The 42,216-nt window shown below is 34.2% G+C and carries 38 protein-coding genes and 1 riboswitch; of the genes, 8 read left to right on the top strand and 30 right to left on the bottom strand.

Annotation, left to right across the window (positions count from 1 at the left end; translation table 11 throughout):
• Positions 1–402: 402 nt before the first annotated feature.
• The 7 genes from serS to OZJ21_RS03400 form a co-directional block, all read right to left on the bottom strand.
• Positions 403–1,680: a serine--tRNA ligase gene (serS, locus tag OZJ21_RS03430; RefSeq protein WP_268857438.1), complete on the bottom strand. Its 1,278-nt coding sequence runs from the start codon at positions 1,678–1,680 to the stop codon at positions 403–405.
• Positions 1,681–1,973: 293 nt separating this feature from the next.
• Positions 1,974–3,425, bottom strand: a complete 1,452-nt coding sequence (locus tag OZJ21_RS03425; RefSeq protein ID WP_003704926.1) for an amino acid permease — start codon at positions 3,423–3,425, stop codon at positions 1,974–1,976.
• Positions 3,426–3,536: 111 nt separating this feature from the next.
• Positions 3,537–3,721, bottom strand: a riboswitch (Lysine riboswitch).
• Positions 3,722–3,768: 47 nt separating this feature from the next.
• Complete coding sequence (budA, locus tag OZJ21_RS03420; protein ID WP_003709207.1) at positions 3,769–4,485, bottom strand: acetolactate decarboxylase; 717 nt, start codon at positions 4,483–4,485, stop codon at positions 3,769–3,771.
• 21 nt (positions 4,486–4,506) lie between these two features.
• On the bottom strand, positions 4,507–6,192 hold the full coding sequence (alsS, locus tag OZJ21_RS03415) for an acetolactate synthase AlsS (RefSeq protein ID WP_003707103.1): 1,686 nt from the start codon (positions 6,190–6,192) through the stop codon (positions 4,507–4,509).
• Positions 6,193–6,414: 222 nt separating this feature from the next.
• Positions 6,415–6,885 (bottom strand): GNAT family N-acetyltransferase, encoded by a 471-nt coding sequence (locus OZJ21_RS03410; protein WP_003704932.1) that lies wholly within the window; start codon positions 6,883–6,885, stop codon positions 6,415–6,417.
• A gap of 14 nt (positions 6,886–6,899) precedes the next feature.
• Positions 6,900–7,565, bottom strand: a complete 666-nt coding sequence (locus OZJ21_RS03405) for a phosphatase (RefSeq protein ID WP_003700878.1) — start codon at positions 7,563–7,565, stop codon at positions 6,900–6,902.
• 17 nt (positions 7,566–7,582) lie between these two features.
• Complete coding sequence (locus OZJ21_RS03400; protein ID WP_134354600.1) at positions 7,583–8,440, bottom strand: LysR family transcriptional regulator; 858 nt, start codon at positions 8,438–8,440, stop codon at positions 7,583–7,585.
• Between the two features lie 121 nt (positions 8,441–8,561).
• On the opposite strand from OZJ21_RS03400, the gene OZJ21_RS03395 reads away from it, so the two are divergent.
• The 3 genes from OZJ21_RS03395 to OZJ21_RS03385 are packed head-to-tail and all read left to right on the top strand — an operon-like array spanning position 8,562 to position 10,870.
• Entirely contained in the window at positions 8,562–9,407 is an 846-nt protein-coding gene (locus OZJ21_RS03395) for a sulfite exporter TauE/SafE family protein (RefSeq protein ID WP_003702329.1), read from the top strand.
• 1 nt (position 9,408) lies between these two features.
• Positions 9,409–9,774, top strand: coding sequence for a DUF1634 domain-containing protein (locus OZJ21_RS03390; protein WP_003700872.1), 366 nt, complete (start codon positions 9,409–9,411; stop codon positions 9,772–9,774).
• A 13-nt stretch (positions 9,775–9,787) separates the two neighbouring features.
• Positions 9,788–10,870: an LCP family protein gene (locus OZJ21_RS03385; RefSeq protein WP_187397565.1), complete on the top strand. Its 1,083-nt coding sequence runs from the start codon at positions 9,788–9,790 to the stop codon at positions 10,868–10,870.
• Positions 10,871–10,931: 61 nt separating this feature from the next.
• Here the strand turns inward: OZJ21_RS03385 and OZJ21_RS03380 are convergent, their stop codons facing one another.
• The 6 genes from OZJ21_RS03380 to menB all read right to left on the bottom strand — a co-directional run bounded on the left by OZJ21_RS03380 (position 10,932) and on the right by menB (position 17,437).
• Positions 10,932–12,350: a C69 family dipeptidase gene (locus tag OZJ21_RS03380; RefSeq protein WP_201898455.1), complete on the bottom strand. Its 1,419-nt coding sequence runs from the start codon at positions 12,348–12,350 to the stop codon at positions 10,932–10,934.
• Between the two features lie 95 nt (positions 12,351–12,445).
• Positions 12,446–12,859: a MarR family winged helix-turn-helix transcriptional regulator gene (locus OZJ21_RS03375; RefSeq protein WP_003700867.1), complete on the bottom strand. Its 414-nt coding sequence runs from the start codon at positions 12,857–12,859 to the stop codon at positions 12,446–12,448.
• Between the two features lie 4 nt (positions 12,860–12,863).
• A complete protein-coding gene (locus tag OZJ21_RS03370; protein WP_003709203.1) occupies positions 12,864–14,234 on the bottom strand; it encodes an MFS transporter in 1,371 nt (456 codons plus the stop codon).
• Between the two features lie 133 nt (positions 14,235–14,367).
• Positions 14,368–15,108: a L,D-transpeptidase gene (locus OZJ21_RS03365; RefSeq protein WP_081559104.1), complete on the bottom strand. Its 741-nt coding sequence runs from the start codon at positions 15,106–15,108 to the stop codon at positions 14,368–14,370.
• A 74-nt stretch (positions 15,109–15,182) separates the two neighbouring features.
• Positions 15,183–16,616 carry an o-succinylbenzoate--CoA ligase gene (locus OZJ21_RS03360; RefSeq protein WP_081537349.1) on the bottom strand — a complete coding sequence of 478 codons (1,434 nt, stop codon included), beginning with the start codon at positions 16,614–16,616 and terminating at the stop codon, positions 15,183–15,185.
• A complete protein-coding gene (menB, locus tag OZJ21_RS03355) occupies positions 16,616–17,437 on the bottom strand; it encodes a 1,4-dihydroxy-2-naphthoyl-CoA synthase (RefSeq protein ID WP_201898454.1) in 822 nt (273 codons plus the stop codon). Before menB ends, OZJ21_RS03360 begins: the two co-directional genes overlap by 1 nt.
• 81 nt (positions 17,438–17,518) lie before the next feature.
• On the opposite strand from menB, the gene OZJ21_RS03350 reads away from it, so the two are divergent.
• The gene (locus tag OZJ21_RS03350; RefSeq protein ID WP_003704948.1) at positions 17,519–17,878 is read left to right on the top strand and encodes a PaaI family thioesterase; all 360 of its coding nucleotides are present in this window, start codon (positions 17,519–17,521) and stop codon (positions 17,876–17,878) included.
• Between the two features lie 44 nt (positions 17,879–17,922).
• Here OZJ21_RS03350 and OZJ21_RS03345 read toward each other — a convergent pair whose 3' ends face one another.
• Together OZJ21_RS03345 and OZJ21_RS03340 are read right to left on the bottom strand one after the other, a co-directional pair.
• Positions 17,923–18,588 carry a type 1 glutamine amidotransferase gene (locus OZJ21_RS03345; RefSeq protein ID WP_003709201.1) on the bottom strand — a complete coding sequence of 222 codons (666 nt, stop codon included), beginning with the start codon at positions 18,586–18,588 and terminating at the stop codon, positions 17,923–17,925.
• Positions 18,589–18,616: 28 nt separating this feature from the next.
• Positions 18,617–19,552: a glycosyltransferase family 2 protein gene (locus tag OZJ21_RS03340; RefSeq protein ID WP_034984093.1), complete on the bottom strand. Its 936-nt coding sequence runs from the start codon at positions 19,550–19,552 to the stop codon at positions 18,617–18,619.
• Positions 19,553–19,773: 221 nt separating this feature from the next.
• On the opposite strand from OZJ21_RS03340, the gene OZJ21_RS03335 reads away from it, so the two are divergent.
• From OZJ21_RS03335 to OZJ21_RS03325, 3 genes are all read left to right on the top strand, one after another.
• Positions 19,774–20,637 (top strand): DegV family protein, encoded by an 864-nt coding sequence (locus tag OZJ21_RS03335; protein WP_081537714.1) that lies wholly within the window; start codon positions 19,774–19,776, stop codon positions 20,635–20,637.
• 131 nt (positions 20,638–20,768) lie between these two features.
• Positions 20,769–22,583: a heavy metal translocating P-type ATPase gene (locus tag OZJ21_RS03330; RefSeq protein WP_003704955.1), complete on the top strand. Its 1,815-nt coding sequence runs from the start codon at positions 20,769–20,771 to the stop codon at positions 22,581–22,583.
• Between the two features lie 250 nt (positions 22,584–22,833).
• Positions 22,834–24,273: an APC family permease gene (locus OZJ21_RS03325; protein ID WP_003700849.1), complete on the top strand. Its 1,440-nt coding sequence runs from the start codon at positions 22,834–22,836 to the stop codon at positions 24,271–24,273.
• 113 nt (positions 24,274–24,386) lie between these two features.
• Here OZJ21_RS03325 and OZJ21_RS03320 read toward each other — a convergent pair whose 3' ends face one another.
• From OZJ21_RS03320 to OZJ21_RS03290, 7 genes are all read right to left on the bottom strand, one after another.
• On the bottom strand, positions 24,387–25,064 hold the full coding sequence (locus OZJ21_RS03320) for a hypothetical protein (RefSeq protein ID WP_003707128.1): 678 nt from the start codon (positions 25,062–25,064) through the stop codon (positions 24,387–24,389).
• On the bottom strand, positions 25,045–26,247 hold the full coding sequence (locus OZJ21_RS03315) for a hypothetical protein (RefSeq protein WP_003704105.1): 1,203 nt from the start codon (positions 26,245–26,247) through the stop codon (positions 25,045–25,047). The genes OZJ21_RS03320 and OZJ21_RS03315 overlap by 20 nt, the downstream gene beginning before the upstream one ends.
• A gap of 123 nt (positions 26,248–26,370) precedes the next feature.
• Positions 26,371–28,326 (bottom strand): PTS fructose transporter subunit IIABC, encoded by a 1,956-nt coding sequence (locus tag OZJ21_RS03310; RefSeq protein WP_003700844.1) that lies wholly within the window; start codon positions 28,324–28,326, stop codon positions 26,371–26,373.
• Between the two features lie 27 nt (positions 28,327–28,353).
• On the bottom strand, positions 28,354–29,268 hold the full coding sequence (gene pfkB, locus OZJ21_RS03305; RefSeq protein ID WP_191355884.1) for a 1-phosphofructokinase: 915 nt from the start codon (positions 29,266–29,268) through the stop codon (positions 28,354–28,356).
• Complete coding sequence (locus OZJ21_RS03300) at positions 29,265–30,020, bottom strand: DeoR/GlpR family DNA-binding transcription regulator (RefSeq protein ID WP_049164832.1); 756 nt, start codon at positions 30,018–30,020, stop codon at positions 29,265–29,267. The genes pfkB and OZJ21_RS03300 overlap by 4 nt, the downstream gene beginning before the upstream one ends.
• Positions 30,021–30,432: 412 nt before the next feature.
• Positions 30,433–31,776 carry a PFL family protein gene (locus tag OZJ21_RS03295; RefSeq protein ID WP_268857437.1) on the bottom strand — a complete coding sequence of 448 codons (1,344 nt, stop codon included), beginning with the start codon at positions 31,774–31,776 and terminating at the stop codon, positions 30,433–30,435.
• 16 nt (positions 31,777–31,792) lie between these two features.
• The gene (locus tag OZJ21_RS03290; protein ID WP_003703119.1) at positions 31,793–32,062 is read right to left on the bottom strand and encodes an ACT domain-containing protein; all 270 of its coding nucleotides are present in this window, start codon (positions 32,060–32,062) and stop codon (positions 31,793–31,795) included.
• A 135-nt stretch (positions 32,063–32,197) separates the two neighbouring features.
• Between OZJ21_RS03290 and OZJ21_RS03285 the strand changes: the two genes are divergently transcribed.
• On the top strand, positions 32,198–32,548 hold the full coding sequence (locus OZJ21_RS03285) for a hypothetical protein (RefSeq protein WP_011475559.1): 351 nt from the start codon (positions 32,198–32,200) through the stop codon (positions 32,546–32,548).
• Positions 32,549–32,599: 51 nt separating this feature from the next.
• Here the strand turns inward: OZJ21_RS03285 and OZJ21_RS03280 are convergent, their stop codons facing one another.
• From OZJ21_RS03280 to OZJ21_RS03245, 8 genes are all read right to left on the bottom strand, one after another.
• The gene (locus OZJ21_RS03280) at positions 32,600–33,733 is read right to left on the bottom strand and encodes an SGNH/GDSL hydrolase family protein (RefSeq protein ID WP_268857439.1); all 1,134 of its coding nucleotides are present in this window, start codon (positions 33,731–33,733) and stop codon (positions 32,600–32,602) included.
• Between the two features lie 69 nt (positions 33,734–33,802).
• Positions 33,803–34,576 (bottom strand): DUF975 family protein, encoded by a 774-nt coding sequence (locus OZJ21_RS03275; RefSeq protein WP_180375859.1) that lies wholly within the window; start codon positions 34,574–34,576, stop codon positions 33,803–33,805.
• 103 nt (positions 34,577–34,679) lie between these two features.
• Entirely contained in the window at positions 34,680–35,699 is a 1,020-nt protein-coding gene (locus tag OZJ21_RS03270; protein WP_081509002.1) for a lipoate--protein ligase, read from the bottom strand.
• 86 nt (positions 35,700–35,785) lie between these two features.
• Complete coding sequence (gene lpdA / locus OZJ21_RS03265) at positions 35,786–37,192, bottom strand: dihydrolipoyl dehydrogenase (protein WP_003704973.1); 1,407 nt, start codon at positions 37,190–37,192, stop codon at positions 35,786–35,788.
• A gap of 7 nt (positions 37,193–37,199) precedes the next feature.
• Positions 37,200–38,480 (bottom strand): 2-oxo acid dehydrogenase subunit E2, encoded by a 1,281-nt coding sequence (locus OZJ21_RS03260; RefSeq protein WP_014568083.1) that lies wholly within the window; start codon positions 38,478–38,480, stop codon positions 37,200–37,202.
• A gap of 16 nt (positions 38,481–38,496) precedes the next feature.
• Positions 38,497–39,474 carry an alpha-ketoacid dehydrogenase subunit beta gene (locus OZJ21_RS03255; protein ID WP_268857436.1) on the bottom strand — a complete coding sequence of 326 codons (978 nt, stop codon included), beginning with the start codon at positions 39,472–39,474 and terminating at the stop codon, positions 38,497–38,499.
• A gap of 2 nt (positions 39,475–39,476) precedes the next feature.
• Entirely contained in the window at positions 39,477–40,574 is a 1,098-nt protein-coding gene (pdhA, locus tag OZJ21_RS03250) for a pyruvate dehydrogenase (acetyl-transferring) E1 component subunit alpha (protein ID WP_003700825.1), read from the bottom strand.
• Between the two features lie 337 nt (positions 40,575–40,911).
• The coding region (locus tag OZJ21_RS03245; protein ID WP_268857435.1) for a mucin-binding protein at positions 40,912–42,216 on the bottom strand (1,305 nt) is incomplete at its 5' end.

The raw sequence follows: 42,216 nt of genomic DNA, 5'->3' as shown, positions 1-42,216 counted from the left end.
AGTTTTCAAAGATCTACTCATCAGCTATCAACAACTGACAACTTTTATATCATATCAAGTCGTCATATATTTGTCAACAACTTTTTTAATTTATTTTTTACTGACTATTTTGACATCAGCTTTATCATCATATCAAAGCCTCCGTTATTTGTCAACAAAAAATTATTTTTTATTTGCCGTCATCTCAACGACAAGTAATATAATACCAAGTACCATCACCTTCGTCAACGTTTTTTTTATAAAAAAATAAATTTTCGTTTATGTATTAATATGACTACTTTTCTCTCTATTTCGTTCGTTTTTTATTTCTATTATAAATTTTTATAACACATAATATTCGTCAATTTTATTCACCTAAAAAGAGAGATGGCTAATAATTAACCATCTCCCTTTTAAATATTATTATTTTTCTTTCTTGATAACTTCTAAACCTTGCATATATGGACGTAATGCTTCTGGAATTGTTACTGATCCATCTTCATTTTGGTAGTTTTCTAAAATAGCAGCTACAGTTCTACCTACAGCTAAACCAGAGCCATTTAATGTATGAACATATTGTAGTTTACCATTTTCATCACGATATTGAATTCTTGCTCTTCTAGCTTGGAAATCTTCACAATTAGAACAGCTTGAAATTTCTCTATAAGTATCTTGTGCTGGCATCCATACTTCTAAGTCATGTGTCATAGCTGCACTGAATCCCATATCTCCAGTAGATAGAGTAATTACATGATATGGTAATCCTAGTTTTTCCATAATGTTACCAGCATTTTTTGTCATTTTTTCCAATTCATTATATGAATCTTCTGGCTTAGTATATTTAACCATTTCAACTTTATTAAATTGGTGCATACGTATCAAGCCACGAGTATCTCGACCTGCACTTCCTGCTTCAGAGCGGAAGGATGGTGATAAAGCTGTAAAGTAAACTGGTAAGTCTTCTGTTGGGATTACTTCTTCACGATAATAGTTAGTTAAAGGTACTTCAGCTGTTGGAATTAAAGTCATATCTTCCCCATTAACTTGGTATACTTGATCCTTAAATTTAGGGAATTGGCCAGTTCCATACATTGATTTAGCTTTAACAATATATGGAGGAATTACTTCTGTATAACCTTCTTTAGCATGTTCATCTAACATAAAGTTATAAACCGCACGTTCAAGCTTTGCTCCTAATCCTTTGTAGAAAACAAATCTTGCCCCAGAAACTTTAGCTGCGCGATCGAAATCTAAAATTCCTAGGTCTTCACCAATATCCCAGTGTGCTTTAGGTTCAAAATCAAATTTACGTGGTGTACCTATTTTATAAAGTTCAACATTTGAATCTTCATCTGGTCCTACTGGAATAGTAGGATTTGGTAAGTTAGGCAAGTGAGCAGCCATAGATTTTACATTTTCTTCTACTTTAGCTAGTTTTTCATCAAGTTCTTTGATCTTAGTACCAACTTTGCGCATTGCTTGAATTTGTTCACTAGCATCTTCTTTATTTCGTTTTGCTTGAGCAATAGCTTCAGAAACTTCATTACGTTCTTTCTTTAAATTTTCAGTTTCAACAAGTAACTCTCTACGTTTCTTGTCTTCAGCTACTAATTCATCAATTTCTTCTGGTTTTACGCCTCTTGTTCCCAAGCGACGTTTATATTCTTCTGTATTTAATCGAATATCTTTAATATCTAGCATCTTTGTGTCCTCCAAATTTTTTTAACATCTTGACGTAAAAAAAGCCCTCTCGTCCCCAAAATTGGGACGAAAGGACTTCTTCTTACGCGGTACCACCCAAGTTCGACAGTAAATAACCATCACACTCAATGATTTAACGATCTCCCGTGCAGCATTACCTGCCCATACAACGAACGCTGGAGTTTCGGCTCATAGTTTTCACCAACCACTATGTCTCTTTACTGCCTACTTATGGCGAACTCCGATGTTTAACTTACCTACATGTTAAAACATTGAATTATAAAATTCAAGTATTATTTTTCTACTTTATGAGGTGTTAAATCAACTTCATCCAGTGGTATTACTTTAGTTTTATATTTTATCTTATAGTAGCAGTATAAAATCAAGAATAACGGTACAGACATGTAAGTAACACTTATAGCTTGCCAATCAAGATTAGCAAATGATTTCAAATCTTGGCCTACAATTACTAAGATACATAATACTAATGCTAAAAGTGGACCGAATGGGAACCACTTAGCATGGTAACGTAATTCGCTAAGTTCATGACCTTGTTTTTTAAATGCCCTACGGAAACGATAGTGAGAAATGGCTATACCTACCCATGCTATAAAACCTGTTAAACCACTAGCACTTACCAAGAATGTGTAAATCTTATCACCAAAAATACTTGATAAAAATGTTAGTAACGCAACAAATGTAGTTCCTAATAAAGCTGGCATTGGTATCCCACGATTATTAACGAGTGAGAATACTCTAGGTGCATCTTTAGTCAAGCTCAAAGAAAATAGCATTCTTGTGGAAGCGTACATTCCTGAATTTGCTGCTGAAATAACAGAAGTTAAAATAACAGCATTCATCACAGCGGCAGCAGAAGCCAATCCTGCACGTTTAAAGACCAAAGTAAATGGACTAATAGCAATATCAGTAGCTTCTGATCCCAATAAATTAGGACTTGTGTAAGGAATCAAACAAGCTATAACAAAAATAGCTAGAATATAGAATAATAAGATTCTCCAAAATACTTGCTTGATAGCCTTAGGAATACTTTTTTCTGGAGTTGCAGATTCACCAGCTGTAATACCTATCAATTCTGTTCCTTGGAAAGAAAATCCAGCAACTACGAATACACTTAAGACTGCCGGTATACCACCAACAAAAGGAGCCTTTTTATAAGTGAAGTTTTCTAAATATGTTGCATGACCCCCAATAATTCCAATAATTGTTAATAAACCTACAATCAAAAAGACAATAACTGTTATAACCTTGATCAAAGCCAACCAATATTCTGTTTCACCAAAAGATTTTACAGACAAGGCATTAATAGCAAAAATTACTAATAATACAATCAAACTGAAAACCCAACTAGGAATATTAGGGAACCAATAACGTAACACTATTGCACTTGTAGAAACGTCAACCGCAACAGTAATAGCCCAGTTAAACCAGTAATTCCATCCCATCGCAAATCCTAAAGCAGGATCAACAAATCTTCCTGCGTATGTTGCAAAAGAACCTGTGACTGGCAAATATGTTGCCATTTCACCTAAAGAAGTCATTAAGAAGTACACCATCAATCCAATTGCTATATAAGCAACCAAAGCTCCACCAGGTCCTGCTGTAGAGATAGCAGAACCACTTGCAACAAACAAACCTGTTCCGATACTACCACCAAGGGCAATCATAGAAACATGACGAGTTTTCAAGGATCTTTTAATTTCTCCTTGATTACTATTTTCAGACATTACGTCTTCCTCCAAACTTTTTATTCTCAGAGGTCTAGATAATAAAAGAGCACACACCTGACTAAAGAGGTATGTGCTCTATCTATCAAATATCATAATCTATAATAAAAAGCATTCGATAGCGCTCCGTAGTCAACTATTAAACTACGACAGTTCCTGACTTGTTGAGCCAGGCCCCAGCAAAATATTGAAAAAGCAATATCTTACTTCGGCAGTTTTTCCTTTCAACATTTTTCATTGCTGCTTTTTCAGCTCCAAATATTTACTGATAAAAACTGCGACCTCTGTTCGACGCTTTTTATTATACAGAAAACAATTTAAATTGCAAGAAATAATTAATTATCTACTTTTCAGCAGATGATATTGATGCACGTAAACTATCAATATCAAATTCTTCTTTCATAAAATCTTCGTTTTCAACTGGAAAATGTGTTTCTACACTTTCAAACACTTGCAAATAAACCTTTGCTTCTTTTATCTTGTAATCCAACAGATGTCCACCCAAATTATGTGCATCGTTTAAATAATGTAAGTGGAAACCTGCTGAAGCCATCCCATGGAATAATTCTGGAGAAAAGTATCCTACAATTGTTCCTTGCCCATCATTTTCTTCAAAAATAGCTTGCTTATCTGCCACCTCTGTCAATGTTGGATAAGGCTTCTTTTGTCCTTCAACAGCTCTTGTCTTTATATAATCAAATTTTCCCTTTACTTTTACAGCAAAGAAAACATTCTTCAAATTATACTTAGAGAAAATCATATCCTTTAATTGATCAGGAGTTGCATCAGTAACATCAAATTCTATTTCTGGATTATCAAAATGGGAATTGGCAAATGGAACCCTTACTTCATTAGCATCTAATACATTTACACTACCATCGCTACGTACAAGATATGGCACTCCATCAAGTATAATCATTTCGCCATCTAATCCTGTAGCTGTCCCTATTCCTGTATCACCATGTTCTAGTAAGGAACTTAAAGGTAATGTACCATCAAATAATCCTGGAACAAGTAAGGCTAATGTACCATGTTGAAATAACTTCTTTGTGTCTTTCATCTTTAAGATGCCTCTTTTCAATTAGTGAAGTTGATCTTCAAGAATTTGCTTACCTAATTCTTTATTGTCGCTGTAGTCAACTGGAATGTCAACAACTACAGGACCTTCAGTTGCAAAAGCTTGGTCTAATACTTTTTCTAAGTCTTGAGCTTTTTCCACACGTAAACCAGTAGCACCAAAACTTTCTGCATACTTAACAAAGTCTACACTACCAAAGTTTACTCCTGCACTCTTTCCATACTTCAATTCTTCTTGGAACTTAACCATATCATAGTGTCCATCATTCCAAATAATGTGTACGATGTTTAAGCCCAAACGTACAGCTGTTTCTAAATCTTGACTGGAGAATAAGAAACCACCATCACCAGAAACAGAAACAATTTGTGTATTAGGTCTTACTAAAGCAGCGGAAATAGCCCATGGTAATGCCACACCTAATGTTTGCATACCATTACTAAATAGTAAGTGGCGTGGATTATAGCTTCTAAAGTGACGAGCCATCCAAATGTAGAAACTACCAACATCAACACTAACTGTCATATCATCAGTAACTCTATCTTGTAAAGCTTGAATAATGCTTAAAGGATGGGAAGTAACTTGATTTTCAGTAACTGCTGGTGGTTCATCTCTTAATTTTAATTTTTCTTGTAGTCCATCTAAATATTCGCGTGAACTTTCAGGCAACTTGAAACCTTTCATGTATGGTAATAAGAAGTCAAGAGTTTGAGAAATATCGCCTACCAATTCACGTTCTGGTTGGAAGTTCTTATCTACTTCTGCACGCATAGAATCAATTACGATGATATTTGCGTCACCTTCGTTATTCCAGTTACGTGGTTCATATTCAATTGGATCGTATCCAACAGCGATAACTAAGTCAGCATGTTTCAATAATTGGTCACCAGGTTGGTTTCTAAATAATCCTACACGACCAAAGAAATCATCTTCTAATTCTCGAGGAATGATTCCTGCTCCTTGGAATGTTTCAACAACTGGTAAATGAGTTTCTTCAACTAAGTTTCTGATAGATTTAGTTGTTTCTGGATCAGATGCTCTCATACCTAAAAGAAGAACAGGTAGTTTTGCAGTTTTGATACGTTGGGCTAATAATGTTGATTCTACAGGACTAGCTGGTCCTAAAACAGGTGCTGGCATTGGAGCAATTGGAGCAGTTTTAACTTCTGAATCAGTAACGTCTTGTGGTACTGATACAAAACTTGCACCTTGCTTTGCAGCTTCTGCTTCTTGATAAGCATTAGCAATTACTTCAGAAATATTTTCTGGTTCTTGAACTTCAGCAGCATATTTAGTTACAGGAGCTAATAATGCAACGTTGTCCATACTTTGGTGAGTCAATCTTAATAAGTCTGTACGTTGAACTTGTCCAGAAATTGCCAACACTGGATCTCCTTCAGCAGTTGCAGTAACTAATCCAGTTGCTAAGTTTGACACCCCAGGACCAGATGTAGTTAATACAACACCTGGCTTACCAGTAATTCTACCAATACCTTGAGCCATAAATGCAGCATTTTGTTCATGACGAGTAATAATCAATTGAGGTGCTTTTTCATTTGTTGGATGTTCTAATTTTTCAAATACCCTATCAATCTTAGCCCCAGGTACCCCAAAAACATATTTAACATCATGGTTTACCAAACTATCAATAATGGCATCTGCACCATAACGTTTTCCTTTATCTTCAGTCATTTTTTCATTCCTCTTTTCATCAAATATTTACAGTATAAAATTATAATATCACTGCTAAATTCACTTTACCAGCGCTTATATAGTTTGTGAAAAATATTCTTTAGAAAACGATTAATACCATAGCATTAAGCTTAAATATATATTTAAACTTTGTGAATATTGTGTAAGATTTATCATGCAAAAAAGTTGTTATTTATCTCTTAATTAGAGCAAATAACAACTTTATAGGTTTCTTAAAAATATGTTTTTTTCTTTATCATTATCCATTATTGTTTCAGAAAAATAAAAATCATTTCTTTCTAAAACTTTTTTTGAAGCAATATTATCTACTAAGGTAATTGCTTTTATCTGACTATAATCTTCTTTCACACGGCTACATATTTCTTCAATGGCTTTCGACATATATCCACGATACCAATAATTTTGATTTAATATAAAGCCTATCTCACCTGTTTTTTTATTGCCATTTTTAACAGGTAAATCATATATACATATTACTCCCACTACTTTTTTATTAACTACCAATCCCCAGGCACCGTTTTGTAACATTTGAGATAAATAAAAACTAGCAAAACTTGAGACTGGAGCGAAACCTGCCATTCTAGCTACTTCTTTTTGTGTGATAATTTCTCTAAAATCATTAAGATCATTACTTGATAATTTTCTAATTATTAAATCTTCTACTTCTTTCAATCATCGCACCAACCTTAATAATTTGAATTTCTAAACCCCTTAATCTTCTTTAACTTTGCAGCATACCTTATGTATAAATTACTGCAGTAATATACCCAAGCAAAACCTAATGTTAATGCGCCTGTAATATCACTAACATGTAATTGACCTAAATATATACAAGCTACACTTGTCGCAATTAACCAAATTCCTAAAATGAATCCCACTAAGTAAGCCAAAGCCTTGTCTTTGAAATATGGTAAAAAGATGATATATACAATAGCCACCAGAATTGTCATCCCTAAAACGTGTAAACCTGGGAAAGCATATCCCATTTCCGGTTCAACTCTTTTACTTCCATAACGCAATATCAATCGTGCTACCCATCCTACAACTAATCCTGTTCCAACTGTAAAAGTAATCCACACACCAGGAATTTGCCATCTTATAAACCATAAAATTCCTAGTAGTACTATCGTATAAACAATTGCCATTCTGGAACTAGATAGTTCACTAATAACGTTGTAGAACATCACTTGTAAATTATTTAAGTTACGAGTTAATTTAAAATAAACTGCTGTATCTATTTTATGTAGCCATTGAGCCTGTTGAAATACAAGAAAATAATTAATAAAGAATAGTATTGTAAAAAGGTACGCTAATGGCTCTCTTTTCTTCTTCTCTTTTATAATCACGGACATCCCCCCTTAAGGCTTAATTATACACTAAATAGCTCTATTAATTTCAATATTAGTGGTGATTTATTACTATTTTTCAGCCATATTAATGTTAACTGGGTATTCCATCCCGGGTAATTTATAGGAATTATTCTACCATTCGTATAATTTTTGGCACAAGAAGCTGGAACCAAAGCTACTCCCATTTCTAACTTTGCCCAATAAATTGCTGTTCTTGCATCATCACATTTTACTGCTATATAAGGATTTATTCCAAATTGTGAAAAAGTTTGTCGGAAAATATTTTCAAATCTCCTATATATTATTAATGGTACTTCTTCTAAATCATCAATTCCTATCTTCTTTTTTCCTTTTAAATAATCATCGCTATTTACCACTGCTACCATTGGCTCTTCCATCATAATTTTAGTTTCAAGTTCTCTTTGATTAAAAGGAGTTCTAACCAATCCTAAATCTATCTCACCATTAAATAATTTTTCCAGTATTCCATACGTATTGCTTTCAAATATTTCAAAGTTTATTTCAGGATAATACTTTCTAAACTCTTTCAATTTTCCTATTGGTAAAGCAGCTGCGGAAGAAGAAACTGTACCTAAAGAAATTTTTCCCAATTCTCCTTTAGTGGTCTTCTTAACTTTTTCTTCAGCTACCGTGGTTAAATCCAGAATTTTTCTTGCATATTTTTCTAACATCATACCTGCATCCGTCAATACAATTCCATGGGCAGTTCTAGTAAATAATTTAGTTTCTAATTCTGCTTCTAATTGTTTTAATTGGTAACTCAATGGAGGTTGAGCAATATTTAGCTTTTTTGCAGCAGCTGTGATCTGTTTTTCTTCCACTACCGCTATAAAATACTGTAGTTGCTTTAAATTCATCAGTACTCCCCTCATCTTAGATATATAAATTTTGTATATCTTATATTTTAATTTGGTATTTTTATTATAATATATTCAGTGTTAATATGATTAAGTAATTAAGCGAAGGGAGAATTTATTAATGATTACATCTACATTATTAATGCTGGCAGTCGGTTTATTCGCCGGTATTATGGGCGCCATTCTGGGAATTGGTGGCGGTATGATTATTACACCTATCATCACTTTAGCTTTGGGTTTAGATATTAAATATGCTATCGGTGCCAGCATTATTGCCGTTATTGCAACTAGCTCTGGTTCTACAATTGCATTCTTAAAAGATGATGTCTTAAACTTACGTGTAGCAATGTTTTTAGAAATTGCTACTACTATTGGAGCTATTGTTGGAGCTATCTTAACTGGTATTTTCCATCCAGCAATTTTATATTTTTTATTTGGTTCCTTACTTATTTTTTCAAGTTGGAATATGTACAGAAAACTCCGCAGTGGTAAAGAAATCTTAAAAAGAGCCAAGCCTGACAAGTGGGCACAAAAATTTAATCTTAACAGTTCATATTTTGACAAGAACTTAAACAAACAAATTGATTATCAAGTTGAAAATATTCCTGGTGGCTTATCCATCATGTTTGGGGCAGGTATTGCCTCTGGAATGTTAGGAATCGGTTCCGGTGCTTTTAAGGTTATGGCTATGGATAATGCTATGAAAATGCCTCTAAAACCATCTAGTGCTACCAGTAATTTAATGATGGGAGTAACTGCTGCAGCCAGTGCTTCTGTATACTTCTTCAATGGCTCTATTAAGCCTGGTATTGCTGTTCCACTCGCTTTAGGGATTTTAGTTGGAGCCGCAATTGGAAGTAGAATCATGCAACATCTTCCTTCAAGAGTTATTAGAATGATTTTCATTCCTATTCTATTATATCTAGGATTACAAATGATTTTTAAGGCGTTTGGGGTGACAATATAATATGGATAAAAAGACAAAGAATGAGATGGAAACTGTAGAAATCCTAATTGGTAAAATCATGCGTATTGGAGTACTGATTGCCGCTTCCGTTATGGTAATAGGTTTTATTATGCTTGTTTGCCAACAAAGCTCTGGATATCCTGGTACTACATTTCCTACAACCTTATCAGAAATTCTAAAGGGTATTACTACTTTTAAACCATATGCATATATGATGGCAGGAATTTTTTTATTAATCTTGACACCAGTCTTACGTGTGTTAGTCTCAATATATGCATTCTATAAAGAAAAAGATGTCTTATACGTTTGGATTACAACTATAGTATTCATTATTTTGATGTTTGGATTCATTTTAGGACATCATTAAAGGAGCGTTTTTAATGCCACAAGATAACAGAAGACGTCGACGTTCCATTGAAAATTATCAAAACGACACGTCTTCACACGTACCACAACGACAACATGAACATCATCATTCTCCACATAGACGTAGTAAAACTATCTTTTTTTGGTTACTACTATCTTTAGTGGTTTTTGCTATCGTTGGTGGAAAATATCTGGAGAAGAAACTGAATAATGCACAAAAAGCTGCCAATACCATCTATAGTTCTAGTAATTTTAGCAAATCGCGTAATGTTAGCTCTACCTTAAAAAAGGGTAAACCTGTTTCTATTTTACTAATGGGAACTGATACTGGAGCTTTAGGTAGGGATTTCCGTGGACGTACTGATACATTGATTGTCTTAGTTATGAATCCTAAAGATAAAAAGATGACTCTTGTTTCACTTCCGCGAGATGAAAAAGTTGCAATCTCAGGATATGAAGAATACTATCCTAGCAAGTTAAATTCTGCTTATTTTTACGGTGGATCTAAAGCTGCTGTTAGAACTGTTCAACAAGATTTAAATATTCCAATCGATTTTTACGTTACAGTTAACATGGGTGGCCTAGAAAGTATCATTAATGCTATTGGAGGAGTTGATGTAGCTCCTACAATCTCATTCTCATATGGTGGTTACACCTTCAAGAAAGGTAAAGTAACACATATGAATGGACCTAAAGCTTTAGCTTACGTCCGCATGAGACATGAGGATCCTTTAGGGGATTATGGTCGTCAAACTAGACAACGACAAGTCCTTATGAAAGTTGCCCTGAAGAGTAGCCACGTTTCTAATTTACTCAATCAAAAATTCTTGAACACTATTTCTAAACAAATGCAGACTGATTTATCCTTTAATGATTTACTAGCTCTTGGAACTAAATATCGTGTTGCAACTCATGGTATGGATTCAGATCATTTACAAGGTACTTCAACGATGATAATGGGTGAATCTTTTGAAGTACCTACTTTATCTGAAAAACAAAGAATTACAAATAAAGTTCGCTCTGCTTTAGATTTAGAAAAGGCTAAAACTGGTTCTACATATGGAACTGATTATGAAATAAATACTTCACAATATTAAAAAATAAGGTTCAAAGTTCAACAATTATCGTTGTCCTTTAAACCTTATTTATTTTATTAAATTATAAATTAGCGTCCATATTAAATGTTAACTTAGATAGCTTCAAACCTTCTACAAAGAAATGATTTATCATTCCCATTGTTCGTTCTTTCATGTCTGCTACCATTTCATAGTTCTTTTCTGTTAAAAATCTTGTTAAATCTTCTCCACTTAACTCTTGAGCAGCTTTATCAGTTTCATCAATCAATCTATGTTGTTGTTCACGTGCAGCTGTTAAATAATCTAAATCATCTTGAATAAATTGAGCATGGTGTGATTCTACTAACATTGACAAAGCTCTATACATCCAATATGCACTATTCATATCAAGTTCAAGTGGTGTATTACTCCAACTAGGATCAGTGTCATTAGCATTTGCATAAAACGGAACATATGGCGTGAATGAAGGAACACCGAAGCACATCCACATTAATCCTGCTTGTTCTTCAGGAACATTATTTCTAATTTGAAGAACATGAGAATTTTGTGTACGATTCAATGAGATTGGACGGAAACGTTTCTTATCTTCTTCACTTCCATGACCTAATGGATCATATTTAGTTTCATTGTAATGTGAACTTAATACATACTCTAGATCTTCTACTGATAATAAGCGATTAGCTCGACAGATAAATGGCAATTCAGAAGAAGTTGGTTCTTGTTCTACTTCTGGGGTGAAGTAACGTTGGCCAAACCAAACACGTGGAGTATTGTAATGTCTATCTTTTTCAGTATCCGTGCCAAAAATTTTACGGAAATTGAAGCCATCTTTGCTAGGATTCAAATGATGTTCTTCTACGAATTCCAATAATCCATCTGACCACATATAGTTTTCAGGATCATTAAAATCTATTTTTTGTTGCGCTACTTGGTTAGCAGCAATTGCATAGGCATCATCTGGAATTCTTGTAGCAGCCCAATGATGACCTGTTACAATTTCCATGTACCAAACTTCATCCTTATCCGCAAACAAGACACCATTTCCTTCTGGAGAACCGTATTTCTTTATAAGATTTCCTAAGTACTTAACACCATCGCGTGCAGAATCTATATATGGAGCCACCATGTCTTGTAATGAATCTTCTGCCAATCCATTTTCTATCCATGGATCATATGCCAAAGCACGTGGATTCCCATATACAGACTCTGTAGCAGACATCGCTACATTTTTTTCGTTAATTGAAGTTTCACCAAAGACACCATTTTTTTCTACATCGGCATTGGGAGTAAAAGTTGTTCTATATCCTTCACTTGGTAATGGTGCAGTAAAACCATTTTTATTGGAAGTCCAAGTTTCTTTACGTCCAGATACAGCTGGTTGCATAACAAATCGTTGAGGAGTGATTGGTAGAAATGTGTCATCATTTCTCGCAATCATTGTTGAACCATCAACAGTTGCTTTCTTTCCTACTAAAATTGATGTACAAGCTTGTTCCATCATTATTCAATCCATCTCCTACTTTGAAGTTTTCCCTTCTAGTTTACGCCTTATTAACAAAAAAAGCATCCTAAACAGGATACTTTTCCAATACTAATTTATAAAACTTTTTGCAATAATTTTTGCAAAGTTGCACTTTCTTTTTCACTAAGATTAGATGTTACTTCAGCACTAACTTTTTCAGTAATTTCAGTAATATCATCTATATTATCTAATGTCTTACTTGTAGGATATAATTCAGTTTGACGATGATCAGTTGTTGACTTTCTCTTTTCCAACCAGCCATTTTTGACTAAATTAGAAATTTGCTTTGTCACAATACTTTGTTCACGATCTAATAACTTAATCATCTGTACTTGATTAATTCCTGGATTATTAATAACTACAAATAAATAATAAAAATTAGCTTCATTTAAGCCATATTTGAGTAACTCTCTATTTAGACTCAATCTAATCTTACGATTGAATTTTGCAACTAAATATTCAATAGTGCTCTTGTTCATATTATCCATTTAATCATCTACGGCTATCGCGATTTTTTATATAAGATATAAATACCGCCAACATTAGTAAGACTAAAGCAACTGTTACCCACATGGAAATTCTCATACCTAAAACAAAGGAATGTGGAATTGAACTAATAACAATCAACATTGTAACTGAAACAGCACCTGATACTTGACGCAAAGTATTATTCAGTGCTGTTGCATGACTGATTTCACGTGGTGCTACTCCTCTGAATGACTCAGAAATAGCTGGTGAGAATACTAAGGCATTTCCCACCATACGAATCATATAGAAGACTGTCATTATCCATATTGGTGTACCTTTAGATATAATAACAAATGGAATTGCTGAAATTAACATCAAAATTCCACCAGAAATTACTAACCATTTTGCACCATATTGATCGTATGCACGTCCTACAACAGAAGCTGTCAACGCATTAGCTATCGCCCCTGGCAAAAGAATCATACCAGCAGTCATACTGCTTACATGACTGACATTTTGTGCATAAATTGATACCATTTGTTCCATACCTAGCAATACCATAAATGCACAGATTCCCACTAGAACCATCATTCTAAAAGAGTATAGTTTGATTATTCTAACATTAAGCATAGGTTGTTTTAAATTCAGCTGTCTCTTTACAAAAAAGTATAAAATAATTGCACCTACTACCAACATTGCTAATCCTAGCATCCACTGTGTTTGAACAATAGTTATTCCTATTAAAGCTAAACTTGAACCAAGTAAAGATAAAACTACAGATAAGTAATCAATCTTAATGTCCAGAGGTTCAGAGTAATTTGGAAAAACAAAGTATCCTATTATCCAAATTAATACCATGATTGGTAGGATTAAAATAAATAAATATCTCCAACCTAGTAAGTTTAAAATAAATCCTGCTAAAGTAGGACCAATTGCTGGGCCAAAAGCAATTACCAATCCAGACATTCCAATAATTGTTCCTCTTTTTTCAGGAGGATAAATTGAAATCATTGTTGTCATCTGAAAAGACATTAAAATCCCACCGGCACAAGCTTGAACTAAACGTGCCAATAGTAATAACCAAAAATTAGTTGCCAAACATCCTATTAATGTCCCAATGACAAAAGTTCCTATCGTTCCCAAAAAAACACTACGATTTGAAAATTTATCATACATATTTGATGATAATGGAGTCACAATCCCTATCAGCAATGTATATCCAGTTGTTAACCATTGAACTGTTGTTAATGACTGATTCATTTGATTTTGAATTACTGGTAATGCTGTAATCATCATCGTTTGACTCATCAAACTAATAAATGTTGAAAGTAATAAAATTATTGATACAGCTAATCTTGTTTTAGGATTAATTGTATCAGCGATATTTCTTGCCACCTATATTCCCCTCTCTCAAAAAACATTCACTTGCATGTAATTGCCAAACTTATTTTAATTAGTTCACTAACCAAATGTCAATTAAAAAAATGCCTTTCAGAAAAAATAAATTTTCTAAAAGGCATTTTCATTTTTAATGTTTAGCATTATCTGCTATAAAGTTATCAGAACTAGCATCTTCTCCATAGATTAAAACTTTAGTCCCAACTGGTAAATTCTTTTGAATCCATTCAGCATCTGGTACAGTTAACCATATAGAACCATATGCTTTAATATTATTCTTCTTAGTGATTTTTGTACTACCAAGATGTTTAGCATCTTTTTCAATTACTTTTCCATTTTCATCAACAGGTACTGATTGAAAATGATACATACCTTTACCCTTAAAAGAAGTCCAGTGTAACCCACCTAATTGGCGTGTAGCATCATAGAATTTATCTCCACGAGCTTCTTCTAATTTAAACTTTCCTACAGGTGTTACTTGATAGTTAGGGGTCTTAGAATTATAGTTCTTACCCAAAGATGCATACATTGTATATAAAACATAAGGTCCACTCATAACATATACTCTTTGCTTAGCTGAAGATACTACCAATCTAATTCGGTTAGATTTTTTCACATTCTTATACTTAGAAACATCTGGATATGCCTTAGTCATCGATGGCTTGTTCCAATCAACTTTTTTGCGCATAGCCTTTTTCTGTTCTTTAGTAATCTTCTTTATATGTCGGCTAATACTAGAACTTATCTTCATTTCACGACTAACCTTAACAGCATTTTTACTTTCCAAGTGGTGCATATGTACTGCACTCCATCCAGCAATTCCCACTAAGATAATCGCAACGATCCAGTAAATTAAATTATTTTTTTTCATTGGTTATCCCCTCAATTTAGTAATACTAGCTTATTTTATCATATATAGTACTATTACGAAAAATTTTGCTGAAATTACTTAATGAGATTTTTTTGATATTCCTTAATTTGGATCAATTCTCGTCTTTTTACTTTTCCACTAGCTGTCTGTGGATATGACATAACTTGATAAAATCTTACTGGTACTTTGTAATGCGCTAGATGTTCACGCCCATATGAAATTAATTCCTGTTGTGAAAGTTTTCTTTCCAATATTACAAAAGCAACTGGCACTTGTCCCCACTTTTTATCAGTAATTCCTGCTACAACGATATCCTTAACTCCTGTTAACTTTAAATAGCTTTCTTCTACTTCATGTGGAAAAATATTTTCTCCACCAGAAATTATCATATCGCCCTTTCGACCTTTCAGATATAAGAATCCATCTTCATCTAAATAACCAATATCTCCCGTCTTAAACCATCCATTTTCAAATACTTCTTGATTTTTCTCGGGATTATTCAAGTAACCCGGCGTAATATTAGGAGCTTTAAGTAATACTTCACCGTCATGAGCCAATTTTAATTCAACAGAAAATAATGGTTTTCCTACTGAACCAATCTTATTCTCAGCATCTTCAAAGTTTAAAGCTATCACTTGCGAAGCAGTTTCCGTCATTCCATAAGACTGAATAACTGGTATGTTTCGCTGTTGGCATTGCTCTAATGTAACCTTATCTATTGGTCCGCCACCTAATAAGAAACAACGAAAATTAGAATTGTACCCTTCTTGGGGAAAGATTTCTAAAAGTTGTTGCAACATTGTGGGGACTACTGACATTGTACTTACACTACTTTCCTTTAACAAGAATGTAACTTTTTCTGCATCAAATTTATCCATCAAAGTTACAGTCATCCCATAAATCAATCCTCGCATAATGATTGATAAACCACTAATATGGAAAATAGGCACTGCACATAGCCAGTTATCCTTATCTGTTAAACCTAGGTTTAAGACCGAACTAATTGCAGAATAAAAATGATTTTTAAAGGACTGCTGTACTCCTTTAGGTTTACCAGTTGTACCTGAAGTATACATAATAGTCGTAACTTCATCATCATTAAATTCTGATACTAATTGAAAATCCCGACTTTCCTCTAAACTTTCTATTTGATTAAAAGTTAAACTTTCAATCCCTACAAATTCTTCATGCAACAATGACTCATCATATATCAACAATGAAACTGCAGCATCTTCCAGCTGATATTGTAGCTCTTCATGCGATAATCTTTTATTCAAAAAGACAATTTCGCACCCTAATTGTTGTAATGATAGAATCATCAAATAACCATCAATCGTGTTATTGGTAAGTAATGCTACTCTCATCCCTTTACGAGACTTATTAGCTAAACGTGCTGTCAATACTGCTACCCTATCACTTACTTCTTTAAAAGTTAATTTGGTATTACCAGCTTGAATGGCTATTTTATTTGGAGAAAGTAGAACTCGTTTCTTTAACCAATTTTCCATTAAGGGAACTTAGGAAATTGCTGGAAATCTGGTTTGCGTTTTTCGTTAAAGGCATCGCGTCCTTCTTTTCCTTCGTCTGTTGTATAGTAAAGCATCGTTGCATCACCTGCAAATTGTTGTAAACCAGCTAAACCGTCAGTATCAGCGTTCATTGCAGCTTTAATAAATCTAATTGCAGTTGGTGACTTTTGTAAAATCTCGTTGCACCAATCCAAAGTTACTGATTCAATTTCATCCAAAGGAACAACCTTGTTTATCCAGTTCATTTCATATGCTTCTTGTGCTGTATAAAAATGATTTAAGAACCATACTTCTTTAGCACGTTTATGTCCTATAACGCGTGCTAAATATCCTGAACCATAACCTGCATCAAAGCTACCAACTTTAGGTCCTGTTTGACCAAACATTGCATTATCAGCAGCGATTGTTAAATCACAAACTAACTGTAAGACGTTACCGCCACCAACAGACCAACCTTTAACCATTGCAATAACTGGCTTAGGGATAATTCTGATTAGATGTTGTAAATCTAGTACATTTAATCTTGCAATTTTATCCGGTCCTACATAACCACCATTTCCACGAACTGTTTGATCTCCACCTGAACTAAATGCTTTATCACCAGCTCCTGTTAAAATAATTGCTCCAATTGTACTGTCATCACGACAAATTGTGAATGCTTCAATCATTTCAGCAACCGTTACTGGAGTGAAAGCATTATGTTTTTCTGGTCTATTCATTGTTATTTTGGCAATTTGACCTGCTCTTTCAAATATGATTTCAGAATAGTCCTTAACTTTTTCCCACTCTACACTTGTCAAATGAATCACGACTCCTTATCTAAATATGTATGATAAAATATAACTTGATTATATCACTTTACCAGATTAGGAGAAATTATAATGGATTTAATCGAATATTTGGGAATTAAAAGTATTATTTCATCCAAGGATAAAGTAATCCTATCTTTAAATGTTACTGATAAAGTACAACAGCCTTTTGGCGTATTACATGGTGGAATTAATTCAGTTTTAGCTGAAACCGCTGCTAGTATTGGAGCTAATCTCAATCTTTCTCATGGTCATGCTGTTGGTGTCAATATATCTACTAACCATTTAAAAAGTGTGACTTCTGGAAAATTAACGGTTGAGGCTACACCGCTTAGAATTGGAAAAAAGATCCAAGTATGGCAAGCTAATACTTTTGACGATAAAAATAATCTAACCAGTAATTCTACAATTACTTTGACTAATATAAATTAAAAAAATGTTTAACCGATATACACAAATATCAGTTAAACATTTTTTTAGTCTTTAATATAATCTAGCATTGCAAATAATGCTTGCTTATTCATTTCAGGAATCTTATGTTTCAAAATATCAGCAGCACTTTGCTTTAACTTATTTCCTTTTATGAATTTACTATCATTTTCTACTACTTCACGCACACCTGCTTCATTCATTTCTAAATGAAATTGTAGACCAATTGCATTTTCATTAATAATAAATCCTTGATTTTCAACAAGTGGACTCGAGAAAAGTGGAGTTGCTTCTGTTGGTAATCTAAACTGTTCACCATGCCAATGTAGCACATCCAATTTTTCTGGAACTCCTGGAATTATATTGCTCAGGCGTTTCACTTCTCCCCAACCTACTTCTTTAGGACAAGAACTCACATCCCCGCCCAAAGTTTTTGAAAGTTGTTGCGCTCCAAAACAAATTCCTAAATACGATTTATGTGCCATCAACATTCCTCTAATTAATTCTCGTTCCTTAACAATCCATTCTTCGTCGTCATTGACACTCATTGGTCCACCTAATACTACCAACATATCAGTATCAATAACTTCTGGTAACTTTACATTGTTATTAGCAGCTTGATATACATTTACTTCATATCCATTATTTTCTGCCCATTCACCAATTAAACCTATTCCTTCATGAATTGAGTGTTGTAACACATTCATCTTCAACTTAAATTCCTTCTTTCACAGCTGATGATTACTTCTTTTCTTTTATAATATACACCGGTCTTCTCTTAACTTCAGAAAAGATCTTTCCAATGTATTTACCAACAATTCCTAGACACATTAGTTGAATTCCGCTAAAGAATAGCAATAAACAAATAGTTGATGTCCAACCTGTCGTTGGATCTCCACCTTCTAAAAAGTAACGAATAATAATCCATACAATTCCAATCCCTGAAAAGAATGATGTTAACATTCCAAAATAAACAGCTATATCTAAAGGTGCTTGAGAGAAATTGACAATTCCATCAATTGAATATTTCAACAAGCTCCAAAAATTCCAACTTGTTGTCCCAGCTACTCGTTCTTGGTTTTTATATTCCAAATATTTAGTATTGAAACCTACCCAACTAAAAATACCTTTAGAAAAACGATTGTATTCTGTCATTGAAAGGATTGCATCGACCATTTGTCTTGTCATTACTCTAAAATCTCTGGCACCATCAACAATTTCAGTATCAGAAATTTTATTAATTAACTTATAAAACATTCTTGCAAAAAATGAGCGAATTGGTGGTTCACCTTTTCTATTCGTTCTTCTAGTTCCCACACAATCATAGTCTTCATTTTCAAGAATTTCTATCATCTCTGGTAACATATCTGGTGGATCCTGTAAATCAGCATCCATTACAGTTATATAATCCCCTGTAGCTTGTTGTAAACCACAGTATAGCGCAGCTTCTTTACCAAAGTTTCTAGAAAATGATACATAGTGTACATGTTCTTTATCTCTAGCATTTAATTTACGCATTTCATCTAAAGTTCCATCTTGTGAACCATCATTCACAAACCAATATTCTAATTCAATTCCATTTAATTCCTTTTTAACTTTTTCAACAGCCTCATAGAACAAAGGTATAGTTTCCTCTTCGTAATAACAAGGCACTATAATTGAAAGTTTTTTTGTCATACTACATATTCCCTTCACCAAAATCAATTAGTCCTAATGATATCCACTCATTAGTATATCATTAATAACAAAAAATATATGATTTTTTTGTTAAATTCACACCAATCTAAACTCAAAGTCTAGATTACCTTGTTTAAAAGATTATTCATAGTATAATAGAAAGTGTACACTATTACTGATATAATAAAAGTATGAATAATTTGCCGAGAGGAGTTTCAACTATGGCAAACATTAAAATTTTAACAGACTCTTCTGTTCAACTTACACCAGAAGAAATTGAAAAATATAATATTACAATTGTACCCCTTTCTGTTGAAGTGGATGGTAAAAATTATGTTGATGGTGAAGATATTTCTCGTGAAGAATTAGTCCAAGCTTTAAAAGATGGCAATATTCCTAAAACAAGTCAACCACCTATCGGCAGATTTATAGATGCTTATAATGAACTAGGTAAAGATGGCAGCGAAGTATTAGCTATTGTACTTTCAGATGTTCTTTCTGGAACTTACGAAACTGCAAGTAGTGCTGCTGACATGGTAGATACTAAAGTAACTGTTATTAACAGTAAATCAACTGACAGAGGATTGGCCTTCCAAGTTCTTGCTGCTGCTAAAGATTTAGAAGCCGGTAAGAATATTGATGAGATTAAAGATCATCTTAAAGATATCTATCATCGTACAACTATTGATGTTTTGATTGATAACCTTGACTGCTTAGTTGCTGGTGGTCGTGTAAGTCGTTTAGCTGGTGCTTTAACTAAACTTATCAATCTTAAGCTTATTATTCGCTTGAACGAGGAAAGTTTGGATGTTATTGTCAAGGGTCGTAGCAAGAAGACCTTTATCAAGCATTGCAAGACTTTAGCTGAAGAATATTTACAAAATCACAACCCTATTCAAGCACTATCCTTATCAAATGTTGGTACAGATGATAGTCTACTTCAAAAAATCAAGGATACTTTATTAGAGAATAACTCTATCCAAGAAATCCCTTATATCGCTCGTTTAACTAGTCCTATTATTATGACCCACACTGGTTTGAACGCTGTTGGAGTTATTACACTTAACGAAAAACCTACACATTAAGACAAAAAGCAAGTTTTGACTTGCTTTTTTGCTTTAATTTATAATTTTTCTAATTTACTTTTTAAAAATTATCAGTTATAATATGTTTATAAATAAAACTTATTTCTTTTTTAGATATGGGGGGATTTATTATGTCTCGTCTAAGTCATAAACAAAAATTATATATTATTGTTGGTATCGCTGCAGTCGCAGTCGTTTTACAATATTTATTACATTTAAAATTATATGCACAAATTCTCGTTACTTTAGTCGGAGCTATCATTGCTTTATCTATGTTTAAGGAAATGGTTCATACACTCCGTTCTGGAAAATATGGCGTCGACCTATTAGCCATCTTAGCTGTTGTCGCCACTTTATCCGTAGGTGAATATTGGGCAAGTATGGTTATTCTTATCATGCTCACTGGTGGTGATACATTAGAAGATTATGCCTCTCATAAAGCAAATACAGAATTGAAAGCGTTGCTAGATAATTCACCTCAAGTTGCCCATAAAATTATGGATGATGGTGACATAGATGATGTTAGTGTCAATGACGTTAAAGTTGGAGATAAAATTGTAGTTAAACCTGGGGAAATTGTTCCTGTCGACAGTTTTATCATTAAGGGTAGCGGCTTATTTGATGAATCTTCTTTAACTGGTGAATCAAAACCTGTTGAAAAAAATCTCCGTGATAACGTAATGTCTGGTTCTTTGAATGGGGACAATTCTGTTACTTTACAAGTAAGTAAACTTGCTAAAGATAGTCAATACCAACAGTTAGTTAAGCTAGTTAAAGAAGCTGAAAGTACTCCTGCTCATTTTGTTAGAATGGCAGATAGATATGCTGTTCCATTTACTTTAGCAGCCATTTTAATTTCACTTGCAGCTTGGTTCTTCTCAGGCGATCCCCATCGCCTTGCCGAAGTATTAGTTGTAGCCTCACCTTGTCCTTTAATCCTTGCAGCACCTGTTGCTATGGTTTCAGGTATGAGTCGTGCTTCACGTAATGGTATTGTGGTAAAAACTGGTGACGTTTTAGAAAAACTTGCTACTGCCAAAACTGGCGCTTTTGACAAAACTGGTACAATCACTAGTGGACAATTAACTGTACAAGATGTTGTTACAACCTCTTCTATGAAAGTAGAAGAATTATTACAACTAGCCGCTAGTGCTGAACAAGAATCATCACATATTTTAGCTCGTTCACTTGTTGCATATACTGATAATCAAAATATTGATTTAGCACCTGTTAGTTCTTTAGAGGAAAAAACAGGTAAAGGAATTGAAGCTACTATTAATCATAAAAATGTTAAAGTTGGTAAACTTAAATTTGTTGCTCCAAATTCAGAAATGAAACCTTTAGCAACTACTACTATTTATGTTAGTGTTGATGACGAACTTTGTGGTTATGTTACTTTTACCGATCATGTTCGTCCTGAAGCAAAAGAAACTATGAATACTTTGAAAGCTTTAGGAGTCAAAAAATTAATGATGCTAACTGGGGATCAAGAAAAGATTGCTCAACGAGTTGCTAAAGAAGTAGGAATTGATGAAGTAAAAGCTGATTTGCTACCTCAAGATAAGATCACCGCTTTACAAAATATCCCTAAATCTGGCCACCCTACTTTTATGGTTGGTGATGGTGTAAATGATGCTCCTTCACTTGCAACTGTTGATGTTGGTATTGCTATGGGTGCACATGGTTCTACTGCTGCTAGTGAATCAGCTGATGTTGTTATTTTAAAGGATGATCTATCCCGTGTTTCTAAGGCTGTTACTATTTCACGTGACACCATTAGAGTTGCTCGTCAATCAGTTTTATTAGGGATTGCAATTTGTACTGCATTAATGTTAATCGCAAGTACTGGTATCATCCCTGCTTTCATCGGTGCTATGTTCCAAGAAGTTGTCGATACTGTTTCAATTTTATGGGCTTTAAAGGCTCGTTATTCCCACGAACAATAGTTAATATATATTCAATCAATAGGCGTATAACAGCGTCTATTGATTTTTTATTTGCATAAATTTTGAAAAATCAATTTTTTATTCTATTATTTTTCTGAAAATTACGCTACAATACTAAAAGTTAAAGAAAATATTAAGGAAGGCTGTGGTAATTTTGCCTGCTAACTTTCTCAGGCGTAAAAATAAGCCACCTTGTTTAAGTGATTAATAATATGCATAATATCAATCATTATTAACGAGGAGATTTTAGATGTTAGATCAAAAGAAACATTATATGAGCTGGCCAGTTATTGCTTTGCTCGACTTTGTTACAATTATTAGTTTTGAAAATATATTCTATCCTTTTCAAAATCAAGGATTGTCTGTTGTTATTTCATGGATTTTCTTACTTTTTACTTATGTTATTCCTTATGCATTAATTGCTACACAACTAGGTTTAACTTTTGATAATCAAGATGGTGGCCTTGCCTCTTGGATTCGTCGTGGTACTCATAGTGATTTATTCGGATACATTACTTCCTGGATGTATTGGACACAAACAATTCCATACTTAGTGGACGTTTCAAACTCTGTTATTGTTTCTATAAGTTGGATTGTTTTAGGTAATAATACTTTAGGACATCATATGTCTACCTTTACTTTTGGAATGTTAACTTTTGTTATTATTTTATTATTTATTATCTTCGAAAATGTTTTCCGTGATTCTCTAGAAGTACTTTCCATCATCGGTGGTGGTGCGATGTTCTTGATTTCAATGCTTTTTGTTTTCATGACTGTATGGGCATTAACACACGGTGCACATATTGCTACACAACCATTTAATCTTCATGCATTTAAGCCAAACTTTAGTTTACACTACTTCTCTACAACTGGTTTATTGATCTTTGCTATGTCTGGTGCTGAATTAGCTGCTCCATACATTAACAAGATGCGTAATCCTAAGCGAGATTTTCCTAAAGCTATGTGGATGTTAGCTTTAATGACTGCTTTCTTAACCATCTTTGGTACTTTATCATTGGCTGTCTTCTTTAACGCTAACCACATTCCTAATGACTTTAAGATGAATGGTCCATACTATGCATTCAAACTTTTAGGTGAACAAGTTGGTATGGGTAAGAGCTTGATGTATGTCTTTGCTGTAGTTCAATTGATGTTTATGTTAGCTCAATTAGCTATTTTAATTGATGCTGCTAGTCGTGTATTCGCTAGTGATACTGCTGCTAAATACATGCCTAGTTGGCTTATCAAGAAGAATAAAGCTGGACGTCCAGTACACAGTTATACTTTAACTGCTGGAATCAGTTTGTTACTTCTTCTTTTAAGTGGTACTTTACCAAATATCAACTCCATCTATAACTGGTTGTTGAACTTAAATGGTATTGTTTCACCATATAAGACAGCTTTAGTATTCGTTGCATTCCTAGCTATTCGTTGGCAAGAAGAACAATTTAAGTCCGATTACGTTTATATTAAGAATAGAACTGGTGCTTTAATTGTTGGTTTCTGGTGCTTCATCTTCACCTTTGTCTGCGCAACAATGGGATTCATCCCTCAAGATGCTGCTCCTGGAACTAAAGCATTTGATCACCAATTATTTATGAACTTTGTAACTGTTGGATTCTTAGTTGTACTTGGTTTCTTATTACCATGGCTACGCAAACTAGAATTAAAGAGAGCTGCAAAAAAATAAAATATTAAAATTAATACCCTGTAATCAGGTAGACTACCTGATTACAGGGTATTTTATTATATATAAAAAGACATAGCTTTGCTTTGCAAACAAAACTATGTCTTTACTTTTATCTAGTCTAAATTGCGATGCTTTAGACTTGGAAAAACTATCTTGTCAGCTATCCCTACGATTGGTCCCTGACATAATAAAGCAAATATTGTTCCAACATTTATTGCATATATATGATGTGATACAATTACCGAAATAATAATCGCAACAATTGGTGGAGTAAAGGTTACCAATTGGGCAATTGTAGAACTACCTTTGAAATATTTAAAACGAATAATTTGCATCAAATCATCAACCGGATGCAACATCCAATTTATTCTTTGATAAAGTGATATAGCAATAGCAATTAGGACTACTCCTAAACAATCCAAAAAGATACGCACAGGTAAATTTAAACTATGAATTCCTAGTTTAACTAATTCTGTTGCAAAAATCCCTACTAAAATTGAAAAAGGAGTCATAAAAATTAGATTACCCAATATTCTTTTTAAATTAACTTTTTTCAAAATTATTAGATTAACGATTATTACAATAAAACCAGAAATAAATAGCATCGCACTCAAAGAAATTGGTGTTATTTTAGCTATATTAACTGCTGCTGCAGTCCACAAAGCACTTCCTAAATTTAAAGATACTGTCAAAGCATTACCTAAACTATTCAAAAATATTGATAAAATAAAATACCCTAATAACAATCCTATTGAACTAGTTTCTAAATTTCTATTTTGTGTTACTTTCATTCTCTATCCCTACTATCTCATTATCTGACTGTACATCTGCAAACATTCCTAAAAATACAATGTTAAATGCCATGTCCCATAAATGATTATCAATTGCAGAACTTAATAAAACTAGGATCAAGGCTATAACTAAATTATAATTTCTTTGTTTAATGTTACTTTCGATACTACTAATTATGTAAAACATCGCAACAACAAAGAATACTAAGCCATACATTAATAACGCCCTTACAAACGATGAATCAATGAAAAAGTATGCTTCCCCTGGCTTAATACTACCATTCCCATTTTGATAAACAAATTGACCAAACAAAGGAATAGCATAATCATGATATGCAACTTGCCCGAAGAATAAACGCGCAGAACTCAAGGTATTTATAATACTCCAAATTCTACTATTTGGATTAAACATCAAAGGCAACATCACATTGATAACTGCGTATATCCACAATCCCCATCTAACTTGTTTTAAACTGAATCTTTGGATAAATTTTACCGCATACTTATATCCCCCTGCACATAGGAGTAGTATCAAAATAATCAAAATTTCATCTAGTTTAGTTGCAGTTAATGTATAGACACATATCAATAAGGCTATTCCTGAGATAATCTCCGGTATATTCCATTTAAATCGTTTAAGTAAAGCATATGCTAACATAAAATAAAAAATATGCGCTGCAGCATCTGATGGAGAATAGTTTCCTAAAGCTATTCTAACCGTATTATCTCCTGGTCTTTGAAGAGTTAAATTCAGTATATAATCATTCAGAGCCAACCAGGCACTTACTATAAAAATTGGAATTCCAAAGGTTAAGTACAATTTAAGAATTTTCCTGAAGTCGACATCTTTGGCACCTATCAAAAATACGGTATAGAATAATGGCTCATAAGCACGAGCCCGATAGCAAATATAGGTTATCAGCATAAAGATTAACAATAATTTTATTGTTAGCTTTCGTGGATATTTATCTAGTAATACTATCTTTCCCATCACTAAAAGAGTTACTGCCTGCTCAATTCGAAGGAAAATCAACTTATTAAAATATGTAATTTGATCCACCATTGTTGTGCCATTAATATAAATAGTTATAAAAAATATTGCCAGACAACATAGATAAAACCATTCTGTTAACTGACGGTACTTTTTCCCGGCATCATCAATTAATTTATTATCTATCGGCATAAAAATATTGCTCCTTCAATATTATTTAACAAATATAATGATATGCTAAATCATTAACTCTGACAAATTAAATATCTTTTACAATTAAAAAAAGTGGACTTTTACATCCACTTTTCTTTATAATTATTTTTCATTAACTGGTTTTTTCCAGAAACTCATAATCAAAGCTGCTACGATAGAGCCAACGATTACAGCTAAGAAGTAACCCCAAATATTTGTTGCTAAAGGTGATACCCAGAAACCACCGTGAGGAGCAGGAATACCAATTCTCATAGCACCAACAATTGCTCCAGAAACAGCAGAACCAATGATACATGATGGAATTACACGACCTGGATCAGCTGTTGCAAATGGAATAGCACCTTCTGTAATGAATGAGAATCCTAAGATCCAGTTTGTAACACCTGCACGACGTTCATCTTCAGTATACTTGTTCTTGAAGAATGCAGTACCGATAGCTGTTGCAAATGGAGGAACCATACCACCAACCATTACGGCAGCCATCAAAATAGCAGCAGTTGTAGACTTAGGATCGTTAGCGAAAGCACCTGAAGCAAATACATAAGCAGCCTTGTTGAAAGGACCACCCATATCAATAGACATCATACCAGCTAATACTAATGTTAATAGAACTAAGTTTCCAGTACCCATACCATTCAAGAAGTGAGTAATCCATAGGTTGATTGTACTGAAGATTGGGTTAACAATGAAGTACATAATCAAAGCAATGAATAGCAATCCGAATACTGGATAAAGAAGCATTGGTTTCATACCTTCAACTGAACGTGGTAATCCTGCAAACATCTTCTTCATACCTAAAATCAAGTATCCAGCAATAAAACCAGCTGCAATACCACCTAAGAATCCAGCAGGTGAAGTTGAGTTAGCTTGGAAGTTAACATGATATGATCCACCTAAGGAAGCATTAGCGATAGAAGCCATGAATCCACCAACGAAACCAGGCATTAAAGCAGGAGTATCACCGATTGATTCAGCAATGTAAGCTGCCAATACAGGTACCATAAATGCAAATGCTAAATTACCTGCACTATTTAAGAAAATAAATGCTGGAGCTTTGGCACCACCCATATATTGTTCAACAATAAATGAGATCGCCATTAAGATACCACCACCAATAACAAATGGTAGCATGTGTGAAATACCATTCATTAATTGCTTGTAGATGTTACCCCAAACAGTTCCATCAGATTCAGTAGAAGAACTACTATCATCACCTGTTGCGTGATAAATAGCTGCCTTTCCATCCAAAACTTGTTGGATTAATTTTTCTGGTTCTTGGATACCAGATTTAACAGGCTTATTTACAAGTGGCTTGCCATCGAAACGGTTCATTTCAACTTTCTTATCAGCAGCGATAACAACACCGACAGCTCTTGAAATTTCATCTGCTGTTAAACGATGTTTGATACCTTCAGAACCATTTGTTTCAACTTTGATATCAACACCTAATTCTTTAGCTTTCTTCTTTAAGTTTTCTTCAGCCATGTAAGTATGTGCAATACCATTTGGACAAGCAGTAACAGCAACAATATATGGACGATCACTATTACTATTTGCAGCTGCTTTTTCAGCTTCTTCTTCAGCCTTGTTTTCAGCTTCCTTCTTAGCTACAGCTTCTGCAAAAATATCTTGAACCTTGTCAGGTGTATCTGCAGCTTTCAATGCTGTTACAACATCTGGGTTCATCAATACTTGTGATAAAGCAGCTAAGGCCTGCAAATGAGTATTATCTCCACCTTCTGGAGCTGCAATCATGAAGAATAAGTGAGCTGGCTGGCCGTCCATTGAGTCATAGTCAACACCTGCAACACTTCTAGCAAATTGTACAGCTGGTTTCTTAACTGCAGCGTCATGTGCGTGTGGAATAGCAATTCCATCGCCCATACCAGTTGAACCTTCTTCTTCACGTTTAATGATATCTTTCTTATAAAGATCTTCATCATCAATGATTCCATGTTCATAATAGTTATGTACCATTTCATCAATTACTTCAGACTTAGTAGTAGCCTTAAGATCCATAATCATGATATCTTTCATTAACAAACTACGAATATCCATATTAAACCGTTCCTTTCCTAAACAATTCTATTTATATTCATCAATAGTAATTTGAGCATAAATTTCATCGATCTTTTTGCGAGTTGCCAAATCTTCAGAAAATGCTGTTGCAGATCCAGAAGCCAACCCATAATGGAATGCTTCGATTGGATCTTTAGTACTTGCATAAGTACCAACAAAACCAGCTAACATAGAATCACCAGCACCAACAGAGTTAATAACAGTTCCCTTAGGAGCTAACGATCTCCACACACCTTCTTTGGTAATCATCAAGCCACCATCACCTGCCATAGAAACTAAAACATTTTGAGCACCCATGTCTAGCAATTTACGACCATATTTAACAATGTCGTCTATTCCGTTAAATTCGACACCAAATAAATCAGCTAATTCATGATTATTTGGTTTAACAACTAATGGCTTTTCAGCTAAGGTCTTACGTAAGCTTTCGCCAGTTGTATCAATTACAAATTGAGCTCCTTTTGAACGAATGATCTTAATCAAATCAAAGTAGAAATCATCATTTAAACTAGGTACTAAACTTCCAGCAAAAATAACAACATCATCTGATGTTAAATGGTCAAATTTTTCTGTAAAAGCACTGATTTCTTCTTCAGTCAACTTAGGTCCTTGACCATTGATTTCTGTTTCATTTTGAGCCTTAATTTTAACATTGATACGAGTATCAGCTGCAATTGGAGTGAAATCTGTCTTCAAACCTACTTTTTCAAGTTCTTCTTTTACAAAATTCCCGGTAAATCCTCCAAGAAAGCCCCATGCAATATTGTCATGACCTAATTCCTTTAAGATACGAGAAACGTTAATACCTTTCCCACCTGGAAGCTTGTTATCGTAGTCCATACGATTAACTTCTCCCAAGGTGAGCTTGTCTAGTTGCACGATATAATCAATAGATGGATTGATTGTTACCGTATAAATCATAATATAACCTCCTGTATTGTTGCCTGTGAACTATACTGCTTAGCTACACTAGCAGGTAAAGTACTTGTGATAATTGTTGCATCTGTAACATCTGCAACTTTCACAAAAGACACATAACCAAATTTAGACTTATCAGCGATTACATAGCCTTTTTCACTTCTTTCAAGTGCGGTTCTTTTAATCTCAGCTTCATCAGGATCTGGAGTTGTCAATCCATACTTTTCATGGACACCATTGATTCCTAAAAATGCTTTATTAAATCTAAATCTTTTCAAATCATTTGCTGCTTCAACACCAATAATTGCTTTAGTAGTATTCTTCAATCTACCACCTAACAAGAAAGTCCTAATATTCTTATCGGCTAATAATGAAGCATGCTCAACTCCATTTGTAACAACAGTTAAATGCTGATCTTCAGATAAATAAGGAATGATTGCTATAGTCGAAGTTCCAGCATCTAAATAAATAACGTCATCATCTTGAATATAACTTGCTGCCTTTGCTCCTAAACTTTCTTTTTCTTGAATATTTTGAGTGGATTTCCCCATTACATCAAGTTCTCGTTGCAAAGGTTGCTTCATCTTAGCACCGCCATGGACACGAACTAACAATCCACGTTCTTCCAATAACTGCAAGTCTCTTCTTCCTGATGATTCTGAACATTGTGTTCTTTCACAGATATCCTGTAACTTAACCACGTTATGCTCTTTTAACAGTTCTAAAATTATTCTATGTCTTTCTTCTGCAAGCACTTTCACAACCTCCTCTAGTATAGTACCACTATTCTCAATTAAATTCAATCATAAATAGTCAAAAAAAGTCATTTTCTTTCATAAAAATTATAGAATTTACCAAAATACTTCTTTATACTTATGTTTCCGTTTACATTATTGTTAATAAAAGAAATAAAGAACTTATTTCTTTGTTAAAATTATATTATTAAAGTTAAAATAATAGTAATATACCGTCAAAATATTATCTTTACACTCAATAATTTACCATTATCGATCATAAACCGTCAAATTAACTTAATAAAAAAGAATAAAACAGATTTTATTTACCTGCTTTATTCTTAATTTGTCTTAAATATTCATTTCAATCGATAGCATTCTTAAATTATTTTCCTGATTATCCTAAAGAGTATCAGCCATTATCATGCAATTTCTAGTTTTTAAAACTATGAACAGGTGCTGGAATAAGTCCACCACGATTAATCATATCTGCTGAAGATACCTTATTAACTGCCATAATTGGAGCATGTCCTAATAAGCCACCAAATTCAACTGTTTCGCCAACATCTTTTCCAGGAACTGGAACAACTCTAACGGCAGTTGTCTTATTATTAATCATACCAATTGCAGCTTCATCTGCAATCATCGCACTAATTGTTTCAGCGGGTGTATTTCCTGGAATTGCAATCATGTCTAACCCTACTGAACAAACAGCTGTCATTGCTTCTAGTTTTTCAATATTAAGTGATCCAGCATTAACTGCATCTATCATGCCAGCGTCTTCAGAAACTGGAATAAATGCACCTGATAAACCACCTACATGACTACATGCCATGATGCCACCCTTTTTAACTGCATCATTTAACATCGCTAAAGCTGCAGTTGTTCCATGTGTTCCAACTTGTTCTAAGCCAATTTCTTCCAAAATTTGGGCAACAGAATCACCTACGGCAGGTGTTGGTGCTAAAGATAGGTCAACGATTCCAAATGGTACGTTTAATTTTTCTGCGGCAATACTACCTACTAATTGGCCCATTCTTGTAACTTTAAACGCTGTTTGCTTGATAGTTTCTGCTACCACATCCATAGAAGCGCCCTTAACTTTTTCTAGAGCTGATTTAACAACACCAGGTCCAGAAACACCCATATTAATAACTGCATCTGGTTCACCAACTCCATGGAATCCTCCTGCCATAAACGGATTATCTTCAACTGCATTGCAGAAAATAACCATCTTAGCATTTGTCATAAAATCTAGTTCTGAAGCTGCTTTAACAACTTGCCCCATTTCTTTAACTGCATCCATATTGATTCCACTTCTTGTTGAACCAACATTTACAGAAGCACATACTAGATTTGTTTCAGCTAAAGCCTGAGGTAATGATTTGATTAAAGTACTATCCCCATTTTGATAACCTTTTTGCACCAAAGCCGAGTAACCACCAATAAAATCAATACCTAAAGTTTGTGCTGCTCTATCTAAAGCTTTAGCATATTTAACATAATCTTTATCTTTAGAAGCTGCAGCAATCAAACTAATCGGTGTTACTGAAACTCGTTTATTAATAACTGGAATTCCATATTCTGTTGCAATTTGATTTCCAACTTTCACTAAATCTTTAGCTTTAGTTGTTATCTTGTCATAAATTTTTTGACATGCTTTATCACTGTCACTATCAATACAATCAAGCAAAGAAATTCCCATTGTAATTGTTCTAATATCCAAATTTTCTTCTGAAATCATCTTGATTGTTTCAAGGATTTGCGCTGTATCCATGCTCTATCACCTCATCTTATAGTTGATGCATCGCTTGATATAACTTTTCGTTTCTAATTTTAATTTCTACACCCAACTTTTCACCCAATTCATTGAGTTCTGTTGTGATTTTTTCGAAATCTACTTTTTCATCCGGAATCTCTACCATCATCATCATTGTAAAGTATCCATTCATAATAGTTTGAGATACATCAAGAATATTGATTTGGTTTTTAGCTAAATATGTACTTACGCCGGCAATTATACCTGCCTTATCTGCTCCAATAGTAGTTAAGATTGCTCGCATTTAAAACACCATCCTTATTTTGATTACCCTTATTATAACTTATAAATCTACTTTTTCATCAACTTTATTAGTTGGTGCTACTCTTTATTTTTGATAAAATATACTTAACATTTCTATTTTGAAAGGACGATAATAATGTACAACATGCTTAATTTCATCCCTGATGATATGGGCGAAGTTCAACAAAAATTATTTTGGCTTAAAGCTAATGGATATCCTGATGCAACTGAACAAGAAGTTATCGAGAAAACTATTCTTGATGGTGTTCAATACATGTTTGACGATGCATTAGAAGGACCTTACTGGACTGTTATTTGGGATGATACTGATAAAAAATTAGCCGTACGTGGAGCTACAAGCGAAATTGTTGGCTATATCATTCCTAGAGAAAATCATTCTACATTCTCTGATGACTTTAGGGAAGCTTCCCCTCTAACTTGGGAAAATTTATCTAAACAAGTAGAAAAACTTATCGGCTCTGATTAATTAACAAAAGCGACAGCAAAGTCTTTAAAACTAGGCTTTGCTGCCATTTTTTTAATGAAATAGTTCTTGTTCTATTTTAGGAATTAATTTAGTTGCTACAACCCTACCACCAGCCTGATTGATATGCATATGGTCACCAAAATCATATGCACTTTGTACGCCACATGGTAGCATTTCTAAAAGAAGTGATGTGGGCACTGTCTCAGGAATTGTAGCAAATTTGCTATTTAATTCTTTTCTAAATTTTTGTGCTTGTAGCTCTTTATCATCTGGCCGACCAGTGTGACTAAGCGTAAATGGTGGTATATCTAGCAAAATTAATTCACTATTGCGCTTTTCTAAAATTTCATTTAGCCTCTGGACAGCATTAAAAAAATTATCCTTAGTTATTTTTTGTCTTGCAGCTACTTCACTAATCAATGGTAGCATCAAATCATTCGCCCCAATTGAAACAATCGTCAACTCAGGTTTAAAGCCACTCCTATTTCTAACCATTCTACTTAATAAACTCTCTCCAAAGGTTTCATAAATAGGTTGATCATGGGGAGCATCATGAATTAAGCGACTTCCAGAAATAGCAGTATTTAGCACTGTTACTTCGTCAGGATGTACGGTCATCAGATATTGCATTAAAGGAGCTGTTATCATTCCCATTTCCATTAGCGAATCTCCTGTAACTTCTAAATATTTAGGAGTTGCTTTCGTCCATACATCTACTTCTTCTAAACAAAACCACCCTTTTCTACTTTGCCAAGTATCGCTTAATTTAGGTAGAAAATTAGCACTACGGGCAAAAGAAGCGTTAGTCAAAGATGTTTCATAAGTACACTTAAAATCACAGTATTCTTGTTCCTGCGAAGACTTCATATAGATATAGATTGTTTGTCCAACTTTAATATCTAAGTCTATTGAATCTGTCCAAATTGCTTCTCCTTGTGGAATTACAATCGTATCCTGATACAAAGCTGTTACTCTTTGTTTTTCTTTCATATCAGCTGTTAGAGCTACATAAATTTCATCAAAAATGAGTTCTTCTTTGCCATAGTAATTGGTTAATTTTAATCGTAATTCTTTGCCTGATAAAAAAGACGTAATTTTTATTAATTGAGATAATTCTCTCATCTTAAATGGCATCGCCGAAAAATCAATATTCTCATAATACCAAGCAGCTTGCCAAGCAACCATTTCTTTCACCTACCCTCAAAAAAGCACCAATAAGCTTTGATCTTATTGGTGCCAGTATCTTATTTTTTTTTACATTTCCTTAAATTCAGCATCATAAACTCTATCTTGTTTCAAAAATTTATCTCCAGCTAAATTTCGATAAAATGCAGCCTTTGTTGCGCTCATATATGGAATCAACCAAATATAACCTAATCCAAATGTAAGAATTGACACAATATGCCAGCCAATAAAGCTTAAATCTAATAGGAATAGTTCCCACTTATGTCCATTCATCAATTCTCTACTTAAAGTTACATAATCAGGATATTTGTAATTGGCTTTTTCACCACTAGCTTCAATATCTTTGTAGATAAAATAAGTTTGTGAGTATGAATATCCCTTAATAATCCCAGGAATAATGAAAAGTAATGACCATAGGAATTGTAATACCCATTGGATAATATACATCACTAATACTGGAATAAAATATCTTTTAGAAAACACTTGGAACATGCTTCTAAAATTGTTGATACTTTCCACGCTTTTGCCACGAAGCCAATCTAAAAAGGTATATTGAATCCCCAGATTTATCATAATTCCAATAATACTTGAAACAACATTGGTACTATAGGTTCCACCATTCCCAGTTGAATTAGCAGTCGCATCATTCGAAATGTTATTAAATACATCTGAATTATTATGCATTACTAACAATAGTACCTGTAAAAATGCTGAAATCGTAAATACTGTTATTACTGTGAATACAATTGGTATTATTGATAATCCTATCGCTTTTTTCCAATTTCCACGAAAAGCATCTTTTACTTCATTTTTTAATTCTGCTCTTGTTGCCATTAGTCCCACGCTTCCCTCCTACATACAATAATCAATATACTTACATAATTATTGTAACATATCAGCCTGGAATAAATAAAACTCGCCAAATCGACGAGTTTTACTTTAATTACTATTGTTGTGTTGAGATTAATTCTTTAATATCTTCAGCATCAATTCCAACAAAATATTTATTCAAATCAAGTTTGCCTAATGCTTCTTTTATAGTTGACACATCATACTTCAATCCACGTAAAGCATCTTCGACATCTTTTACATCGCCTGAACCAAAGAAGTCACCGTAAATCTTAATATCTTTGATCTTACCATCTTCAACTAAGAAACGTGCATCAATTGTACCGCTAGTAAAGTGTTTGCGACGCTTAACTGTGAATTCTGGAGACTTGCCATATACCCAATCCCAGTTCTTATAAAGCTTTTGTTCAATTGCTTCAATACCTTTTTTATCTTCGTCATCTAATTGGTATTCATATTGTTGTGCTTCTTCTAAAGAGTTAACACCCCAAATTAGTTTAATTAGTTCATCTCTAAATTGGAATGTATCAAAGTCTTTATATTCTTCGCTAACATATGGCTTTAGGTTTGTAACACGAGAACGTACTGATTTAATTCCTTTAGATTCAATCTTATCCTTAGGAACACGTAAAGCATCAGCAACTGCATCAGTATCAACATCAAACATTAGTGTACCGTGAGAGAAAGTTTTGCCACCACGCGTATACATTGCATTACCAGAGAATTTCTTACCATCGACCACAATATCATTACGTCCGGTTGTTTCTGCACCTGTTACACCCATCTTATGCAAAGCATCTACAACAGGTTGTACTAAAGATTTAAAGTCACCAAATTTTTGATTTTCTGCTGGTACTACGAAACTAAAGCAAAGGTTACCTAAATCTTGGTACATAGCTCCACCACCTGATAGACGGCGTGTAATAGTAATTCCATGTTCTTCACAATATTTTTGGTTGATTTCTTCCATTGTATTTTGGTTACGACCAACAATAATACATGGCTTTTCAATGTAGAATAACATGAACGGAGGTTTTATCTTATCGCTATTCATTAAATATTGTTCTGTGGCCAGGTTTGTTCTAATATCATCTGTTTTCATTACAACGTATTGCATTTTTTCCATAACTTTCATCTTCCTCTACTAATTACTTTTATACAAAGAACCGATATCTGATACATACCGGTCCTTTACTTTAATTATTAAATATTTGTTGGGAATCCAATGGCAACATCAGCAGTATCCATAACAGCTTCACTTAAGGAAGGATGTGGATGAATTGTTAATGCAATATCTTCAACTGTTGAACCACATTCAATAGCCAAAGTTAATTCACTAATTAAATCACTAGCGTTGCTACCAACCATTTGAGCACCTAATAAGACGCCTGTTTCCTTTTCAAATACTAAACGGATAAATCCATCTGTTTCACCCATTGAAATTGCACGACCATTAGCTGCAAATGGGAATTGTGCTTTCTTAGCGTCAAAGCCTTTTTCCTTTGCTTCAGCTAATGTCAAACCTGTTGTTGCAATGGATGTATCTGTATAACATACAGCTGGCATTGCATGGTAATCAATAACTGTTGGTTTGCCAGAAATAGCTTCTGCTGCAACCTTTCCTTCGTAAGAAGCTTTATGAGCTAATGCGTATCCCTTTGTTACGTCACCAATAGCGTAAATGTTAGGAATATTTGAACGACTTTGTGCATCAACAGGAATTAAACCACGTTCATCAACACTTACACCAGCTTGTTCTAAGCCCATATTTGAAGTGTTTGGACGACGACCAACAGAAACAATGACATAATCAGCTGTAATTTTCTTTTCTTCGCCATCTACTTCGAAAGTAACAGTTACATCTTTATCTGTTTGTTCTGCATTCTTAGCCATAGCTTTAGTGTAAATATCTACACCTTGTTCACTGAAGTGATGTTCTACAACTTTAACTAAGTCTTTTTCATAGTTAGCTAAAATCATATCTCCACCTTCAAGGATGGTTACATGAGAGCCTAAGTTAGCGTAAGCAGATGCTAATTCAGAACCAATGTAGCCACCACCTACAACAACTAATTCCTTAGGAACTTCTGTTAAGTTCAAAGCACCAGTAGAATCAAGTACACGTCCTTCAAACTTGAAGTTAGGAATTTCAATTGGATGACTACCTGTTGCAATAATCAAGTTATTGAATGTATATGTTTGAGCCTTATCATCATCAGAAATTACTCGTAAACTATGACTATCTTTCAAATATGCATTTCCCCAGATAACATCAATCTTATGTTTCTTAAATAAGGAAGCAACCCCACCTGTTAGACGAGCTACAACGTTATTCTTCCATTCAATTGTTTTATCGAAGTCTAGCTTAGCAGCTGTAACTTGAAGTCCCATTTCTTGAGAATCCATTGCATGTTGGTAATGATGTGCAGCTTCAATCAAAGCTTTAGAAGGAATACATCCAACATTTAAACATACACCACCAATGTATTCACGTTCAATTACAGTAACTTTTTGACCTAATTCTGCAGCATGAATTGCAGCTACATATCCACCAGGTCCAGCACCTACAACAACTGTATCTAAATCTATTGCAAAATCTCCAACTACCATTAGCCTATCATCCTTCCATTAATAACAATTCTGGGTCACTTAATAATTCTTTCAAGCGATTCATTGCACGTTGAGCTGTTGCACCATCAATTACGCGATGATCAAATGCCAAAGATAACTTCAAGACTTTAGCAATCTTTACTTCACCTTCAACAACAACTGGTTCATCAGTAATACGACCCATACCTAAAATAGCAACTTCTGGCCAGTTAATTACTGGTGTAAAGTGACCGCCACCTACTGAACCGATATTTGTAATTGACATACCTGTGTGACTCATATCACCGGCTGTTAATTTACCATCTTTAGCTTTAGCTGTGTTTTCAGTAATTTGTTTAGCAATACCAAATAAGCTTGTGCTATCAGCATGTTTTACATTTGGAACAAATAATCCTCTATCTGTATCTGTAGCAATTCCTACATTGATGTAATCCTTATAAACAATTTCATGCTTATCCATATCTACAGATGAATTGAAAATTGGGAATTCTTTCATAACTACGGCTAATGCTTTTACCATATATGCCATGAATGTTAGACGAACATCACGTTCTGCAGCAAGTTCTTTGTACTTCTTACGATGTGCCCATAATTTATCAACAATTACTTCATCAAAGACATGCACATGTGGAATTTGTGATACTGAACGCACCATTGCATTTGCTGTTGCTTTGCGAATACCTGACATCTTTTCACGTGTTTCAGGCCATTGAGCATCTCCAGCAGGTAACTTAGGAGCTGGTTGTGGTGCTGCTTCTTCCACAACTGGTGTTGCTTCAGGGGCAGCAGCAACTGCACCACCATTAGCTTTAAAGGCATCAATATCACTTCTTAATACTTGACCATGACGACCAGAGCCTGGTACTAACTTCAAGTCAATTCCTTGTTCACGTGCATAGCGACGAACTGCTGGCATTGCAAGAACTGGTAAGCTATGATCTGCAACTTGTGGAGTTGGTTGTGTATTTGGTGCTGGTGCAGCTTCCACTTTTTCTTCTTTTTCAGTTTCTGCAGCAGGAGCATCGTCAGCTACATTACCTTCTCCTTCTGCAACTTCTAATTCGATCAATGGTTGACCAACTTCAGCAGTTTCGCCTTCTTCAACCAATATTTTTGTTACTGTACCTGAAACTGGGGAAGGAATTTCTTCAACAGATTTATCATTTTCAATTTGAACTAAATCTCCATCAACTTCCACCTTGTCACCAGGCTTAACATGCCATTCGCCAATTGTACCTTCTGCAATACCTTCACCGATATCTGGCAATTTAAATTGATATTTACTCATTATTTCACCCTCCAAATTAGAAGTTCACAACTTCTTTAACTTTCTCTACGATATCTTTTTTATTTGGTAACCATATACTTTCAGCTTCACTAAATGGATATGGTGTATCAGGTGCACTTACACGACCAATTGGTGCTTCTAATGAAAGAATACCTTTTTCTGCAATTAATGAAGCTACCGCTGGAGAAATTCCTGCTTGTGCTTGTGCTTCTTGAACAAGTACAACACGACCTGTTTTCTTAACAGAAGCTAAAATTGTTTCTTCATCAAGTGGAGATACTGTACGTAAATCAACAACTTCAGCGTTAATTCCTTCTTTAGCTAAATCTTCAGCTGCTTTCAAACTTTCTTGAACCATGTAGCCATATGTTATGATGCTTACATCGCTACCTTCGCGCTTAACTGCTGCTTTGTCCAATGGTACGATGTATGCTTCATCTGGAACTTCTTCTTTAACTGAGCGATATAATTTCATATGTTCTAGGAATACAACTGGATCATCTGAACGAATAGCTGAAATTAACAGTCCCTTAGCATCATATGGACCAGATGGAATAACTACGCGTAAACCTGGTGTTTGAGCCATCAAGCCTTCTAAACTATCAGAGTGAAGTTCAGGTGTATGAACCCCACCACCAAATGGAGCTCTAAATGTAACAGGCATCTTACGAGTTGCTCCCATACGATAACGTTCACGGGAGATTTGTCCTGCAATTGAATCCATTACTTCAAAAACAAAACCAAAGAATTGAATTTCAGGAACTGGACGAAAACCAGTGAAGGCTAAACCTGCTGCTAAACCACCAATACCAGATTCAGCAAGTGGTGTATCAAACACTCTATCTTCTCCGTAAATTTCTTGAAGTCCATCAGTTGCACGGAAAACACCACCGTTTTTACCAACGTCTTCCCCAAATACTAAGACATTGTCATCACGCTTTAATTCTTCATCCATTGCCGCTGTAATAGCTTTAATCATTGTTGTTTTAGCCATGGTTATTCAGCCTCCTTCTTTGTGTATTTATCAATTTGTTCTTGAATAGTTGCAGGTGTATCAACAAAGACATTCTTTAGATATTCGCTAACTTTTTGCTTAGGTGCTTTTTCTGTTAGAACCATTGCTTCATCGATTTCCTTGTTTACTTCTTCTGTCCATGCCTTTTCTTTTTCTTCAGACCATAGACCCTTCTTATCTAAGTAAGTACGCATACGAATTAATGGATCTTTTTCTTTCCATTCTTGTTCTTCTTCAGCTGTACGATAACGCTTAGGATCATCACCAGATAAAGTATGTGGTCCGAAACGATATGTTAATGTTTCAATTAATACTGGACCGTTACCAGCTGCTGCATATTCACGTGCAGCTTTCATTACTGAATACATTGCTAGTGCATCCATTCCATCTACTTGAACAAATGGAATTCCAGCTGCCACACCTTTTTGAGCTAATGTTTTAGCAGCTGTTTGTTTTGCACGAGGAACTGAGATAGCGTATCCATTATTTTGTACTACAAAAATTGCTGGAGCTTTAAATGCACCTGCGAAGTTGATACCTTCGTAGAAATCACCTTGAGAAGTACCACCATCACCTGTGTATGTATAAGCTACATTCTTAGAACCCTTTTTCTTCAAACCTAAAGCAATTCCTGCAGCTTGAACATATTGAGCACCGATAATAATTTGTGGTGGTAGTGCATTGAAGTTTTCAGGATATTTATTTCCATCAACATGACCACGTGACCATAAGAATGCTTTGTATAAAGGCAATCCATGTAATACCAATTGTGGAACATCACGGTATGCTGGAAGGATATAGTCTTCTTTTTCCATTGCAAATTCTGATCCAATTTGAGAAGCTTCTTCACCTGCAGTAGGTGCGAAGAAACCTAGACGTCCTTGACGATTCAATTTAGTTGAACGTTCGTTTAGGACACGAGACCAAACCATTTTCTTAAATAATTCAACAATTTGTTCATCACTTAAATCAGGAAATAGATCCTTGTTAACAACATTTCCATCATTATCGAGAACACGAACTGTTTCAAACTTGTCATCAACGATGTTTTTTAATTTATCAAAATCAATACCAGCCATCTTGAAAACCTCCTTAAAAATTAGCGATATTTTCCGAACTTATTTTTATTTTATATAACGCTTACAATTTTATTATACCTTATTTTTTTAAAATGTTAATTTTGTTTTTTTTTGCACAATAGATTTTATGGCATATAATGCCGACTTATCAATATTTATAACTTTAAATTAAGTTCAAAAAAATTTATGAAGATCTATATTTGTTATCGTTATCACAAAATGATTACAAGCTTAACATGCCTATTTAATCAAATTAAAAAAGACTAACCTATTGTTAATCATCACATAATTTTATTAACTTTGTGATTTTTCCAATAAATTAGTCTTTTATAATTATTTAGTTATCACGTTTATTCTTGCGCTTAAATCCGAATAAACCTGCTAAACTCATTAAGATTAATCCTACTAAACTAGCAGTATTATCTTTTTGATCACCAGTTTGTGGTAATGTTTGGCTTGATACTTTAGTATTCACTTTATCTTTAGAGTTAATAGTATTTTTGAAATCATTGGACTTCTTAGTTTTAGTTTCTACTTTACTTTCCTTACCGTTATTATCGTTCTTATCAACTTGGTTTGTATTCTTTGTAGAATCTGTACTATTTTTCTCATATACAAAGGTAATTTCTAAAGTCTTACCAAAAATACCATGAACCAATTTGCTCTCAGAAATTAAGTGGTAACCAGCAATTTCTAAGGCTTGAGTAGTAAACTCATTTCCTTCTTTACCAGATACAGTTCCAGTATCGGCAAGCTTATTTCCCATGTTGTCTTCATAATTAATTACCACATTTACGATATTAGCTTTATATATTACAACTTCTGTCGTATTGCTATCATTAATTGTTACTTCTTTAGCTGTTACGCTTGCCTTATCTGGAGTGTAGCCTGCCTTTTCTGGCGTCTTCACTTCGTCGAAGCTTTGACTTGGAACATTTGTGTTCCAAATTACTTGGTTTGTTACTAGATCTTTGTCGCCTGGTTGGGTGAACGTTAGACTTTGACTCTTGGTATCTAGTAGATTACCTTTTTCGTCTCGATACTCTATTGTTCTTGTTACTACTTTGTCTCTAGTTACTGCTTCATGTTTATGTTTCAAATGAATTGTTACTACGTTACTTTCATCAGTACCATTTTCTGGGAAGGTGTAATCCGTTGGATTTCCTGCTACTTCCTCATAATTCTCTGGTACTTCTGGGGTAACCTTTACAGTTTCTCCTGTCTTGCCAGATATGCTACCTTGCTTGACTTCTTGTCCACCGTTGTCATCATCCACATATACTACTCGACTGGTTTGTTCATTTGCCTTATATACTACAGTTTCTGTGTAATCTTTAATATCAAATGTTACTGTTTCACTTGGAACAACAGCTCTATCTGGAGTATAGCCTGCCTTTTCTGGCGTCTTCACTTCGTCGAAGCTTTGACTTGAAACATTTATGCTCCAAGTTACTTTGCCTGTTACTAGATCCTTATCGCCTGGTTGGGTAAACGTTAGACTTTGACTCTTAGTATCTAGTAGATTACCTTTTTCATCTCGGTACTCTATTGTTCTAGTTACCACGTTGTCTCTAGTAACTGTTTCATGTTTATGCTTCAAATGAATTGTTACCACGTTACTTTCGTCTGTACCATCTTCTGG

Origin of the sequence: Ligilactobacillus sp. UO.C109 (assembly GCF_026847815.1) — a bacterium.
Classification (GTDB): domain Bacteria; phylum Bacillota; class Bacilli; order Lactobacillales; family Lactobacillaceae; genus Ligilactobacillus; species Ligilactobacillus salivarius.
The sequence above is the reverse complement of the archived record's forward strand: the minus strand, read 5'-3'. Positions and strand labels throughout refer to the sequence as shown.

Excerpts from the sequence above, each read along its gene's own strand:
- OZJ21_RS03390 (WP_003700872.1), top strand. The coding sequence starts at position 9,409 with ATGGATAAAAAGACAAAGAATGAGATGGAAACTGTAGAAATCCTAATT.
- OZJ21_RS03365 (WP_081559104.1), bottom strand. The coding sequence starts at position 15,108 with ATGAAAAAAAATAATTTAATTTACTGGATCGTTGCGATTATCTTAGTG.
- OZJ21_RS03395 (WP_003702329.1), top strand. The coding sequence starts at position 8,562 with ATGATTACATCTACATTATTAATGCTGGCAGTCGGTTTATTCGCCGGT.
- OZJ21_RS03325 (WP_003700849.1), top strand. The coding sequence starts at position 22,834 with ATGTTAGATCAAAAGAAACATTATATGAGCTGGCCAGTTATTGCTTTG.
- OZJ21_RS03320 (WP_003707128.1), bottom strand. The coding sequence starts at position 25,064 with ATGAAAGTAACACAAAATAGAAATTTAGAAACTAGTTCAATAGGATTG.
- OZJ21_RS03330 (WP_003704955.1), top strand. The coding sequence starts at position 20,769 with ATGTCTCGTCTAAGTCATAAACAAAAATTATATATTATTGTTGGTATC.
- OZJ21_RS03360 (WP_081537349.1), bottom strand. The coding sequence starts at position 16,616 with ATGGAAAATTGGTTAAAGAAACGAGTTCTACTTTCTCCAAATAAAATA.
- budA (WP_003709207.1), bottom strand. The coding sequence starts at position 4,485 with ATGAAAGACACAAAGAAGTTATTTCAACATGGTACATTAGCCTTACTT.
- alsS (WP_003707103.1), bottom strand. The coding sequence starts at position 6,192 with ATGACTGAAGATAAAGGAAAACGTTATGGTGCAGATGCCATTATTGAT.
- OZJ21_RS03405 (WP_003700878.1), bottom strand. The coding sequence starts at position 7,565 with ATGTCCGTGATTATAAAAGAGAAGAAGAAAAGAGAGCCATTAGCGTAC.
- OZJ21_RS03270 (WP_081509002.1), bottom strand. The coding sequence starts at position 35,699 with ATGCAATACGTTGTAATGAAAACAGATGATATTAGAACAAACCTGGCC.
- serS (WP_268857438.1), bottom strand. The coding sequence starts at position 1,680 with ATGCTAGATATTAAAGATATTCGATTAAATACAGAAGAATATAAACGT.
- OZJ21_RS03260 (WP_014568083.1), bottom strand. The coding sequence starts at position 38,480 with ATGAGTAAATATCAATTTAAATTGCCAGATATCGGTGAAGGTATTGCA.
- OZJ21_RS03335 (WP_081537714.1), top strand. The coding sequence starts at position 19,774 with ATGGCAAACATTAAAATTTTAACAGACTCTTCTGTTCAACTTACACCA.
- OZJ21_RS03380 (WP_201898455.1), bottom strand. The coding sequence starts at position 12,350 with ATGATGGAACAAGCTTGTACATCAATTTTAGTAGGAAAGAAAGCAACT.
- OZJ21_RS03350 (WP_003704948.1), top strand. The coding sequence starts at position 17,519 with ATGGATTTAATCGAATATTTGGGAATTAAAAGTATTATTTCATCCAAG.
- OZJ21_RS03290 (WP_003703119.1), bottom strand. The coding sequence starts at position 32,062 with ATGCGAGCAATCTTAACTACTATTGGAGCAGATAAGGCAGGTATAATT.
- OZJ21_RS03285 (WP_011475559.1), top strand. The coding sequence starts at position 32,198 with ATGTACAACATGCTTAATTTCATCCCTGATGATATGGGCGAAGTTCAA.
- OZJ21_RS03255 (WP_268857436.1), bottom strand. The coding sequence starts at position 39,474 with ATGGCTAAAACAACAATGATTAAAGCTATTACAGCGGCAATGGATGAA.
- OZJ21_RS03280 (WP_268857439.1), bottom strand. The coding sequence starts at position 33,733 with ATGGTTGCTTGGCAAGCTGCTTGGTATTATGAGAATATTGATTTTTCG.
- OZJ21_RS03340 (WP_034984093.1), bottom strand. The coding sequence starts at position 19,552 with ATGACAAAAAAACTTTCAATTATAGTGCCTTGTTATTACGAAGAGGAA.
- pdhA (WP_003700825.1), bottom strand. The coding sequence starts at position 40,574 with ATGGCTGGTATTGATTTTGATAAATTAAAAAACATCGTTGATGACAAG.
- OZJ21_RS03310 (WP_003700844.1), bottom strand. The coding sequence starts at position 28,326 with ATGGATATTCGTAGTTTGTTAATGAAAGATATCATGATTATGGATCTT.
- OZJ21_RS03400 (WP_134354600.1), bottom strand. The coding sequence starts at position 8,440 with ATGAATTTAAAGCAACTACAGTATTTTATAGCGGTAGTGGAAGAAAAA.
- OZJ21_RS03385 (WP_187397565.1), top strand. The coding sequence starts at position 9,788 with ATGCCACAAGATAACAGAAGACGTCGACGTTCCATTGAAAATTATCAA.
- pfkB (WP_191355884.1), bottom strand. The coding sequence starts at position 29,268 with ATGATTTATACGGTAACAATCAATCCATCTATTGATTATATCGTGCAA.
- OZJ21_RS03315 (WP_003704105.1), bottom strand. The coding sequence starts at position 26,247 with ATGCCGATAGATAATAAATTAATTGATGATGCCGGGAAAAAGTACCGT.
- OZJ21_RS03375 (WP_003700867.1), bottom strand. The coding sequence starts at position 12,859 with ATGGATAATATGAACAAGAGCACTATTGAATATTTAGTTGCAAAATTC.
- OZJ21_RS03295 (WP_268857437.1), bottom strand. The coding sequence starts at position 31,776 with ATGGATACAGCGCAAATCCTTGAAACAATCAAGATGATTTCAGAAGAA.
- OZJ21_RS03425 (WP_003704926.1), bottom strand. The coding sequence starts at position 3,425 with ATGTCTGAAAATAGTAATCAAGGAGAAATTAAAAGATCCTTGAAAACT.
- lpdA (WP_003704973.1), bottom strand. The coding sequence starts at position 37,192 with ATGGTAGTTGGAGATTTTGCAATAGATTTAGATACAGTTGTTGTAGGT.